A 55,878-nucleotide genomic window follows, 5' to 3' on the forward strand; every position below is an offset into this window, starting at 1 on the left:
GAGCAAGGTCGCGACCTTCTCTTTCGACAATTATGGCTACCTGACCGACGACCCGCTTTACTTCAATGCCTATGTGTCGAGCGTCATGATCGCCGCGATCTCCACCTTCCTGATGCTGCTGATCGCCTATCCGATTGCTTACGGCATGGCGCAGGCGCCGCGGACTGTCCGGCCGACCTTGCTCATGCTCGTCATCCTGCCCTTCTGGACGAGTTTCCTGATCCGGGTCTATTCCTGGATCGCCATTCTGAAGCCGGAGGGGTTGCTAAACCAGCTCCTCCTGTCGCTGCACGTCATCGATAGTCCGCTGATCATTCTCAACACCAGTACAGCCGTCTATATCGGCATCGTCTATTCCTACCTGCCCTTCATGGTGCTGCCGCTCTACTCGGCGCTTGAAAAAATGGACGGTACGCTGATCGAGGCGGCCCAGGATCTCGGCTGTACGCCGATCCAAGCCTTCTGGCGCGTCACCTTCCCGCTATCGATCCCCGGCGTGATTGCCGGCTGCATGCTGGTTTTCATTCCCGCCGTCGGCGAATTCGTCATCCCGGATCTTCTGGGCGGTTCGCAAACGTTGATGATCGGCAAGACACTCTGGAACGAATTCAACGCCAACCGAGACTGGCCGGTTTCCTCGGCGGTCGCGACGATCTTGCTGCTGATCCTGGTGATCCCGATCGTCTTCTTCCAGAATGCCCAGGCCAAAGCCGAAGAGCGAGGTAAATAAGCATGCTGAGGTGGACCCGTTTCAATATCATCTCCGTGGTGCTCGGCTTTGCCTTCCTGTATCTGCCGATCGTGCTTCTGGTGGTCTTTTCCTTCAACGAGTCGAAGCTTGTCACAGTCTGGGGCGGCTTCTCCACCAAATGGTATGTGTCCCTGCTGTCGAACCAGGCCCTGCTCGACGCCGCCTGGGTGACGATCCGTGTCGGCCTGCTGTCGGCCACTTTCGCAACCATCCTCGGCACGATGGCTGCGCTGACATTGGTACGCTACACGCGCTTCCGCGGCCGCATGTTGTTTTCGGGCATGATCTACGCACCGCTCGTGATGCCTGACGTCATCACCGGTCTGTCATTGCTGCTGCTCTTCGTGGCAATCGGTCTCGACCGCGGCTTCTGGACCATTACGCTTGCGCATACGACGCTGACCATGTGCTTCGTCGCCGTCGTCGTGCAGTCACGGCTTCTGAGTTTTGACCAGTCGATCGAGGAAGCAGCCCAGGATCTTGGCGCAACACCGGTGCGCACTTTCTTCGAAATCACGCTGCCGATTATCTCGCCAGCCGTCTTTTCGGGATGGATCCTGGCTTTCACCCTGTCACTGGACGACCTCGTGATTGCGAGCTTCACGTCCGGCCCGGGCGCAACAACATTGCCGATGAAGATTTACAGCCAGGTGCGTCTCGGCGTGACGCCAGAGATCAACGCGGTCTGTACTATCCTGATTGCCATCGTGACGGTTGGCGTCATCTGCGCCTCGATCATCACCAAGCGCCGCGAGGTGCAGCGCGAACGGGATGAGCGGGCCGCGGCTGCGGTCGCTTAAGGTTGAGACTTTGCCGGTCCGTTCAGCAGCGGCACCGGCGAAATCACCGGGTTCGGCCACGAGCCGCCGATGAAAAAGGGCAGGCGCGGAAGATCGACCGCTTTTGCCGGATCGATCGCTTCCAGCACGCCGGAGAGCGCAAGTCCGTTCGACTGATAAGTGATGACGCCTGATAGTGTCAGCGTCTGATCGGAACCGGCAAATCGCGCATCGTGGATTTCCGCGGTGCCATTGGCGAAGTCAGCCCGAAGATCGAGCTTACTGAAGGCGAAGGATCCGTTTCCGGTGGAGCTTAGCGCGAAGAACGGCTTCTGCGATGCCTGGGTGCGGAGTGCGTAGACATCGACGCCGGGAATGGAGCCCGCCGCCGTCCAGAACCGGAGCTTGCCGGTTACATCGGCAAGTCCCGTCGTCCAGATTGCCTTCGGCGTCTCCAGCGAAAGGTCGAGGGAGCCGATCGCATGCGGCAGCGGCCCCTTGAGCTGCAATTTCTCTGCCAGCGCATTGAAGTCCGCATTGCGGATCGAAAGCTGCAATTTGCCGCCACCATCGAAATCGCGGCGGGTCGCCTCCAGATGGGCAGTCATTTCGCCGCCCTCGAACTGGCTTTCGCCGATATCGAACTTCGCCTCCTCGCCGGCGACGATCACGCTGGCGCCGACATCCGCAAGCGAGAAGATACCCATCTGCGCCTGTCGCGCCGAAAGCCGCACATCCAGATCGAGAAGCTGCAGTGGCCCGAGAGAGTTCGGTAGCAGCGAGTCGCCCAGGCCGCCGGCGGCAAGCCTGAGTGCGAAGGCATCGAGGAACGGCTTGAGGTTCATCTGGTCGAAGGCAAGCGTCCCGCCAATCTTCGGCCGCTTGCCGGGTGCGACGGTGAAATCCATCACGCCGGTGGCGCTCGCATCGTTGAGCGTCATGCTGAGATTGTTGAAGCGGAAGCCGTTTGTTAAAGACGACACATCCGAGGTCATCGAGGCGCTCTTCAGCGACTCGATCCCCGGTATCGATCTGCCTGACCATTTCAAGAGGGCCGGCACGTCCGGAAAGCTGGCGTTGATATTCCCGGAGACCGAGGAGAGGCTCACCATGCTGCCGACGCCCTGGAAACGCGCAGTCATCAGATTGGAAGCGATCGAGGCCTTCATCTCGGCATTCTTGCCAGCGAAGACGAGCAGTGGCGCGGCCGAGGAAAAGTCGATCTTCACGTCCTGGCCGTTGAATCGGGCGATGAGGACGGCCGAAATTGCCCTCGACAGCTTCGGCCAGGCGATATCGGCTGCGACGCTGTCGAAGTGGTAGACATTGCTTGTCCGCGTATCTGTCAGGGTCAGCGTGCCGTCCTCGACGGTCACCGCGCCGATATCGGCGTCAAGCTTCGGAGCGAGAATCTCGGTGCCGTTATTGTCCTGCACTCCTGCGATGGCTCGCGCCAGAAGGCCGGCATAACTCCAGTCGATAAGGCCGTTCTCGTCACGCGTCAGCGAGAGGTTGGGCCTTAGCAGGTGAAATTCGTGGAAGCGGGTACGGCCGCGCAGCGCATCGATCAGGCTGAAATCGGCTGAAAGGCTCTCGATGCGGCCGAGCAGTTTGTCGCCGCTTCCGCGCGGCTGGCGGATGGTGACGTCGTTCAGCGTAATGCGTGGCGTCGGCCAGAATTCGAGGACTGGATTGCCCTTGATCTCGGCGTGATAGCCCGTCCATTTCGACAGGGCATCCTCGATGCCCGAGCGCACGAAGCCGGTGGAAATAAGATAGGGAGCGGCGATCCTGAGCGCGACGAAGAAGGCAAGCCCGATTAACAATATGATGGTGGAGACACGGGCAAAAGCCGGCAGCCAGCGCGAGACGGGGCCGATCCTTTTTCGCCATCTGCCTTGTCTTGACGTACCCATGAGCTCCGCCGGAACTTCAGCCGGTTACCCGTTATTTTCTGATTTTGCCGGATATATGAAATACCGGGCATATGCAAATCCCACGCGCGGCGGATCGGGTCGCTGCACACTTTATAATGCAATGCAGCATGCTATAAGTTCTGCATTGGGGAGGAGGATTGAATGCAGGAGAATCAGCCGCTTTGGAAGCCCACGAAAGATGGGATCGAAAATAGCCCGATCCATGCTTTTATGCAGCGCTGCAATGGAGACTTCGGTCTCGCCTTAAAGGGCTTTGAGGATCTGCACGCCTGGTCGATCGCCGATCGGGAGAGTTTCTGGTCGGCCTTGTGGAATTTCTGCGGCGTGAAGGGAGAGCGCGGCGCGAATATTCTCGTGAACGGCGACCGCATGCTGGAAGCACGCTTCTTTCCTGAGGCGCGCCTGAACTTTGCCGAAAACCTATTGAGCGGAAGCGGGCCGGGCGATGCCATCATTTTCCGCGGCGAGGACAAGGTTGAAGACCGATGGTCGTGGGATCGCCTGCGTGCGCTCGTGTCACAGCTCCAGCAGGGCTTTCGCGCTCTCGGCATCGGCGAGGGCGACCGTGTTGCTGCCATGATGCCCAATATGCCGGAAACGATAGCTGCCATGCTGGCGGCAACCTCGATCGGCGCCATCTGGTCCTCCTGTTCGCCCGATTTCGGTGAGCAGGGTGTGCTGGATCGTTTCGGCCAGATTGCGCCGAAGCTGTTCATCGCCTGCGATGCCTATTGGTATAACGGCAAGCTGCAGGACGTGAAACAGAAGGTGGCAAATGTCGCGAAGAGTCTCGGTGTGCCGACGCTCGTAGTCCATTATGCCGGTGATGCAGATGAGGTCGCTCGCGAGACGGCCGGAGGCAATACGCTTGCCGCATTCATCGCTCCCTACGAAGCGAAGCCCGTCGACTTCGTGCAACTGCCCTTTGCCCATCCAGTTTACATTCTCTTCTCCTCAGGCACGACAGGCGTGCCGAAATGCATCGTGCATTCGGCCGGCGGCACACTTCTCCAGCATCTGAAGGAGCATAGCCTTCACTGTGGCCTGCAGCCCGGGGACAGGCTTTTCTACTTCACCACCTGCGGCTGGATGATGTGGAACTGGCTGGCAAGCGGTCTTGCCTCCGGCGCCACGCTCTGCCTGTTCGACGGATCGCCTTTCGCGCCCGATGGCAATGTGCTCTTCGACTATGCGGCCGAGGAGAAATTCGCAATCTTCGGGACCTCGGCCAAATATATCGACGCGGTGCGCAAGAGCGGGCTGACGCCGCGCACGAGCCATGACCTCTCCAGCTTGCGGCTGATCACCTCCACCGGCTCGCCGCTATCGCCCGAAGGTTTCACCTTTGTCTATGAAGGTATCAGGGAAGACGTCCAGCTTGCCTCGATTTCCGGTGGCACCGATATCGTGTCCTGTTTCGTGCTCGGCAATCCGCTGCAGCCTGTCTGGCGCGGTGAGATCCAGGGGGCAGGCCTCGGCCTTGCCGTCGACGTCTGGAATGACGAAGGCAAGCCGGTCCGTCAGGAAAAGGGTGAGCTGGTCTGCACCAAGGCCTTCCCGTCCATGCCGGTCATGTTCTGGAACGATCCTGACGGCGCCAAGTATCGGGCGGCTTATTTCGAGCGCTTCGACAATGTCTGGTGCCACGGCGATTTCGCCGAATGGACCGAACACGGCGGCCTGATCATTCACGGCCGTTCGGATGCGACGCTCAATCCTGGCGGCGTGCGCATCGGTACGGCGGAAATCTACAATCAGGTCGAGCAGATGGAGGAGGTCGTCGAAGCGCTCTGCATCGGTCAGGACTGGGACGACGACGTGCGCGTCGTGCTCTTCGTCCGGCTGGCACCTGGCGTGGCGCTGACCGGGGACCTGGTTAAGGCGATTAAGACTCGCATCCGTGTCGGCGCCTCTCCGCGTCATGTACCCGCCAAAATCATTGCAGTCGCGGATATTCCCCGTACCAAGTCCGGTAAGATCGTCGAACTTGCCGTGCGCGAGGTCGTGCACGGCCGGCCCGTTAAGAATCAGGAGGCACTCGCCAACCCCGAGGCACTCAAGCTTTTTGCCGGGCTGGAAGAGCTAAAGGTTTGAAAGCGGCTGCTAAACTACAAGCTTTTGCCGTTGATCAATTCCGCGTTTTGGAAACCTTTCGTTAAGAAAGGTTTGTCAAAGGTGAAGCCAACTTGGAGACCATACATGAAGAGATGGTCTGGAACTGCGGTTCCCGAAACATGACGTTGATCGTCTAAGCTCTTGTTTTACCAGCACCAACTCTCGAAGGCAGCCCTTGGCTGCCTTTTCTTTGGCGAATAATTCCAGCAAAGTTTAGAGCGGTTTTGCGTCCGGAACGCGCGAAAATAAGTGCTTAGCCCGCCAGCACACGCTGCGACGGGAAGGTGATCTCCACCAGCGTGCCTTCGTTCGGCGCGGAATTGATCGAGAAAATTGCCCTGTTGGCATCGACCATCGCCTTGGTGAGCGGCAAGCCGAGACCGGTGCCGTCGCCGCGATGGCGTGACTGCGTGGATGATACCTGGCGGAATGGCTTCATCGCCTGGTCGAGTTCGCTGCGTGTCATGCCGATGCCGGTATCCCGCACCCGCATCGCCACGCTGCCGTTCGCCTCATAGGAGGTGGAAACGACGATCTGCCCGCCAGACGGTGTGAAGCGGATGGCGTTCGACAGGATGTTCAGCGCGATCTGCTTGATCGAACGCAGGTCGGCCACAACATCGGGCACCGACTGCGAAAGGGCAGTGCGGATGATAACCCGCTGGCTGTTCGCCTGCGGCTGCACCAGTGCCACCGCTTCCGAGATCGCCTCGTTGAGGCCGACGGAGGCGAAGTCGAGATCCATCTCGCCCGCTTCGATCTTGGAAATATCGAGCAGGTCGTTGACGATGTCGAGAACATGCCGGCCGGAACGGCCGATGTCGTTTGCATATTCGATATAGCGTGGATGGCCGATCGGCCCGAAGCGTTCGCTCGCCATCATATCTGAAAAGCCGATAATCGCGTTGAGCGGCGTGCGGATCTCGTGGCTGACGCGCGCAAGGAAATCCGTCTTGTGAGCATTGGCGGTTTCGGCTGCACCCTTGGCATTGCGCAACTCGTCTTCCGTGCGCTTCCACTGTGTGATGTCGCGGATGACGGCGCAATAGCCGTTGGATGAGGTAAGGCGACCCATGGTCATGAACAGCGGCACGAAACCGCCGGCGGCCTCGCGGCCGATGACCTCGCGTCCGTCGTTCAGCACGCTTGCGACGCCGTGACCGGAAAGCCCGTGCAGATAGTCGATCACCGCTCTCTGGCTCTCATGCGCAAACAGCATCGCGAAGGGTTTGCCGCGCGTTTCCTGTTCGTCGTAGTTGAAAAGGGCGCTTGCCGAGCGGTTCATCGAGCGGATATCGCCCTCAGTGCCGATGACGACGACGCCGTCGGTTGCCGTCTCCAGGATCGAGCGCAGTTCCTCCACTTCGACCTGCAGCTTGGCAACCTTCTCCACCATGCGGTCGGTGCGTTGGTCGAGCCGGATCACCTCACCTTTGCTTTCTTCCCGGTTTTCGACCGGCATCAGCGCCAGCATCAGGGCGTTGGAATCTTCCCAGCGAACCGATTGCAGACGGGCCGTGACCGGCACCAGCCTGTCATCGGCTTTGACGAGCATCATCGTGCCTGCACCGTTTTCGAGGTCGTGGCGCTGCAGCAATGCATCGATGCCGCCAACTTCGGAGAGGGCTTCGACGGAATCGTAGCCCGTCAGCCGCAGGAATTCCGGGTTGCCATGGATCAGCTGATCGCCGGCATGGATCAACACGGCAACAGGCAGCAGATCGACGGTCGCAGCCGAAAGTCCATCCGTCATCTTCACGCGCGGCGGAATAAAGCTGGTCAGAACCTCGATCTGGCTGACGGTCTCCTGCAGACCTTCGGTCACGTCGTCTTCGACTTCGTCCGCGGGGATCTCCTCGGCCTCGGCAGCAGCCTCTTCCGGCAGCGGTTCTGCTGCGGCTTCGTAAATCGCTTCCTGAGGCGCAGTCGGCTCGACGGCGGAAGTTTCGGCAACGACATCTTCGACTGTCGCTGCCTGTTCGACATCAGGTTCCGGCTGCGGGGCTGCGACCGGCTCTTCGCTGCGCGCGCCGAAGGCTTCGAGGCGCTTGGCGATCTCGCGGAAATTCGCCTGCTCGGCTGCCGTCAGACCGCTGCTGGCACTGTGCAACTGCACGACCTTGTCGGTGAAGCGGCGGCTCGGCGTTTCGGAAGGGCGCAGCGCCGGCGGCTCTTCCCGCTGCTCGGCAGCATCAGGCTCAGCGGCGGATTGTTCCTCGGCGACAGGTTCTGCTGCTACAGTCTCTTCCGGGTTGGTTGCTTCTGTCGCGGCTTCCACTTCCGGTCCAGTGTCTTCTTCGACATCAGGCTTTGGATTCACTGCATCTTCGGCCTGCGGCGCAGCTTCGGCAATTTCTTCAGACTGCTCTTTCGGCAGTTCAGCCTCTTTCGGCGCGGTTTCATCGACCGGGCCAAGATAGGCGGCATCATGGCCGATGCCGTCAGGCCCGAGCGTCAGCCCGAGCGCCAATGGATCTTCCTGGGCGTCCGACAGGCGCACGACGCCGAAGCCGCGGAAACCATCGAAGTCGCGGTTGCGCGTATAGGTCGGCAGGGCGGCGAGATCGACAGGCACGACGAGGCTCGTGCCTTCGATCGGCCAATAAATCGTCTTGCCTGACCAAGTGTCGCGTCGCGCTAAGGCCTCGGAGAGCTTTGATTCCGGATCGAGGTTGAAGAGGGCGGCAACTTCGGAGAAAGCGCTGCCGACGATATTGCTCGCATGCGGGCCGACGGAATCAGCAAATTCATGCGAAACTTCGCTGAAGCGGCCTTCCGCATCGATCTTCCAAACGAAGCGGGTGGCACGGCTGTTCGGCTTGAAGACGAAGCTACTTTTCTTCGCCGCCGCTGCGGGTTCAGCGGGTAGAACGGGTGCTGCTGCGAAGTTCTCGGCGACGGAAGCGGCCGGCTCAACCTGCTCGACCACCGGAGCCTCTGCGCGTGTCTCCAAGATTCCTTCCGCCGAGGTCAACGCTTCGTTCGGCTGATCCGCCGGGTGCTCACCGGAGCCTGCGGCGGCTGTTTTGGGCTCGAAACTGCTTTCATCTGCCGACGGTTCGACCTGGGCCTCGACTTTGACCGATTCGTTCATCTGGACCGGTTCCTCGGGCTCCCCGGTAATGTCCTCCAGCGTCTCCTCGACCTCTTCGATACCGGAAACGGCATCGATCGCTTCGGCCTCTGTAAAGCCGGCCACAGGTGCGGGAACACCAGCGATTTCATCCGCTGCGGCTTCCGCTGGCGCAATTTCCTGCGGCGCAGGCTCTTCGGCCTTGGCGGAGGGCTCGATCGGATCGAGATGACCGATCGACGTTTCGACGGCGAAGAGAAGGTGCAGTGCGGGCTCGTCGTTGAGTTTACCGACGGCAGCCGGCAAGTGGCCACGACCGGTCGCAACCGGGCGCTTCACCAGCCGGTCAGGATGAGCGCCGGCAAGCGCGATGAGCGTTCTTGCCGCCTGCTGTGTGATGCCGAGCAAGGCGAAACCTGGCGAAGCGGCAATGACTTCGCCCTCGGCCCCGATCACAGCCATATGCGTATCCGGGTCATCGAGGCCCTGCAGCATCTGCGCAGCGCTTGCGCCTGCCGTCAGCGGACGCGTGAGAACCGGAACGGAAAACAGGATGGCTTTCTCACCCGAAGCGAGGCGGATGAGCTCCGATGATGCCGGGGCCTGAACGCGCTGGAAGCCCTTGGCGATACGAATGACAAAGGTTTTCTGGTCGCCGATTTCGCCAAGCTGGCGGGCAGTCGCCTCAAGTTGGCGGAAGGTGATGTCGGCGTGGCTGACGCCCTGATCGAGCAGATCATAGACAGCAGTATGGCCAAAAAGTTCGGCACCCGCGCCGTTTGCCCACAGCAAGCGGGAAAGGTCGCCCGAGAACAAAACCATGGCTTCGCCACGCGAAAATCGTTCACGAACCCGCGCATGAACGGCAATATCGATGAACGGATACTGGACTGCGGGCATGATCGAACCTGTCGCTTTCGGCCTTTTAGAATTAACTGCTTATTAATAACTGCAGGTCTGCGACCGGTCCAGAAGAGCAGGGAGCTTTCGGCCGGAAAGGTTAACGTATTGTGCGTTGCACAATGATGTTGCAATGCACAACGAAATGCTCTATATAAGATTTATCCAATGTATCACGGGCACGAGCTTTGCCCATCCTAGAGGACGTTATCCGATGGCTACCATAAAGACCGACGACGTTTTTTCAATTGCCTCTTTCGACCCGAGCAAGCTGGCCGAGTCCTTCCGCGACTTCGCCGAAAAGGGCGCTCAGCAGTCGAAGGAAGCCTATGCCAAGCTGAAGTCTGCAGGCGAAGAAGCCAGCAAGACGCTGGAAGCAACGGTGCAGACCGCGCAGGCCGGCAGCGTTGAAATCGGCCTCAAGGCAGTCGATGCGCTCCGCATCAATGCTGAAAGCTCGCTGTCGCACATGGAAGCGCTGCTCGGCGTCAAGTCCGTTGCCGAATTCTTCGAGCTGCAGACCTCTTTCCTGCGCAAGCAGGCTGAGATCACCATCGAGCAGGCGAAGTCGCTCCAGGAAACCACCAAGCAGGTTGCCGAAAAGGTTGCAAAACCTTCCAAGGAAGCCGCTGAAAAGGTCATGGCATCCTTCAAGGCTGCTTGATCGACCATCCATATGCAATAAAGGCTGGACCGTGGGTTCGGCCTTTTTGTATATTGAGGGCAAATCGGGGCTTGAATTAAAGTTCAAGTCCTCGTATGTGACCCCCGTCGCGCCGAGCGCGGCATGTGCGGTTGTAGCTCAGTTGGTTAGAGCGCAGGTTTGTGGCACCTGAGGTCGGAGGTTCGAGACCCCCCAACCGTACCATTCTCTCCCATAAGTTGGTCTTCCTGTTCGGCAATGCACGGCATCGGCGCTTTTTGCCGTCAAAATGATGCCTCCTCGCATTTTGCTATTGCCGTTAACATTAGTTTACCTATTTATGTGCGGTGCGATGCAGCAATTGCCCATTCTTTCCGCTGCATTGCGAAATGCTGGCGGCTTGCCGCCTGGGGGTAGGGACAGTCCACCGAGGCATTAAGGAGAATTTGATGTCCATTTCTGTTCAGAATATAGAGGAATCGACCGCTGTTTCCCCGATTGACGTGGCAGCTGCGGTTCGGGACGCACGCAGTGCGGTTGGCTACAGCATTGAAGACCTCGCAGTCACCTGCGGTCTGGCCAATGGGGAAATCCTCGAAATCGAAAACGGCGAAAGTGCCGATCCGGCAAAGCTGAAGCGCATCGCAGCAGCCCTGCAGGTTCCGATTTCTGCTTTTCTGCATATCTGACTGTGCGACAGGGCCGATCAGCATTTTCTGATCGGCCGTCGTCCCCTTTATAAGACATGGTTGGAACTCTTGCGGCTCCCGCACCGTTCACCGGTGACGGGAGTATGTGTATGTCCAAGACCCTTCTTTACGGCGCAACGAAGATCGACGAGACGAACGCCGCCTATGCAACGGTTGCTGGCCTCGAACAGTTCCAATGGAAGAACCGTGTCTTCCTTGTGATTGCCGATGCGGATAATTCCCGCGCTGCCAGTCAGGAAAATCAGTTGCTTGCCGATCGGGCCGCTCTTGAGGAGCGGGATATGATTGTTCTCAAGCTTGTTGGATCGAGCATCAAACCCTTGTTTGGAAGCGGCGACGGGCTGGACGGTGAGGCGCTTCGAGAAGAGCTGGAAGCGCCTGAGGCAGGAGAATTTGCGCCTTTCTGGTCGGCAAGGATGGTGCGATCAAGCTGAAGGCCAGCGAGCCGATCAGATCCGGCGAACTTTTCGCCATTATCGACAGCATGCCCGTGCGCGCTGGCGAACCGTCAGGCACGAAAAATAATCTGATATCGTAATCGTAAAGGAGCCGGCCATGTCCGTCCCCAACGAACCCATTCCCGACCAGCCGCCGATGCCTTCACCGGGCTGGAAGCCGGAACCGCCGATCAAGGAGCCGGAGCCGGATCGCCTGCCGGATGAAACGCCGCTTCCCAATCCCGATGAGAATGAGGAACCGGCGAAACATCTCCGAACTGGGTATTAGAGGAAGATCTGCCTTTCCTCGTCAACGAGTTCCTGCAGGAAATCGATGACGCTGCGCACGCGCACCAGATCGCGCGCGCTTTCGTGGTAAGTCGTCCAGTAGGCGCGGCGGATGGACACCTGCGGCAGGATGCGCACCAGTTCCTGGTATTGCCGAGCGATATAGTCATGCAGGATACCGATGCCGGCACCTGAACGTACGGCCTCCGTCTGGCCGATCGCCGTGGAGATCTCGAACCCCGCATCCCAGCTGCGCATCACCTCGGCGGAGAAATTTAGGGAAGCAGTGAAGATCAGGTCTTCGACGTAGCCGATGCGCGGATGGGCCTTCAAGGCGTCGACATGTTCGGGCTTTCCATGCTGCGCCAGATAGTCCCGCGAGGCGTAGAGGCCGAGCGTATAGTCGGTGAGTTTGGAGGAAACGAGGCGTCCCTGTTCCGGACGTTCCAGTGTGATGGCGATATCCGCTTCACGCTGCGACAGCGAAAAGGAACGCGGTACCGGCACGAGCTGGATCTTCAGTGCCGGATGACGCTCGATCAGCCGGCCCATGCGTGGCGCAAGAAAGGAAACGCCGAACCCATCAGGCGCGCCGACACGCACCGTTCCGGCAATTGCCGTATCGGTGTGTCCGAGATTGGCCTGCGCGGAAAGCATCTCCGTTTCCATTCGCTCAGCCGAGGCAAGAAAGATTGCGCCTTCGGCGGACAGCTCGCAGCCATTGGTCCGGCGTATGAAAAGCCGGGTTTTCAGCGCCTCTTCCAGCGAGGTCAGTCTGCGTGAGAGCGTGGCGTGATTGAGCCCCAGCCGTTTCGATGCGGCGAGGATCTGCCCGGCGCGGGCAACGGCCAGGAAAATGCGGACGTCATCCCAGTTCATGGCTTTGAACGCATCGCGATGGGATCGACGTCTATGAGCGTCAGTGCTGTCACCATGCCTGATGTCTCGGTTTTGTATTTAAGAAAATGCGGCGTCTGCAGATGAGCTTCGTATGCTTCCCTGTTGGCATAGACCTCGAGGATACGGATTTTGTTCGGATGATCCCTGATGGAAACGGCATTCAGAGAAAGGACGCCGTCTTCCAGCGTGATGGATGCCTCGATTTCCTCGGTCAGCAGCGCGCGATAGGCTTCGATCCGGCCTGGATCGATCTCCAGTTCCGCCATTCTGACGATAGGTTTCCCGCTCATCGGTGAACCTCCCTTTGACTTGTCCGCGTACCATGCCAAGTTTTGGAGCAGGAGCACCGGTCACGGGAATAGAACTATAATATGCGCACAATGGTTGCTTATTATAGCGCATTGATTTGTGCAAATTGAAGTGCGATTGATGCGTTCATCAAAAGGAGGAACACCCATGCGTGAGATTGGTCATTTCATCGGCGGCAAATACGTCGCCGGCACCAGCGGCCGCACCAGCGACGTCTTCAACCCGGCGACCGGCGAAGTGCAGGCAAAGGTCGCGCTTGCAAGCGTCGAGGAACTGCGCGCCGCCGTCGAAAACGCCAAGGCTGCGCAGCCGAAATGGGCTGCCACCAACCCGCAGCGCCGCGCTCGCGTCTTCTTCAAGTTCGTCGAACTGCTGAACCAGCATATGGATGAGCTCGCAACGCTGCTTTCCAGCGAGCATGGCAAGACGGTGGAGGATTCCAAGGGCGATATCATCCGCGGCCTCGAAGTCTGCGAATTCGTCTGCGGCATTCCGCATCTTGCCAAGGGTGAATTTACGGAAGGCGCCGGCCCGGCGATCGACATGTATTCGATCCGCCAGCCCGTCGGCATCGGCGCCGGCATCACGCCTTTCAACTTCCCGGGCATGATCCCGATGTGGATGTTTGCCCCGGCAATCGCCTGCGGCAACGCCTTCATCCTGAAGCCTTCCGAGCGCGATCCGTCCCTTCCGATCCGCCTGGCCGAACTGATGATCGAAGCCGGTCTTCCCGCTGGCATCCTGAACGTGGTCAACGGCGACAAAACGGCCGTCGATGCGATCCTCACCGATCCCGACATCGGCGCCGTCTCCTTCGTCGGCTCCACGCCGATCGCCCGTTACGTTTATGGAACGGCTGCGATGAACGGTAAACGCGCCCAGTGCTTCGGCGGCGCCAAGAACCACATGATCATCATGCCTGACGCCGATATGGACCAGGCCGTCAACGCGCTGATGGGCGCAGGTTACGGTTCTGCTGGCGAGCGCTGCATGGCCATCTCCGTTGCCGTCCCCGTCGGCGAGGAAACCGCCAACCGTCTCGTCGAGAAACTCACGCCCAAGATTGAATCCCTGCGCATCGGCCCCTATACCGATGAAAAGGCCGACATGGGACCGCTGGTCACCAAGGATGCCTATAACCGCGTCAACGGCCTTATCGACCGCGGCGTCGAAGAGGGCGCAAAGCTTCTCGTCGACGGCCGTGGTTTCAAGCTGCAGGGTTATGAAAACGGCTATTTCGTCGGCGGTACGCTGTTCGACAACGTCACGCCGGACATGGACATCTACAAGACGGAAATCTTCGGACCGGTTCTCTCCGTCGTTCGTGCCAAGAACTACGAAGAGGCCCTCGACCTGCCGATGAAGCACGAATACGGCAACGGCGTCGCGATCTACACCCGTGACGGCGACGCCGCCCGCGACTTCGCCTCCCGCATCAATATCGGCATGATCGGCATTAATGTTCCGATCCCGGTTCCGCTCGCTTATCACTCCTTCGGCGGCTGGAAGGCTTCGAGCTTCGGCGACCTGAACCAGCACGGCACCGATTCGATCAAGTTTTGGACCCGGACCAAAACCGTTACCGCCCGCTGGCCGTCGGGCATCAAAAGCGGCGCCGAATTCGTCATGCCGACGATGAAGTGATCCAACATGTTTCGTCATCTGGAAGCAGGCCCGAGAAGGGCCTGTTTTCATTTGGAAACGCTGCGGCGAGCAGTCGCGGGAAACGTGAATGTGAATTTCATATTTTGGAATTGTTCAAAACTGTGAAAGCCATTATATACGGTTCACAAACGATTTAGGAGATCGGCATGCGGTTGACGAAGCAGACCAACTATGCGGTTCGCATGTTGATGTATTGTGCAGCCAATGAAGGACATTTGAGCCGGATTCCGGAGATTGCCAGGGCATACGGTGTTTCCGAGCTCTTTCTTTTCAAGATTCTGCAGCCTCTGAACAAGGCAGGCCTTGTCGAGACGGTGCGCGGCCGCAATGGTGGTGTCCGCCTTGGCAAGCCGGCGACCGATATCAGCCTTTTCGACGTGGTAAAGGTCACTGAAGACAGCTTCGCCATGGCGGAATGCTTTGAAGACGGTGTGGCCGAGTGCCCGCTGGTCGATAGTTGCGGTCTGAATTCGGCATTGCGCAAGGCGCTCAATGCCTTCTTCGACGTGCTGACCGAGTATTCGATCGATGACCTGGTAAAGGCGCGGCCGCAGATCAACTTCCTCCTCGGCCTCACCGGCAAACAACACTATCGCAAGCCCGTCATTCCGGCACCGGCTGCGTAATACTTGGTATTCTGATATCATCGTGAACCACGGCTGTTTTCGATAGCCGTGGTTTTTCATTTAACTCACGGATTGTTGATATATCAGAGCCGGTTGAAACCGTTCTCAACGCCTTCCGCGACGCCAAATTGTACCAAAAGCGACAAAAATTCGGTTGAACGTGCTTCAATCTTGCAAATTTTGGCCTATTTTTGACCGAAAATTTCTAAAATTGTTTTCCTGGAAAAATTTTCTGCGGATCCCGTTGCTTTCAGCAAATAAATATCGTTCCATCGGCCCGCCGATCGGGCTAATGAGCGCCCGATCTCTAAAGATCAAAAAAGAACAAACCTGGGAAACGATATCATGAAAAAGTTCTCTGTCCTGCTCGCAGCGACAGCCCTGGCTTCGGTCATGGCCACCGCCGCGTATTCCAAGACGCTTGTCTATTGCGCCGAAGGATCGCCGGAAGGCTTCGATCCGAGCCTCTACACGGCAGGCACGACCTTCGACGCGTCTTCGCGTACGGTTTATAGCCGCCTCGTTGAATTCAAGCACGGCGGAACAGAGATCGAGCCGGGCGTTGCCGACAGCTGGACGGTTTCTCCGGATGGCAAGGAATATACCTTCAAGCTGCATCCCGGCGTGAAGTTCCAGACGACCGATTTCTTCACCCCGTCGCGCGACCTGACCGCAGACGACGTCGTCTTCTCCTTCGAGCGCCAGATCAAAACCGACAACCCATGGAACAAGTATGTCGAAGGCGGTTCCTACGAATACGCCGCCGGCATGGGCTTCCCCGATCTCATCAAGTCGGTCGAGAAGGTTGACGATCTGACGGTCAAGTTCACGCTGAACAACCCGGAAGCTCCGTTCCTGGCCGACCTCGCCATGGACTTCGCATCCATCGTTTCCAAGGAATATGCCGACAAGCTCGCCGCTGACGGCAAGATGGCCCAGCTGAACCAGCAGCCGCTCGGTACCGGCCCGTTCACATTCGTCGCCTATCAGACGGATGCCGTCATCCGCTACAAGGCCAACGAAACCTACTTCAAGGGCAAGGAAAAGATCGACGATCTCGTCTTCGCGATCACGCCTGATGCCGCTGTCCGCGCCCAGAAGCTGAAGGCCGGCGAGTGCCACCTCGTTCCGTATCCGAACGCTGCTGACGTTGCCGAGCTCAAGAAGGATCCGAACCTCACGGTCATGGAACAGGCTGGCCTGAACGTCGGCTTCCTCGCCTACAACACCCAGCAGGCTCCGTTCGACAAGCCGGAAGTCCGCCGCGCGCTGAACATGGCGATCAACAAGAAGGCGATCATTGACGCGGTCTTCCAGGGCGCTGCCCAGGTTGCCAAGAACCCGATCCCGCCGACCATGTGGTCCTATAATGACAAGATCGAAGACGACAAGTACGATCCGGAAGGCGCCAAGAAGGCTCTCGAAGCCGCTGGCGTGAAGGGCCTCTCCATGAAGGTCTGGGCAATGCCGGTTTCGCGTCCGTACATGCTGAACGCTCGCCGCGCCGCCGAACTGATCCAGGCAGACTTTTCCAAGATCGGCGTTAACGTCGAGATCGTCACTCATGAATGGGCCGAATACCTGAAGCTCTCCTCCGACGTGAAGCGCGATGGCGCCGTCATCCTCGGCTGGACCGGCGACAACGGTGACCCTGACAATTTCATGGACACGCTGCTCGGCTGCGACGCTGTCGGCGGTAACAACCGCGCTCAGTGGTGCAACAAGGACTACGATGCGCTGATGACGAAAGCCAAGGAGACGGCTGACGTTGCTGCCCGCACGAAGTTCTACGAAGAAGCACAGGAAATCTTCAAGAAGGAAGCTCCCTGGGCTCCGCTCGACCACTCGCTGGTCTTCGTTCCGGTCAGCAAGAAGGTGTCTGGCTTCCATATGGATCCGCTCGGCATCCACCGCTTCGACGGCGTTGATATCGCCGAATAAGAAAAATGATAAACTGCCCGGCTGAAACCGGGCTCGACCGGCGGTCAGGTTCCACCTGACCGCCGGAAACTATTGGACAACCTGCTATGTTGCGATTTTTCATCGGGCGCCTCGCAGTCCTGATACCGACCTTCCTCGGCGTTTCGCTCATTGCCTTCTCGTTCATCCGCCTGCTTCCCGGCGATCCCGTCATGCTATTGTCGGGCGAACGAACCATGGCACCCGAACGTCACGCCCAGATCATGCACGATCTCGGTTTCGACCGGCCCATGTATGTGCAGTATTTCGATTATCTCGGAAAAGTGCTGCACGGCGATCTCGGTACCTCGATCGTCACCAAACGTGCCGTCCTCGGCGAATTCTTCACGCTCTTCCCGGCAACGCTTGAGCTTTCGCTCTGCGCCATCCTGGTGGCAATCCTTCTTGGCGTGCCGGCCGGCGTCTTCGCTGCCGTCAAGCGCGGAACCTGGTTCGATCAGAGCGTGATGGGCGTCGCCCTGATCGGCTATTCGATGCCGATCTTCTGGTGGGGCCTGCTACTCATCATCTTCTTCTCCGGCTATCTCGGCTGGACGCCCGTCTCCGGCCGCATCTCACTGATGTATTTCTTCAAACCCGTCACCGGCTTCATGCTGATCGACAGTTTGCTCTCCGGCCAGAAGGGCGCCTTCGCCTCGGCCGTCAGCTATCTCATTCTGCCGACCGTGGTGCTTGCCACCATTCCGCTTGCGGTTATCGCCCGCCAGACCCGCTCGGCGATGCTCGAAGTGCTGGGCGAGGATTATGTGCGCACCGCCCGCTCCAAGGGTTTGGCACCGTTGCGCGTCGTCGGCGTTCATGCGCTTAGAAACGCCATGATCCCGGTCGTCACCACGATCGGCCTGCAGGTCGGCGTGCTGCTCGCAGGCGCCATTCTTACCGAGACGATCTTCTCCTGGCCGGGCATCGGCAAGTGGATGGTCGATGCTGTCTTCAAGCGCGACTATGCAGTCGTCCAGGGTGGTCTTCTGTTGATCGCCGGCATCATCATGCTGGTGAACCTGATCGTCGACCTTGCCTACGGCTTCATCAATCCGCGTATCAGACACTAGGAGCGGTCCATGAGCACGGTTACTGCAAAATCCGACCAGCCCTCCGCCCTCACGGAATTCTGGTACTACTTCTCGCGAAACAAGGGCGCCGTCATCGGCCTCTTCGTCTTCGCCATCATTCTTCTCATGGCGATCTTTGCGCCTCTCGTCTCGCCGCACGCGCCGACCGAGCAGAACCGTGAGCTTCTGCTTTCCGTCCCTTTCTGGATGGATGGCGGCAGCTTCTCCTATCCGCTCGGAACGGATGCCGTCGGCCGCGATATTCTCTCGCGTCTGATCTTCGGTGCACGCTTCTCGCTGTTCATCGGTGTCGTGGTCGTCACGCTGTCGGTGGTTGCGGGCGTCTTGATTGGCCTCGTCGCCGGTTACTTCCGTGGCCGTGTCGATATCGTCATCATGCGCCTCATGGATATCATCCTGGCTTTCCCGTCACTCCTTCTGGCCCTCGTGCTCGTCGCGGTGCTCGGTCCCGGCCTGCTCAACGCCATGATCGCCATTTCGATTGTCAACCAGCCGCATTTCGTGCGCCTGACGCGTGCCGCCGTCATGAGCGAGCGTGAAAAGGAATATGTGGTGGCGTCCCGCGTCGCGGGTGCCGGCACCTTCCGGCTGATGTTCAAGACGATCCTGCCGAATTGCCTGGGACCGCTGATCGTACAGGCGACGCTCGCCTTCTCTGCCGCGATCCTGGATGCAGCCGCCCTCGGTTTCCTGGGCCAGGGCGCACAGCCGCCGACACCCGAATGGGGCACGATGCTCGCCGAAGCCCGCGAATTCATATCGCGCGCCTGGTGGGTCGTTACATTTCCGGGTCTTGCGATCCTGATCACAGTTCTTGCCATCAACCTGATGGGTGACGGCCTGCGTGATGCGCTCGACCCCAAGATGAAGAGGTCCTGAGATGGCGCTCCTCGAAATTGAAAATCTCGTCGTCGAATTCCAGACCTCGACCGGTCCTTTCCGCGCCGTCGATGGCGTTTCGTTGAAGGTCGACGCGGGCGAAGTCCTGGCGATCGTCGGCGAATCCGGCTCCGGCAAATCAGTCTCGATGCTGGCGGCCATGGGCCTTCTGCCCTGGACGGCAAAGGTGACGGCAGACAAGATGGTCTTCGACGGCCAGAACCTACTCGGCATGTCCGGTGCCAAGCGCCGCGAGATCATCGGCAAGGATATGTCGATGATCTTCCAGGAACCGATTGCCAGCCTCAATCCCTGCTTCACCGTCGGCTTCCAGATCGAAGAGGTGCTGAGAATTCACCTCGGTCTGGACAAGGCGGCGCGGCGCAAGCGCGCAATCGAGCTGTTCCAGGCGGTCGGCATTCCCGATCCCGCCGAGCGGCTTGGCCATTTCCCGCACCAGATGTCGGGCGGTCAGTGCCAGCGCGTCATGATCGCTATCGCCATTGCCTGCAACCCGAAGCTCCTGATCGCCGATGAGCCGACCACCGCGCTCGATGTGACCATCCAGAAGCAGATCCTCGATCTTCTGATGCGCCTGCAGACGGAGCATCGCATGGGCCTGATCATGATCACCCACAATATGGGCGTGGTTGCCGAGACGGCCGACCGGGTGATCGTCCAGTACAAGGGCCGCAAGATGGAAGAGGCCGATGTGCTCTCGCTCTTCGAGGCGCCCAAGAGCGATTACACGCGGGCACTGCTCGCCGCCCTTCCAGATAATGCGACCGGCGACCGGCTGCCAACCATTGGCGAACTTTTCAATCCGAATAAGACTGTGGAGGGAGCGGCCTGATGACGCCAGTTCTCGAAGGAAAGAACATCGTCCGCGACTATTACCTGCCGGGCGGCCTCTTCAAGAAGGCAAGGACGGTTCATGCCGTCAAAGGCGTGAGCTTCAGCGTCGAGCAGGGGAAGACGCTGGCGATCGTCGGCGAAAGCGGTTGCGGCAAGTCGACGCTTGCCCGCATCGTGACGATGATCGATCCCGCCACGTCGGGCGAACTCTTCATCGACGGCAAGAAGGTCGATATCTTCAAGGGCGATCTGACGCCGGAAATCCGCCGCAAGGTCCAGATCGTCTTCCAGAATCCCTACGGATCGCTGAATCCGCGCAAGAAGATCGGCGATATCCTGATGGAACCGCTGATCATCAACACCAATACGCCGGCTGCCGAACGGCGCGACCTGGCAATGGCGATGCTGAAAAAAGTCGGCCTGCAGGACGTTCACTTCAACCGCTTTCCGCACATGTTCTCGGGCGGCCAGCGTCAGCGTATCGCCATCGCCCGCGCGTTGATGCTGAACCCGCGGCTCCTGGTTCTCGACGAACCGGTCTCCGCACTCGACCTGTCTGTACAGGCGCAGGTGCTCAACCTCCTTGCGGACCTGCAGGACGAACTGAACCTGACCTATGTCTTCATCAGCCACGACCTGTCTGTTGTTCGCTATATGGCAGACGAGGTTATGGTGATGTATTTCGGCGAGGCGGTCGAATACGGCACGCGGGAGCAGGTTTTCAACGATCCGCAGCACAATTATACCAAGACCCTGTTTGCAGCGACCCCGCGGGCGGATGTCGATACGATCAAGGCACGTCTTGCACGCAAGGCCGCTGCCGTCTCTGCAGCCTAGTAAGCCCGCAGATATCTCACGCTAGAACGATGACCGAGATGAGCTATGACCGAGAATAACGGAAGTCTCCATGCAATCATCGTCATGGGAGTGAGCGGTTCCGGCAAATCCTCGATCGGCGAAAAGATAGCGGCGGGCCTCGGCCTGCCGTTCGTCGAAGGCGACGCCCTTCATCCCGCTTCCAACGTCGAGAAAATGTCGAAGGGCATTCCGCTGACCGACGAGGACCGGATGCCCTGGCTCGACCGTATCGGCGAGACGATGAAGGCATCGCTTGCCAAGGGCGAAGGCATCATCGTCTCCTGCTCGGCGCTGAAGCGTATCTACCGCGACCGCTTGCGGGCGGCAGCTGGCGGCAACCTCTATTTCGTTTATCTCGAAGGCTCGAAAGAGCTGCTGACGGACCGCATGGCGCACCGCAAGGGCCACTTCATGCCGACGTCGTTGCTGGAAAGCCAGCTACAGACACTGGAAGTGCCGACAGGCGAAAAGGGCGTCGTGACCGTCGATATCGATGATACGATCGAGGATATAGCGGCGAAGGCCCTGAAGGCTCTCGCCGCCCTTGGTATTACGGGTTGAACCGGCTGGGCGAATAGGCCGCGATATTGATGAACGGCGTCTCGCCGCTCATCAGTTCCGCCAGCACACGTCCCGTCACCGGCCCGAGCGTCAGCCCGTGATGGGCATGGCCGAAGGCAAACCACAGGCCCTGATGGCGCGGCGCCTTGCCGATAACAGGCATCATGTCAGGCGTGCAGGGCCGGGCACCCATCCACGGTTCCGGATCCAGTCTCTCACCCAGCGGGAATATCGTGCGCGCCACGGCTTCGGCCCGGTCGAGCTGCACCGGGGTCTTCGGCGCGTCCAGCGCTGCGAATTCCGCACCCGTCGTCAGGCGCACGCCCTTGTTCATTGGAGCAAGGAAATAGCCGCGCTCGGAATCGAGTGTCCAGTTGTTGAGCACCGCATTGCCCTGAACGCTGTAATGCATGTGGTAGCCGCGCTTAACGCCAAGCGGGAAGGAATAGCCGAGACGCTGCGTCGCGACCGCCGCCCAGGGACCGAGCGCCATGACGGCGTCGTCGGCTTCCAGCGATCCCTCCGACGTCATGATCTTCCAGCCGGAGCCGGCTTGCCCGAGCGAGGCCGCATCCCCGGTCACGAACCTGCCGCCGAGGCTTTCGAAATAGCTGCGGTAGGCACGCGTCAGCGCATGAGGATCGAGGACCGACCACGGGTCGATCCAGCGCAGGCCGCCGACGAAATCGCCCATGATGTTGGGTTCCAGACGGGCGATATCAGATGAGGTCAGGCTTTCGTAGCTGACGCCGAATTGATCCTTCCAGAGAGCCGCCTCCGCAAAGGCCTCGTCGCGTTTGGCCTCGGTACGGAAAATCTTCATCCAGCCATCCTTGCGGATCAGCGCTTCGGCATGCGAGGCCTCGATCAGATCCTTGTGCTCGGTGATCGAATTCTCGATCAGCGGCGCATAGGCCTTGGTGATCATCTCGTGCCGCTTCGGATTGGAGTTCCACCAGTAGCGGGCGAGGAAGGCGAGCTGGCTCGGCAGCGCCTTCAGGTGATAATGCGCATCGATGCGGTTGTTCAGCGCATAGCGCAGCAGCAGGCCGAGCTGCTGGGGAAAACCATAGGGCATGACGCCTTCGCGCTGGATCAGGCCGGCATTGCCGAAGGAGGTTTCGTTACCCGGCTCCTTGCGGTCGATGAGCGTCACCTGCCGACCGCGGCGTTGAAGATGGATGGCCGTCGAAACCCCGACGATACCGGCGCCGAGCACGATTGCGTTTTTGGTCATTTTTCCCTGCATTCCGCTGTATTTTGAGGCCTAAAATGCCCATCTCGATGCTGCGGTGCAAACGAAAAATCGCATATCATTTCAAAATCATTGCGCTTTCCAGTGCGGCATTTTCAGCCCTGATGCGAACCGTCAGGATTGCGCCATTGAGGAGTGAAAAGACGAGCGCATAGAGCGGCATGCCGAAGGCAAGGGGCAGGGCAGCGATCTCGCCGATGACGATCATATAATTCGGATGTTTGAAGAAGCGGTAGGGGCCGCCTTCGACGAGCGGCGCGCCGGGCAGGATGATGATGCGCGTCGTCCAGCGCTCCCCAAGCGTCACCAGCACCCAGAGCCGCAGCACCTGCAGCAGCGTGAAAACACCGAACCAGAAGAGCTGGATCGCCTGTCCCGTCGCGAGCATCCAAAGCCCGGCGAGCCAGCCCGTATGGAGCGCCACCATATAGGGGTAATGATCGGGCGCGATCTCGCGGGCTCCCCTTGCAAAGAGCGCCATCGTGTTTCGGCGCGCGATGACAAGTTCGGAGAGCCGCTGGGCGGTCACGAAGGTGAGCAGTGCGATGGAAGGCCACATCATGCGACCCTCCGCAACGTAACGCAGCTTGCGGTAAAGCCCGGCCCCATGGCGATCATCGCCGCCCGGTCCGGCAGGCCTCTGCTGATAGCGCGCTCCAGAACGAAGAGCACTGTCGGCGAGGACATATTGCCGTAATCTGCAAGCACCGACCGCTCGATGTCGAGCGCATCGGTCGCCATCGAAAGCGCACTTTCCATGGCCGCCAGCACCTTCGTGCCGCCGGGATGACAGATGAAGCGGTCGATATCACCCCGCTTGAGCCCGCTGCGCGCCAGGATACCGTCGATCGCCGAGCCGAGTTCCTTTTCTGCAAATGGCGGCAGTCCCTGCGCCAGCAGGATGCCGAGCCCGGTATCGTCGATCTTCCAGCCCATGATGTCGAGCGTATCGGGAAACAGGTGATCGCCAGCCGATTCCACTTCCGCCACGCCACCTTTGCCTGATCGCAGCACGCAGGCTGCAGCCCCGTCGCCGAAGAGCGCGGTGGCGATGATGTTCGGTTTCGTCAGTTCATCCAGACGGAAGGCGAGTGTGCAAAGCTCTATGGCGACGAAGAGCACTACGGCACCCGGGCGGCTGCGCGCCAGCCGCGAGGCGATGCCGAAACCGGAAACGCCGGCAGCACAGCCAAGCCCGAAGACGGGCACGCGCTCGATATCCGCGCGAAAGCCGAGCCGGCCAGCGAACCGCGCATCAAGACTCGGCGTGGTGATGCCGGTGGATGAGACCGTGACCACGCAATCGACCTCACCGGCTGTCAGCCCGGCCTGATCAAGCGCACGCGTTGCCGTCTCTTCGAACAATGCGCCGGCGACCTCCTCATAGGCCTCCATCCTGTCCTGCCAGCCATGCGTCTCTTCAAACCAGGAGAGGGGACGGGCGGCATGACGTTTTGCGATGCCGGCATTGTCGAACACGCGCGCGAGGTGGCGAAATTCCTTGAAGCGATCGGCAAACAGGCGCGCGGAGGCCTCCGCGGCCTGGCTCTGCGAGATGATATGGTCAGGCACTGCAGTGGCGAGACTTAAAAGTCTGACGGATTGAGTCACGGTATGCTCCTTATCGCCCCCGGCGGAACGAGCGGAAAACACGCTGGCTGCAGAGTTTATTCGACGTGGCGCCCTTCACGAAGCCGTGACCGAAAAATTCGAAGGCCCTCCGAATAAAGCTTGATGCAGCGGTGTTCACTCCTCGCAACGTCATTTTTCGAGGAGTTATCCCATGACGATCAAGACTGTCCGCATTGCTTCCCTCCTGCTCGGCGGCTGCATTGCCGCGTCTGTCTTCTCCGGCCCCGTCTTCGCGATCGGCGACGATAGCAGCACCATGCCGACCTGCAAGAAGGGCGAGATCTACGACAAGAAGGCAAAGAAATGCGTCAAGCAGCAGAGCGCCAACGTAACGGACGAGAACCGCACCGATTACGCCTACTCGCTCGCCAAGGCCGGCCGCTATGAAGAAGCGCTCGCCATGCTCGACACTGTCAAAGATCAGAACAATGCCGAATGGCTGAATTATCGCGGTTACGCCACCCGCAAACTCGGCCGCACGGATGAAGGTATCTCCTACTACCTGCAATCGGTGAAGCTTGATCCGCAATATGCCAAGGTCCGCGAATATCTCGGCGAAGCCTATGTCATCAAAGGTCAGCTCGACCTCGCAAAGGAGCAGTTGACAACCATCAAGGCGATCTGCGGCACGGGCTGCGAAGAATATCAGGACCTCAACGCCGCCATTCTTGATCCGTCGAAGATCTGAACCGGGCCAAGGCAGGAGAGAGGCAAGGTTGATTGAAGGCTATTTCCGGATGTCGGTCGCACACACCACATTTCCTGCCTATAGTCGCGCCAGAACGGAATCGCCGGCCCCGCCGGCGGTCCCGAAACAGTTAGTATGCGCGGAGGCAACCATCGCGAGCGAAGCGGATATCAGGAGCGGCCTGACGGAGCATCTTTCCCGTCTGTGGCGCTATGGCCTCGTTCTTTCGCATCAGCGTGATGTGGCCGACGATCTCGTGCAGGCGACCTGCGTTCGCGCGCTGGAGCGGGCCGATCAGTTTATAGCAGGCACGCGGCTCGACCGCTGGCTGTTTTCGATCCTGCATTCGATCTGGCTGAATGAGATCCGTGCCCGCCGCGTACGCCAGGGGCAGGGTTTCGTCGATGCCGACGAGACGCTCACCTTCGACGGCGCCCGCGATACCGAAACGCATGTCATGGCGAACCAGGTTTTGAAACAGGTGCACGCGCTGCCGGAGGCGCAGCGATCGGCGGTGTTTCTCGCCTATGTCGAAGGACTTTCCTATCGCGAGGTCGCTGCCATACTGGATGTTCCGATCGGCACCGTGATGAGCCGGCTGGCAGCTGCCCGCGCGAAGCTCTCCGAACCGTATCGGCAGGGGGATTCGAATGAACACGAAGCATAAAATGCCCTCCGACGAGGAACTGACCGCCTTCATCGATGGTGAGCTTGCGCCCGAAGAGGCTGCCCGCATCGAGGCGATAATCGAGGCAGATGAGGCTGTCGCCGAACGGCTGGAATTCCTGGCGCGTGCAAGCCTGCCTTACAAACAAGCCTTCGCGCCGCTGCTCGATGCCGCTCCGCAGGCAAAGCTTGAATCCATGTTGTGGGCCATCCCCGCCGCCCAGTCTGCAAGGCCGGCTGCCTTCATGAGCCGTCGAGGCTTTCTCGGCGCGCTTGCTGCTTCGATCGTTGCCGGCATCGCCGTCGATCGCGCCGTGATCGGTGTCGGCGCAAGGCTCTCGGGCAAGGATGAAAACAGCGAATGGCGCGCCGTCGTTGCCGAATATATTTCGCTCTATACGCCGGAGACGCTCACCGGTCCGGTTCCGCCCAGAGATGTGCAGGCAGCGCAGCTCGCCAGTCTGGATGGCGACCTCCGCCTGCAACTCTCGCCAGAGCAGGTCGCCCTGCCGGATATCGATTTCAAGCGCGCCCAGATCCTGCAATATGATGGCAAGCCGCTCGCACAGATCGCCTATCTGGATCCCAAAACCGGCCCCATGGCGCTCTGCATCGTCGCCTCCGACGGCGGCCCCAAAGCCCCCGATATCGAGGGCCGCAAGGGCATGAACGTCGTCTACTGGTCAAGCGCCGCCCATGCCTTCATGCTGATCGGCCATGCCCCTGTCGACCGCATGACGGAGATCGCCGACGCCATCAGGGGCAAAATTTCGGTCTAGGCTGACGGACGGCCTCAATTAGCTACGCTCGCAAGCCGAAGATTTGCCTGTGACGCATTGAGAACCTGTGGCTGGGCGTTCACCTCGATGATGCCAGATGGTTTCTGCCTGACGCCCGGCCGTGGCGCCTTGGCCGGAACCGGCGCACTCGCTGCCTTGCCGGGAGCGCAATTGCCTGACATGTTGCTCTCGACATGGGGCTTGCCGTTGCCCGTGCTGACGTAACGGACGCTGCGGGTGCAGACGCCGTTACCGGATATGGTGGAGACCATGGAATATCCCCGCACTCCGGCCGGCAGATCGCTGAGACCGATCGTCGTCAGATTGCCCGGTGATATCAGCATCATGCTGTCGGCTTGCTGCAGCATGGCGGCAGCCTCGCGATCCATGTCGGCGGATATGCGGTCGAGATCGGCAAAGGGTGTCGAAGGCCAGAAAGGATCGAAGAAACCGGGCTCCGGCTGACTGTCGATGCGGACCTGCGGCGGCCAGTCGCCGGCATAGCGAATTTGTTCAATGGAACCATCCGGCAGTCGCATCACGAACACGTGGGTATTGGCGGATTTGTGGGCGATCGTCTCGGCTGCAGCCGGGCCGGCAAGTTCTGCGGCGGCGATGACAGCGGCACTCATCAGGAATGCGATACGAAGCTTTTGCACAATGACCTCCTGAACTGGAAGAACACTATCCAACCGCCCGCGTGGGCAAGCGCGGCGGCAGGACGGATGATCACTGTGACGCCGGCCAAATTTGTGGCGCTTCGCTGCGACGTGGCGCCGCAGACGGGCAGCAACTCCAGCAAAAGTGCCCTGATTTTGCGTTCGGAATTGCGTGGAGACAGAGAGTTTAGAACGGCTGGGTCTTGTCGGACACCGGGCTGATCTGATTGGCGGGAACGAGACGGTTCAGGCAGTTGACATAGGTCGTATACATCTGCTGGAGCCGCGAGAGCGGCACGACCCATGATCCTTCATTTCCGGCAAAATCCAGTTCCATATCGGGCGTGCCAATAAAGGAATTCTTGAGGATCTTCTTGATCTGCGCCACGGCCGTCTTGTCGCTGGCCGGCAGGATGCGAAGCGTCTTGCTGTCGAAGAATTCGGCCGGTACGGCCTTGGTGCCGGAATAGCCGACAAGCGTTACCTTGGTCGCCGTGCCCTTGGGGATATCCCAGCCATCCTTCGAGACGAGCCACATGACGCTGTCGAGGCTCTGGCGGAATTCAGCCGTCTTGCCGAGCTCGTCGTTCCAGACCAGTCGGCAATAGGACGGCTTCTCGTCGACAAACCCGACCGACCACTGCCGCGCGTCGCCCATCCATTCCGTCTCGCTCCCCTGGGCCACGGCCGGAATGAGGAGGGCTGCCAGCAATAGTGCAGAAAAGGTCTTCATGGCTCGAACCATCTCCAAGTCGTGAGGTGATTCTACCGACGGAAGGTTGAGTTTTTGCTACCGGGGTCATCCTCAAGCGTTCCGGCATGCGGCTTGGATTGGCATGTTCGCGGCGATGTGAGCGGCGAGCTTTGGGCGAGATGGTCGCAGCGAGTTCGAGCATGCTCGGTGAGAGCGGGAACGGACCTTTCGGCAGATGTTGGCGCACCCGACTGGAGACGCTATCTTCGGACGGTTTTCTTTTACGACGGCCGGCAGAATTGCTTACGCCGCTTACGATTGCACATATGAACTTCGTAAGCGAATTTCCGCAATGGTTTCAAAGAATTACTGCTTCGCTTACGGACTTACGAAGATAATAGTGAAACTCAGATGGAGAGACAGCCGGTATTCCAGCGGCTGTTGGCTCTCCCCAAGAGAGTTGGAGATAGGTCGTAATTTCGTAATTTCGTAAGCGCGGCAGTTAAAATTATGATTTTGTTATCTAATCGCGCTTACGAAATTTGCCCGCGAACGGCCGCGCTTACAAATTCGGGTATCACACCGATGACGCCCTGAGCAGGTCATTGCCGCTAGGAACGCGGAAAGCGGCAATTTCCCAGCGGTTTTCTCGATCAAGAAAGCGCCAGCGCATGACCTGCTTGCTGAGCAAGCGGATTTCGTCAAAACGTCTCATGGTCATCTTTTGGGGGGCGGTTAAGACAGCGGTCGCGCGGTGCTCATGGGTGTAAAACAACGATGTTGCCGCGCGACCTGCTCACCTTGCAAGGTGTTCTTATTATGTTCTCATTGTGTGGCAGAGTCAACCGCACAGTATTGGCGACGCCCTCCGGGTGCTTCCTCTATGAAGTGGCCGGCGTGGTAGACGGCCGAAGCCCGCCTTTTCGTCTGCCGCAAGCCATTTTTCATCAAGGTGCGGTGCCAGTGAACGTGACGTAGCAATAGCCTTTAGCCAAGCCGTTATCGCCAAACAGCTTCTTCTTGGCAAACCACTCGCATTCGAAGTTTTGCGAACCGGTGAGAAATACGTGTACATGATGCTCAGCACCGCCGGCTTCCACCTCGACACCTCGCGCTGGATTTGTGAATGAAACTCCGGCAGGCGCATCGTAAACCAACCGCACTCTTGTATCGCCTGGATCGTCCTGGTGTACCTCGCTAATTTTAGTTTTGCAGATATGAGTGCTGTTGTCACAGTCCGGCTTTATGCCCAAAGGACTAACACCGCCACCTGTCTTGAATACTGTTGACTGACACGAGCTGATGAGCCCCAGCGTAGTTACACACAACAGAGTTTTTTTCCTCAAAGGCATGATCATCCCCCTTATTGTTAGGCTAAACAATACTGCAACTTAGAGGTAGCTGGACGCAACCTACACTTACTGGTGAGCTGAACTACAACTTCCGTCGTAGGTAAGCAGGCGTTGCGCGCGCGGGACAGAAACTGCCGCAGCCGCTGAGAACGGAAGCCACCATAAACAGGCACACGACCCTGCTCAGCAGTTGTATCTCTCTCCTCACTCGTGTCCCCGCCCGCGGAATATCGTAGGGACACCTGCGGCTTCATGGCACTGAGCAAGCGTCTCCAGCCATGCGGCCAACCCCGCGGGCATTTCGATGTTCCCCGCTTCCAGCGCTTCCACCCACGACAGATCGCATTGCAGCGTGCTGGCAAGGTTTATCGGCGTCCAGCGGATGTGCAGAAGGCATTCGGTGAAGCGAGCAGGGGTCATGGTGGGCTCCAATTCGCGGTAGGCGACACAGCGGCACTGCATGCACGCATGTCAATCACCGCGACATTCGCTGTCTCCTCTTCAGCTTTTCCAGAATTGCCAGGAAGGCGCGAAGCAGAACGACGGCGCAGCGACAAGATTTCCCGAATAGCAGCCGCCCACGCGCCGATAGCCGAGTGCTGCCATGCATGTGTCATGGTACGCGCCCGTACTAGCTTCTGCGATGTGATGATCCATCCGACGAACAACGCATTCATACGATGATCGCTCTGTACTGGCGTTGGCCCAGGTTTCTAAGCCAATTAACAGCAGTCCGAATCCGACTAAGCCTCCAAGAACCAAGCCCAAACCTTTGATCAAAGCACCGAGCACCTTGGAAATGCTATCCATCTTTATCAGTTCGGTTTCTGATCGATCGGCTTGAGCGCGGACGAAATAAGTTCTCCGAGCACACCGTGCAGCATTTGGGCAAAGCCCAGATCCATTCGCAGGCGCGTGGAAACATCGATCACTGGTTCATTCGCTGCATCTACGTGCAGTGCGCCCAAGGAAAGGCAGACCGTGTTATTGTTGACGCGGTTCTCAGTGAAGAAATCGACGAACACTGTGCGAGCTTCGACGTCTCGGATCTCAGCGTCATGATCGCCTACACGCACAACGTTACCCGACTTCACGACTACATCGTTGCTCACAGAGCATTCTCCAAAAAAGTGCAAACGATAACGCTCGACACGATAGCGTTTTGCCGGATGAGTCGCATGATCACCGCAACTATCCCCGTGCGGATGGGCGATTTGTCCACAACTTACACTGGAATGAGACGGCTCCCTGTGGATGTTATTCGACGCGAAACGATAATAGCTTTGGCTAATTCCTATCCTGGCCTCACTCTTTCACGTTCCTCGGACGAACACGAGGGAAAGCAATGCAGGAAAACATCCGCCCAATAGCGCCCGTCAGCATCTCTGGCTTGGAGCCTCAGACGCCGCCGACGGGAATGCCTATCTTCGAGCTCGTCAAGCCGACCGAGCTTTATGTTGATCCCGCGTACCAGCGAAACATCAGTGAGAAGGGCTCTCGCCAGATCAGGCGAATCAGCGAGGATTTCGACTGGGTGAAGTATAAGCCGCCGATCTGCGCGTATGCGGAGTACGATGGTCAGACGATCCTAAAGGTTCTGGACGGCCAGCACACTGCAATTGCCGCGGCTTCCACCCGCCACATCGATAAGATTCCGATCATGATCGTTGAAGCCGAAACCACTGTAGCTCAGGCAAAGGCGTTCATCGGCCAGAACACGGAACGCCTCGGCGTCACCACCCTGCAGCTCCATCAAGCAGCACTCGCAGCGGCCGACGAAGACGCTCAGACACTTGAACTTGTGTGCAGCCGGGCAGGGGTGAAAGTGCTGAAAACGACGAATGCTTATACCGGTACCGGCGTCCGGCAGACGATTGCCATCAAGCAGGTTGAAGCACTCATCAATCGGCGCGGTCCAAAGCTCGCCCGCGAGATCCTGGAGGTGTTGGCAAACGCTGAACGCGGGCCGCTGACGGCGCCTCAGATCAAGGCTGTCGAGTTGCTCACGACCGATGCCGAATACTGCGAGAAAATCGCGCCAGAGGATATGACGGAAGCAATCATTGACCTTCTGTTCACCGCCGAGGACGAGGCGAAGATCTTCGCGGCAACTCATAAGGTCCAGTTCTGGAAGGCACTGGCGATCACCTAGTTCCGGAAGTGCAAGAAGCGGCGACAGTCACTAGCTCGCGTTGCCTAACAAACTTGGCGCCGGCCAGTATTAGACCCGGCGCCTAATGGGATTTTCATCTAGGATGCTGGCTGGATCAGGAAGTAATCCAGCGCGCCCTCAGCTATGGCGTGCGTGACTGACGGATATTTTGGAAGCGGGAGAGTTATTCTGATGCCCCACTGTCGATGGCAGTTGGGAACACATCACGCACCGGATTTTTCATTGCCTTTTTGAGCTCTCCTTCAAATTCCCCAATTCGCCGTGTGCAAATTTCGAAGGATTTTCGATAGTCGCGCATCCGGCTGATGGTGACTGTCACCTTTTTCCGTTCCACCGCATCGATGGGTAGTTCTGAAATGCGAGTGATGTCTTTCCAACCGAATGTGCCTGCGGTCGGACTATGCCAAACATGCATATGGGCAAGAATGTTGCGATACCGCGATGATTTGCTTGTCGCGTCTTTCAGCCGACCCCATTCTTTCCGCAAATGAGCCCATTGTTCTCCGGGAAAGGTATTGGTCACCAGTGCCATCGGAGCATCGATCATTCCCAATCGGTCTCGGAACGATATCACACTGTGAAAGGCCGCCCGCGCGTGAAAAACCTGTTCAACATTGAGGACGGTAGCAAAGACGCTACCTAGAGCATGCTCGACATTGCCCCAGGCTGACATAGTTCGTCCATACTCAGCCATGAACTCAGGCTCATCCAGAGCATAGTCGACGCCGATTGGTTTTCTCCAATCGTAAGGAGGAGGTTCAGTCAATGCCTATCCTCTCACCGGGACCATCTTCGCGGCCAGTCCGATGTCGCCGCTCCAATGGATATCGATAGCAAGCGGTGCGACGACGATCGAGACCGATTGAAAAGCTCGCCGATGACGCCGGCTATCGCGATCCAAGATCGCAAGAAAGCGATGAGCTTGAATCCAGCGTCAGCATTTCGAACCGACATGGACATATCACTTAGAGCTCAGTGCGGCATATTGGAGATTTTCATATTCAAGGTAGAAATCTGAAGCTCCTGTGTTACCAGCCGTGATTCCAGCTCATCAATCTTTTTCGCCAGCATTTGGATCTGTTGCGCCTGCGAATTGTGGTTCTCAACTTCGATCTCGTTGCCGTAATTGAAGCACGCGACGAGCCGTTTCTGCAACGAATCGATCACCGGGCCAACTCCGGACCCGAAGGAAGTCGGCCCATTCAGGCAGTCCGAGCGGTCCATAATTCCAGCACTGGAGACACCCGCCGCAAGTAGAACCAGAGCCGACCCGATGGCGGCAGCCTTCCTCATCTTAGTCCTCCTCGTTAACCGGCTGAGAAATCTCGAAGCAACTGGTTGTGAATTTCGAGGATTTCTTCCGCGACGCCGCTCACGTCTTCCTCTGTCATGTGGTGCAACGTGGACCGGATTGTTCCCTCTCCTTCGGCCTCTTCTGGGCGGCTCGTGACCTTCGCGTGGAGAGCCTGATATTTCTTCCCTGTCTCGCCGATCATCTTTGTCGGGTCTACGGTTACAAGAGAGACAAACGCGTGCTCGACACGAGTACGAATATCTCCAAGCCCGACCAGATTGCTGACCGCTGACGCGAACTTCTCCCGATGGTATCCCTCAATCGACATAACGTTGTCCCTCCCCAATGTTTCGCGTTGCAGTCGCAACCTGCCAGAGCGACCGATGAATCGCAACATGTTGCAAAGCATGTCGCGTGGAGTCGCCGTGGCACGTTGGAAACCCTCGGAAATGCAGGAACCATGTTGCAACCGCATGCGACACGAAACGGCCCACCATCCGCATCGCTAACGCTCATATGATACTGATTTCTTTGAAGAAAAGGTTTGGCTGGGGAACCTGGATTCGAACCAAGATCGACGGAGTCAGAGTCCGCTGTTCTACCATTGAACTATTCCCCAGCAGCTGCGAACCCAAGTTGGCTCGGCTGGTGTGCGGCGCTTATAAACAAAAGCTGGCAGATTGCAAATACCCGTTTTGAAAAAATTCGACCCTTCCAATCCGCGTGAAAATCGGGCGGCTAAAATCCGGAATCAAAAAGAATTTGGTGATTTCGCCGGTCGCTGATATCTTCGCGCCAACGCAAAAATCGAATGAGCGCCTGCTGCATACCTTTCAGGACTTGCGCGGCGCGATGGAAAACGAACGTGGAAGACCCCGAAGGCGGCGCTAGGCCGCAATTTGACGGGGCGTTGGCGGCAGGGCGCAAGGACGGCAAGAAGTCCAGGCGCCGTAAGGGCAAGCGTGGCGGGCAATCCCGCAACGCCGCTCAGCCCGCTTCGCATGATCTTTCTGGCCATGCCGGCGAGACAGCGCGCCCGAAGGAAGACACGGAAAGCCCGGCCCGTAAGCGGAAACGCCGCCGTCGTGGTGGGCGTGGCACATCTCAACCCGATATCGCCGCTCAGCCCCAAGCCGTTGTTCAGATCGTCACGCACAGTCATGGTGGAACACGGCCGGATGGCGATTCGCCCTCCAGCCGCCGCAACCGCCGCAAGCATCGCAGCAAGCGCGGTCTGCAGGGCAGGCCTCTCGTCCCTGTGCAGGCGCCGCCGTCTGCGAGACCCGAGCATCGCGCTGATGCTCCTACGCGACCTTCTCCGCGCGAGGTCCACGACGCCGAAGCTGCAAATCGCAGGAGCCGGCAGTCAGGTCCTGAAGTTGAGCGGGCAGGGGGCGAACATCCTTGGCCGGATGAGCTCTATGCGGCGCTTGATCTCGGCACCAACAATTGCCGTCTGCTGATCGCTCAGCCCACGCGCCCCGGCCAGTTCCGCGTCGTCGATGCGTTTTCCCGTATCGTGCGCCTCGGCGAAGGGCTTGCCGCCAGCGGCAGGCTGTCCGACGAAGCGATGGAGCGGGCTGTCGATGCGCTCAGGATTTGCGCCTCCAAGCTTCGGAGCCGCGAGATCCGCCGCATGCGGCTGATTGCGACCGAGGCCTGCCGCCAGGCGGCCAATGGCGAGGAATTTCTGAAACGCGTCGTGGCAGAAACCGGGCTGGACCTTGAAATCATCGATCGCGAAACCGAGGCGCGACTTGCCGTGTCAGGCTGCTCGTCGCTGGTCGGCCGCGAGACGCGCTCCGTCGTTCTTTTCGATATCGGTGGCGGCTCCTCGGAGATCGCCGTCATCCGCATCGGCGATAACCGCTTCGCCCGCCTTGCCAATCACATCACCCACTGGACCTCGCTGCCCGTCGGCGTCGTTACTCTCTCGGAACGGCACGGTGGCCGGGATGTGACGCCGGAGGTTTTCGAGGGCATGGTAAGTGAGGTTGCGGGCATGCTGTCGAATTTCGATTGCCCCGAGATCGAGATTGCCGAAGATGGCGATTTCCATCTGATCGGCACTTCGGGCACGGTGACGACACTCGCTGGCGTGCATCTCGACCTGCCGCGTTACGACCGCCGCAAGGTCGATGGCATATGGCTGTCAGATGATGAGGTTTCCGCCATGCAGGCGAAGCTTCTCTCCTGGAATTTCGAAAGCCGCGCCGCCAATCCCTGCATAGGGCCGGATCGCGCCGATCTGGTGCTTGCAGGCTGCGCCATTCTGGAGGCGATCCGCCGCCGCTGGCCGAGCCCGCGCATGCGTGTTGCCGATCGCGGCTTGAGGGAAGGTCTGCTCACCGACATGATGGCCGATGACGGCGTCTGGCGGCGGAATCGCAACCGTCGCGGCCAGCGGGGAAACAAGGGGTAGGCATGACCAAAGCACCGATCGGCCGCAAGCTCGGCCAGCGCGTCAAAAAAAAGAAGCTGAAGGCCTCATCCCGCCAGTGGCTGCAGCGCCATATCAACGATCCCTATGTGCAGCGCGCCCAGCTCGAGGGCTATCGCGCACGTGCGGCCTTCAAGCTGCTGGAGATCGATGAGAAGTACCATATCCTGAAGGGCGCAAAGCGCATCATCGATCTCGGTGCTGCCCCCGGCAGCTGGTCACAGATCGCCGCGAAGGTGACAGGATCGACGGACGAGGATGTCCGCGTTGCCGCAATCGACTTTCTGGAAATGGCCCAGCTTCCCGGCGTCAAGATCCTCCAACTGGACTTCCTTGATCCCACAGCGCCGGAGAAGCTGATGGAGGCCGTCGGCGGCACGCCCGATCTGGTGATTTCGGATATGGCCGCCCCAACGACTGGCCACCACCGCACCGACCATCTGCGCACCATGCACCTTTGTGAGGTCGCAGCGCACTTTGCCGTCGAAGTGCTGGGCGAGGGTGGGCATTTCCTCGCCAAGACCTTCCAGGGCGGTACCGAACGGGATCTGCTCGCCATGCTGAAGCAGCATTTCCGTCAGGTCGTGCACGTCAAACCTGCTTCATCTCGTGCCGAATCGGTCGAGATGTTCCTGCTGGCGAAGGGTTTCAAAGGCCGCAAGGCCGAGGCGGAGCCCGAGGAGGCTTGATCTTTGCACCCGTCCTGCGGATGATGATTTCCCAGGACTGGATACCACCGATCCCATGCTTCTTTACGTTACACTCGGAACCAACGATCTCTATCGCGCCCGGCATTTCTATGATGCCGTCCTGCCGGTGCTCGGCTACCGGTGCCAGCGCTATTCGGAGGAGGAGATCGGCTATGCCGCCGATGGCGACACACGCTGCCGCTTCTGGGTCGTAACCCCTTTCAACAGGCGCCGGGCGACGAACGGCAACGGCTCGATGGTGGCCTTCGAGGCGGAAACGCGGGCGGCGGTCGATGCCTTCCATGTAGCGGCAATTGCGGCCGGCGCTATCGATGAAGGCGAGCCGGGGCTGCGCTCCTATCACGCGCATTTCTACGCAGCCTATGTCAGGGATCCTGACGGCAACAAGCTATGCGCGGTCTGCGAAAAGGCCGAAGAACCGCCGTTTATTTGACCGGCTGCTGCTCGGCGTTGATCGTCGACGGCACGCGCTTGGCGCGGTGGCCCGACACGGAAGCCCCAGCGTCCTTGGCCATGAGGACAAAGGGGATGGTGGCGATGACAGTCAGCCCGGCGATGATGAAGAAAGCGATGTGGAAATCGGTGACCTGCAGCTCGGCTCCACGGAAATAGATCGAGGTTTCCAGGATCGAGGCGGCAACCGCGACGCCGAGCGCCAGGCTGATCTGCTGCATCACCGAGGCCATGGATGTCGCCTGGCTTGCCTGCGCATCGTCGATATCTGCAAAGGCCAGCGCATTGACGCCGGTGAACATGAAGGAGCGGGAGAAGCCGCCAAGCAGCAGCACGCCGATGATGACGAGATGCGGCGTCTCCGGCGTGAAGAGACCGGTCACGGCGGTCACGAGCGTCGTCACCGCGCCGGCGCAGAGAAGCGTGGTGCGAAAGCCGATCGCCTTGTAGACGCGCCGCGCGATGAACTTCGTGGTAATCGCGCCGATCGCGCCGGCAAACGTAATGAGGCCGGACTGAAAGGGCGTAAGACCAAATCCGAGCTGCAGCATCAGTGGCGTCAGAAAGGGCATTGCGCCGACGCAGATGCGAAACAGCGTGCCGCCGCTCGTCGAGGCGCGGAAGGTCGAATTCTTGAACAGGTTCAGATCGAGAATCGGCGTCGGATAGCGCCTGGCGTGACGCACATAGAGCACGCCGCAGAGGATGCCGACAGCAGTGGCCGCAATGCCGATGATCGGCGGCAGGGCCGGAAGACTGACGACCGAGAAGCCGAAGACGACGCCTGCAGCTGCAAGGCTGGTCAGGATAAAACCCGCGAAATCGAGTTTCGGCGGAGCCGCCGCCTCTATGTCCGGCAGGAAGATTGTCGCGAGCCACACGCCGATGATGCCGACAGGCACGTTGATGAGGAAGATCCAGTGCCAGCTGAAATAAGTGGTGATGAAGCCGCCGAGCGGGGGACCGGCAAGCGGGCCGACAAGGGCCGGGATCGTCAAGAGCGCCATGGCCGAGACCAGTTCGCTCTTCTGCGTCGTTCGCACCAGCACGAGACGCCCGACAGGCGTCATCATTGCGCCGCCCATGCCCTGCAAGAAGCGTGCGAAGACGAATTCGACGAGGCCGGAGGAGAAGGCGCAGAAGATGGAGCCGACGACGAAAACACAGATCGCCAGCCGGAAGATATTCTTTGCGCCGAACCGGTCCGCCATCCAGCCGCTGATCGGAATGAACACCGCAAGCGCCACCATGTAGGACGTAAGAGCCAGTTTCAGGGTAATCGGTCCGACATGCAGATCGGCCGCAATCGCCGGCAGGGCCGTCGAGATCACGGTCGAGTCCATCTGTTCCATGAAGAGGGCAACGGCGAGGATCAGCGGGACGATGCGGTTCATAGGCGAATGCCTTGATGGATGCGGATGGGGCTTGGAAGGCCCGTGCTGTGTAGTCCCAGTTATGGGCTGTGCCAATCGGTCCCGGTGATCCGTTTGGATCACGACTGCGTGACACTGCTTGTTCGATACCTTCGTCTCTCGAGATTGATATATGCTTACCGGGCCAGGACGACGTCTGAGCCAGACGCATGGCTCCCATGTGAAGGCTCTACTCGAAAATCGAAGTCGATTTCCAAAGCCTGATGCATAAATTCAAGGTGTTAAAGCGTCCTCTGTGCGTCCAAATGGATGTACGGCGCTTCAGGCTTGGCTATTTTCCCGGCTTTTTTGCTATTTCCTTCCTGTCATAGACGTGTTACCAGCCCTCGCCAACTTCCATAAACTCATGCACACCGCCGGTGCGGACGATTCGTACCGGGTAGGTTGCATTTTTCTTTCTTGAAGGAATTTGGCCATGGCTCGCATCATTGAAACGCCAACCGGACTGGACGCACTCACCTTCGATGACGTGCTGCTGCAACCCGGTCATTCCGAAGTCCTCCCCGGCCAGACGAGCGTGGCAACACGCCTTGCACCGGATTTCGAATTGAATATCCCGATCATCTCGGCCGCGATGGACACCGTCACCGAAGGCCGTCTGGCGATCGCAATGGCCCAGGCCGGCGGCCTCGGCGTCATTCATAAGAACCTGACGCCGGCTGAACAGGCAGAGCAGGTTCGCCAGGTCAAGAAGTTCGAAAGCGGCATGGTCGTCAATCCGGTGACGATCGGCCCCGACGCGACGCTTGCCGACGCCCTGGCGCTGATGAAGATGCACGGTATCTCCGGCATTCCGGTCGTCGAAAAGTCCGGCCTTCTCGTCGGCATCCTCACCAATCGCGACGTCCGCTTTGCATCCGATCCGACCCAGAAGATCTTCGAACTTATGACCCGCGAAAATCTCGTGACGGTCAAGGAAAGCGTCGATCAGCAGGAGGCCAAGCGTCTGCTGCACTCCCATCGCATCGAAAAGCTGCTGGTGGTCGATGGCGAGGGCCGCTGCGTCGGTCTCATCACCGTCAAGGATATCGAAAAGGCGCAGCTGAACCCGAACGCATCGAAGGATGCGCAGGGCCGCCTGCGGGCTGCTGCTGCCGTCGGTGTTGGTGACGATGGTTTCGAGCGCGCCGAACGGCTGATCGATGCAGGTGTCGACCTGCTCGTCGTCGATACCGCGCACGGTCATTCGGCGCGTGTTCTGGAAGCCGTTGGCCGCGTCAAGAAGCTCTCCAATTCCGTTCGCATCATGGCCGGCAACGTCGCGACCTATGACGGCACCAAGGCGCTGATCGATTCCGGTGCCGACGTCGTCAAGGTCGGTATCGGGCCGGGTTCGATCTGCACGACGCGCATCGTCGCCGGCGTCGGCGTTCCGCAGCTTGCCGCCATCATGTCGGCGGTCGAGGCCGCAAAGGATCAGGGTATTCCCGTGATCGCCGATGGGGGCATCAAGTTCTCGGGCGATGTAGCCAAGGCGATTGCTTCGGGCGCTTCTGCCGTCATGGTCGGCTCCCTGCTCGCCGGCACCGATGAAAGCCCGGGTGAGGTCTATCTCTATCAGGGCCGTTCCTTCAAGGCCTATCGCGGCATGGGCTCCGTCGGCGCCATGGCCCGCGGTTCGGCGGACCGCTACTTCCAGGCAGAAGTGCGCGACACGCTGAAGCTTGTGCCTGAAGGCATCGAGGGCCAGGTGCCTTACAAGGGTCCCGTGTCCGGCGTCCTGCATCAGCTCGCAGGTGGTCTCAAGGCTGCCATGGGTTACGTCGGAGGCAAGGACATCAAGGAGTTCCAGGAGCGTGCTACCTTCGTGCGCATCTCCAGCGCCGGTCTGCGTGAGAGCCATCCGCATGACGTGACCATCACCCGCGAAAGCCCGAACTATCCGGGCGCCGGCGCCTGACAATGAAGTCGGGCAGCTCGATTCCGCTCTGGATCATCGCGCTGCTCGCAGCCCTCTGCCTCGTCGTCCTCGGCTGGACCACCTTCGGCTTCACCATGCCCTTCGAGCATGAGACCGGGCAGGCAGTGCTCGATACATATTTTGCAGGCTATGACGAGTCCGCCGTCTTCCATATGCAGACGCTGCTCGATCGGAACGAGACGGCGAGCCGCATTCTCCGGGCCATGTATTTCGGCCCGGAACTCGTCTTTCCGGCTTTGCTGACAGCCCTTCTATTCCTGATTTTCCTGCGGCTCGGCCCGATCGGGACATGGCGCGGCCGGCCGGCGCCCCGCCTGCTCGGCCGTATCACCTACATCCTGCCCTTCATATACGGGCTTGCCGACTACGGCGAAAACATCTCGAGCCTGGTGGCCTTCAGCGACAGCGGCGCGGCAGGTCTTGCCGCACAGATCCTGCCGTGGATGACGAAGCTGAAATTCGCAAGCCTTGCAGTCTGTACCATTCTGATCGTGAGGGGCGCGATTCTCCGTTGGTCGCGCGAAAACTGAGCCTTTATTGCGGCCAGCGCCATGTCGGATGTGAGAGCCTTGCGGCGAAAAACTCCGCAAGCGCCTCCACTTTTGCCGGACGCGCACGTGCTGATGGCGTGACGAAATAGACAGCGCCTTTCGGCAGGGTCCAATCGGTGAGAATCGCTTTCAGCCGTCCATCGACCAGATACTCATAAGCCATGAATTCCGGCAGCTCGACAATGCCGAGACCGCGTAATGCCATCGGGATCAGCGCCTCCGAATTGGTCGCCCTGAGCGGCCCGCTCGGCACGACGATCTCCTCCTCTCCCGCCTTGTTGCTGAAGCGCCAGACATCCTGCCGCGGCCGATAGGCGTAGCCGAGGCAATGATGGGCGGCAAGCTCGCGCGGGTGCTGCGGGCAACCGTATTTCTCGAGATAGGAGCGGGCTGCCAGGATGAAAGGTGCCACCGGCGCCAGCCGTTTGGCCACTAGAGAGGAATCCGGCAGGACGGCGATGCGCAGCGCTGCATCGAAGCCTTCGCCCACCAGATCGACCACTGCATCGCTCATATGCATATCGATCGAAACATCGGGATAAAGCTCGAAGAAATCGGGCAGGATCGGCGCCAGCCACTGCCGCCCGAAAACCATCGGCACCGCAAGGCGGATCAGCCCGCGCGGCTGACTGGAGAGTTCGCGAGCCGCATTCTCTGCCGCTTCCGCCTCCGCATAGATGCGCTGGGCGCGGTCGACCAGCCGCAGCCCGAAATCGGTCAGCGCCAGTTGCCGCGATGTGCGGTTGAACAGCCGCGCGCCGAGCCGGTTTTCCAGCCTGCTGACCGCCCTCGATACGGTCGGCACGGAAACGCCGAGCGTCTTGGCGGCACGAGCGAAAGAACGCTCTTCTGCAACCTTGGCAAACATTGCCAGCCCCTCGAAATCGGGAAAACCCATTATTTCATTCCTGCAATGATACCTTTCATTTATTTCTATTCAGAAACGAGGGGTGCGTCCACATCTTGAGCTCAGTCGAACGCAACAGGAGACGACGACAATGAGCCAGACATTGAATGGGACACAGAGACTGAATGGAAAGATCGCGGTCATCACAGGCGCAACATCAGGTATCGGCCTGGCCACCGCAAAGCGCTTCGCAGCCGAAGGTGCACGGCTTTTCATTACCGGCCGCAGAAAGGAAGTGCTTGATGCGGCTGTTGCCGAAATCGGCGGCAATGTCACCGGAATTCAGGCAGACTCGGCAAAGCTTACCGATCTCGACCGCCTCTATGAACAGGTGAAGGCAGAGGCCGGCCGCATCGACGTGCTTTTCGTCAATGCCGGTGGGGGCTCGTTTGCCCCGCTCGGCGCAATCACCGAGGAACAGTATGACGATACCTTCGGGCGTAACGTGAAAGGCGTGCTCTTTACGGTGCAGAAGGCGCTGCCCCTGCTTGGGCAAGGTTCGTCAGTCATCCTGACCGGCTCGACGGCGGGGGTTTCAGGCACACCGGCCTTTAGCGTCTACGCTGCCTCCAAGGCCGCGATCCGTAATTTCTCTCGCAACTGGATCCTCGACCTGAAGGATCGCGGCATCCGCATAAACACGCTGAGCCCGGGGCCGACCGAAACGACAGGTCTCGTTGAACTCGCGGGCCAGGACAAGGCCGAGCAGCAGGGTCTCCTGGACTATATGGCATCGCAGGTTCCGATGGGGCGCGTCGGCCGCCCGGAAGAAATCGCCGCAACGGCCCTCTTCCTCGCGACAGAAGAATCGAGCTTCATCACCGGCGCCGAGATCTTCGTCGACGGCGGTAGCGCCCAGGTCTGACCCTGAAGACGGCCCGCTCCACGGCGGGCCGTCACGGCTCTGGCATCCGTCCGGTCTTTCCGCTACTGCTCCGGCAGTCGCCGAGAAGAAGGAATGATTGATGACCGGCTACGAGATGTTCTGGCCTCTGCTTGCCCACGTCCTGCTGGTCTATATCCTCTATGGGCTGCTCGGCATGCGCCGCGGCAAAGCGGTGCGCGAAGGACGGATCAGGAAATCCGATTTTCGTGAGAACCGCGATGAACCAGCCGAATGCCTTTTCGTCAAGAACAGCCTTTCCAACCAGTTCGAGCTGCCGGTGCTCTTCTATGCCTGCAGCATTCTTCTTTATATCACTGAGGCGGATAATCTGGCGGCCGTCGTGCTTGCCTGGCTTTTCGTCACCCTGCGATATGCCCATGCCTATGTGCATGTCACCAGCAACGATCTGCGCTATCGCAGCCCGCTCTTCGCCGCCGGCTTCGTCGTGTTAGCTGCCATGTGGGCCTGGCTCGCCGGCTGGATGCTATTCTCTTGATCGCGGGCAATTTTCTCCAGGTAGGTTGGTAACACAGTTTTGTTCCTCCGTTATCGGCCGCTGACCTATGTTCCTCTTTGCCGATTGGGCATGGGGTGGAAACAAGGAGGTCCGTCATGGAAAAGCCCGTCATTACGCAGGCAATGATCAATGCCTATGATGAATATACGCATCTGACGCTGGATCGCCGCAGCTTCATGGACAAGCTCACGAAGCTTGCCGGCTCGGCAACCGCGGCCGCGGCAATCGCGCCGCTCTTGGCCGCCAACAAGGCAGCCGCCGAGGTCGTCGCCGAAAATGACGATCGCCTGACCAGCCAGGATATTACCTATCCTGGCAGCGGCGGTGACATGAAGGGTTATCTGGTGCAGCCGAAGAATGCCTCCGGCAAGCTCGGCGCCGTCATCGTCATCCATGAGAACCGCGGCCTCAATCCGCATATCCGCGATGTCGCCCGCCGCATGGCGCTCGAAGGCTTTGTGGCGCTCGCGCCGGATTTCCTGTCGCCGCAGGGTGGCACACCTGAGAACGAGGATCAGGCGCGCGACATGTTCAGCAAGCTCGATGCGGCCACGGTTACCGCAAATGGCGAGGCGACGGTCATCTACCTCTCCAAGCTCGACACGGCGAACGGCAATGTCGGCGCGATCGGCTTTTGCTGGGGCGGTGGTGCGGTCAACAACCTCGCGGTCAAGTCGCCCGAGCTGAAGGCAGGCGTGGCCTATTACGGTGCACAGCCGCCGGCCTCTGACGTTCACAACATCAAGGCGGCGCTGCTGCTCCACTATGCCGGCCTCGATGATCGCATCAATGCGGGCATCGATGCCTACAGGAAGGCGCTGGAGGAGAATGGCAAAAAATTCGAGATTTACGTCTACGACGGCGTCAACCACGCCTTCAACAACGATACCTCGGCTGCCCGCTATGACAAGGCAGCGGCCGATCTCGCCTGGGGCCGTACGGTCGAGTTTCTGAAGCGGAACCTCGCCTGACCCAAGCTTCGGCCCCAAGCTTCGGCATTGTGCCGAAAGACGATACAGGTTTGATGACGTATGCTCAGCTGGTCTTGCTGAACGAGGTGTTGAGAGGCCCTCTCACGCGGACCAAAACGGGGCGCAATGCCCCGTTTTCCCCAGCCTCTTGCCATTGCCTAAAATCCGACCATTTCCATTTACGACGGATGAATACCTGCATGTCATATCGGCCCGAAGCGCCGGCATGACACACCAGCTCGGCCGCTCGATAACGAGACAGATGGGGACCACATGGTCGCGGATATTTCGGATCGCATTGCTCTTCGCAGGAAGCCGAAACAGGAGCGAAGCATCCAGCGGCTGGACCTCATCCTCAACGCCGCAGCCACCATCATCGCCGAAAAGGGCGTCAGCGCCATGCGGATGACCGAGCTTGCCGTCGCCGCGAACGTTCCGATCGGTTCGGTCTATCAGTATTTTCCCGAAAAGGCGGCGATCGTTAAAGCGCTGTTCGACCGTCATGCGCAGGCGATCCAGCAGAAGACGGCTCAAATGTTCGCGGATGTTCGGTCCTTGGACGAAGCTCTCGACCTGATCTCCGCGGTGATCGACTGGTATTATGCCGAATACCGCAACGATGCCGCCTATCTTGGCGTCTGGATGGGAACGGAGACGGATCAGGATCTCCTGCGCCTGAACATCGAGCATAGCGGCCAAGTCGCCGAGATCTTTCAAGCCGCTGTCCGCCGCCTGGCACCGGAATCTTGCGATGAGCAGATGAAAGCGCGCACTTACCTTTTCAGCCACCTCATCGGCGCGGCCATCCGCCTTGCAGTGCTGAGCGAAGATGGCTTCGGGGAGCGCATTCTCGACGAATGGAAGCGCGCCATCCGCGCCTCTCTATTTGCTCCGACCTCAGCTTCAGTGGCCTAATATCGCCAGCCTCAATATCACCAGCTTGGCATCATGCTGGCAGCAGCCTTCAGCCGCGGATAGTGGCGGGAGGAGCCCGTCCTCATATCCTGTTCCAGACCGTCTTCGATGACGGTCGGCGTGATGTTGTCGAGGCAGGCGGTGATGTGCGCGGTGATCGCGTTCATCAGCGACAGCGAAACGCCGGGCCGCTTCATGATGCCGATCTGCACCGGTGGCAGCGGCGGGAAGCCGTCTGCCTGGCTCAAGACTTTCATGCCTGTCCGCAGTGCTGATTCCGGCATGACCGATACCGCCATCCCGGCGAGTACGGCGGAGGCGACCACAGTGCAGGACCAACTCGTGAACAGGACCTGATATTCACGGCCGACGGCATCGAGCGCCGAGCAGGCGAGCTGGCGCCACTGACAGTCGCGACGGCCGACGGCAAGCGGGACCGGCGCATCGTCGCGGATCGGGTGGTTGGCGGAGCTCACCCAGCAGAGCGGCTCCGTGCGCACCACGTCCGAAATGCGCTCACGCGGATTGTGGGTGACGAGCGCGATATCGAGTTCGCCCTTGTGCATGCGCTCTGCGAGATCCACCGATGGTTCGCAGACGATGTAGAGCTCAACATTCGGATGTGTCTTGGCAAAGCGGCCGATGATCTCGGGCATATAGCGGTCAGCATAATCGTCGGGCGTGCCGATGCGCAGCGTGCCTTCCAGCCTGTTGTCGTCGAAGGCTGCGATCGCCTCATTGTTCAGGCGGATGATGCGGCGTGCGTAATTGAGCAGCTTTTCGCCTTCGACCGTCAGCCTGTTGCCGCGGCCGTCCTTGATGAAGAGCTGCTTGCCGATGCGTTCTTCCAAGCGCCGCATCTGCATGGAGACGGCGGACTGTGTCTTGTAGACCTTGTCGGCCGCTTTGGTGAAGCTGCCGGAGTCCACGATTGCGATGAAAGTCTGCAACTGGTCGATATCAAGGGGCGCCGACATGATCTTGTCCATCCATAAAGATCTCTGATGTTAATCATTAGAAACATTCGTTGGACTGATCAATAGGTCTTTGGCATCTTCGGGATGCAAATCAAGCAAAGTGAAGGACAGACACCCTGCCTGTCCAGCCTGTGAGCAGCTTTGCCCTTCCTGCACGACCTCGCAGGCGGGGTGGGCTGTTCTGCGCCCCGAAGAAAGGAGAGTTCGATGCGCACTCATGAACAGACACTAGAACTCGACTGCGGCAAGCTCGCCCCGACGTTCACCCAGCGTCTTATGGCTGGCCTTGCGCCGCTGGCAACCGCCCTTCGCATCGTGCGCAATCGCTCGCAGGTGAATGGGCTTTACGACCTTGATGACAATCAGTTGCGGGATATCGGCCTGACGCGGGCCGATGTCACCTCCGCATTTCTGGCTTCGACCTTCTTCGAAGATCCGTCGGAGCATCTGACGCAGGCGGCCAAGCGCCGCTGGCGTATTGCGGTCATGCGCCCCTACAGGGACTGAACGCAGGCGTTTCCCCGCAGGGTGATAGCCAATAGCCCTGCTGCTTAACCCGGTGATCGGCTTTCCCAAGCCATCTCCGGGTTTTTTTATTTCTTGCCCGCGGGCGAGGTCCCTGTCGGAGAGGGGCCATCGGGGGAGGGCGCCGTCTTTGGCCGATAGGCTTCGAAGATCGCCTCGAGGCTCTTCTGATAGCTCTTCTGCACCTCGAGACCACTGTCGAACATGGCGTTCAGCATCTCGCTATAGCTGTCGTTTTCGGCTTTCGGTTCTTCCTTCGGCTGTTCCGGCGGCTTTGCTGCCGGCTGCTGAAGCCCTGCCATCATCTCCTGGAATGCCTTGGCGAAGGGATTGTCCAGGAAAGGATTGACGGGTTGTTGCGGCTGGGGCGCCGGTTTCGGCACGCTGAACATCAGCTGCATGGCCTGGGTGAACGGATTATCGAAAATGCTGGGTTCGGGTGTCGTCTTCGGTTTCGGCGCGAAGCCGGTGCTCTCAAGCCATTTCTGGATCGTCTCGCCCATGGCAGTATTGACGAAAGGATTGACCGGCGAGGCCATCTGACCGGTCGATTGCTTGAAGAGCCCGCCCATCAGCGTACCTGCCATGACCGGCAGCATCTGCTTGTAGATTTCCTGGCCGATGCCGGTCATCTGCGCCGCCTGTGCGGCAATGGCGCGCGAGACTTCCTTCGATCCAAAAAGCTGGGAAAGGACGTTATTGCCGTCGGAAATGCCTTCGGGGGTGAAAGCCTTGCTCATGTCCTCGAAATATTTGGCATAATTGCCCGACGCCACCGCCTGCATGAGGCCGGCGAAATCGTAAGGATTGCTGGTGCTGCGCTTAAGGCCCGCGGAAAAGGCCGGCGTCAGCGCGGCCATCGCCTTGGTCGCCTGCTCCTGCGCGAGGTTGAACTGCTTGGCGATGGCATCCATCGCCGCCCCGTTTTGCGCCTGCATCATCATGTCGAAAAGTGGCAGCATGAAAGTCCCTTTCCCGGATAGCGGCGCATGTTCGTGCTACTATAGCTCGAAATGCGAATGCGCAAACGGCTTTTTGGAAAGGGCGAACCGCCTTTTAGTATTGATATTCTTGGAAGACTGGCTCGACCGAGCCGTTCCAGCGGCCGTGATAGAGCGCCAGCAGGTCCTCGGCGAGTGTCGCCTTCTTGGCCAGAACCTCGTCGAGTGGTGCCAGGAAGATGCTCTCGTCGACGCCGTCGCCATTCAGCCTGTTGCGTGCTTTCAGGCCGGCGCGGGAAATATTGAGGACCTCACGCGCCGTGTCGATCAGCGCATGTCCGCGGAACTCGGCCTTGAGACCCTCTTCCGGCACCGCGTTGCGCAACGCATTCACTTCGACAAAGCCCCAGTCCTTCGTCAGTTCCTCGGCGGCCTCAAGAGCAGTATCGTCATAGAGCAGTCCGACCCAGAAGGCCGGCAGGGCACAGATGCGCCGCCACGGCCCGCCATCCGCACCGCGCATTTCGAGAAATCGCTTCAGGCGAACATCGGGGAAGAGCGTCGAAAGATGGTTCGTCCAGTCGCCCATCGTCGGCTCATACGCAGCGATCTCGCCTTTCAGCGCCCCGTTCATGAATTGGCGGAAGGTGACGTGGGTTGCCCGGTGATAGTGCCCGTCGCGCATGACGAAATACATGGGTACGTCGAGCGCCCATTCGGCATAATCCTGGAAGCCGAAATCGTCGCGGAAAGTGAAGTCGAGCAGGCCGCTGCGCCTGTTGTCCACGTCGCGCCAGACATCGCCGCGCCAGGAAAGAGCACCGTTCGGCTTGCCTTCGGTGAAGGGCGAGGAGGCAAAGAGCGCGGTCGCCAGCGACTGCAGCTTCATCGACACGCGCATCTTGCGGCGCATGTCCTCTTCCGAGGAGAAGTCGAGATTTACCTGGATCGTGCAGGTGCGGTACATCATGTCGAGACCGCGGGTGCCGACTTCAGGCATGTAGCTGGTCATGATCTCGTAGCGCGACTTCGGCATATGCGGGGTTTCCGCGTACGTCCATTTCGGGCTGCCGCCGATCCCAAGGAAGCCGATGCCCATGGGCTCTGCGATCTCGCGCACCTGCGCCAGATGGTGGTTGGATTCCTTGCAGGTCTGGTGAATGTTTTCGAGCGGTGCGCCTGAAAGTTCGAACTGGCCGCCGGGCTCGATCGAGATGGCGCCCATGCCGTTCTGCTCGCCAAGGCCGATGATATTGTCGCCGTCCGTAATCGGCTCCCAGCCGCTCTTGGCCTGCAGGCCCTTCAGCAGCGCCGAAATGCTGGCTTCGCCAAAATAGGGAACCGGACTATTGTCTTTGCGGAAGAAGACGAACTTCTCATGTTCCGTGCCAATGCGGAATCGGTCCTTCGGCTTGTTGCCGGCGGCGAGATAATCGGTCAGCTCCTGAACCGAAGAGATCGGCGTCTGGTCGGTGGTGTCGCGAGCCATGAAAGTACCTGTATTCGAAGGCGCCGGGGCCGGGGCAATTGGAAGGGTGATTAGTGCGCAAGCCAGCCAAGTTGCAAGTGAAATTGTTTCAACAGGTCATCAAAAAAATAGCGGACTTTCCGCCCGATCGACCTTCGATGGTCAATTCCAGTCGCCGATGGCAGCCTGTATCACCGCCATGGCTGCGACGGCTGCCGTGTCGGCACGCAGGATGCGCGGCCCGAGCGGAATAGCGGTCACGAAATCGAGGCTGCGTAGACGCGCCCGTTCTTCCTCCGAAAAGCCGCCTTCAGGGCCGACGAGAAGCGCGAGCTTCCTTTCGGTTACCCTGGAAAGCAGTGGCAGCGGGTTCTGCCCGGCATCGCCCTCATCGCAATAGATGATGCGCCGGTCCGCAGGCCAGCGGTCGAGCAGATCGGCAAGCCGCACGGGCTCGGCCACATCCGGAATGCCGAGGATGCCGCACTGTTCCGCCGCTTCAATAACATTGGCGCGGATCTTGTCGAGATTGGTGATCTTGCCTTGCACATGCTGGGTCATGACCGGCTGCAACAGGCCGGCGCCCATTTCCACCGCCTTCTGCACCAGATAATCCATGCGGCCGACTTTCAGCGGCGCAAAGAGATAGTGCAGGTCGGAGGGGGCGGGTTGCGGTCTGGTCTCTTCGCTCACCGTGAGCAGGATGCGTTTGCGGGTCGGGAAGGTAAGGCTCCCCTTCCATTCGCCGTCGCGGCCGTTGAAGAGGAGGATTTCCGCACCCTCTTCCATACGCAGCACGTTGGCGAGATAGTTGAACTGGTCGAAACTGGCCTCGACGGCGGCACCTTTTGACAAGGGAGCATCGATGAAAAGCCGCTGCATGCGGAAATTGGCGCGCATCTTAAGACCTTGATTCACATGAAGAGCGCGAACATAGCCCAATAAATCATCGCCGCAAGCGCGGCAGAGATCGGCACGGTGATGATCCACGCCCCGACGATCGTCATGAAATGCGACCTGCGAACCAGGTAGCGGCGCCGGGCCTCATGAACGTTCGGCTCCGGCTCGTCGATCTCGAAGGTTTCGGCCTTGCGGCGTATGAATTCGATACGGCGCTTCGAATGGCGCGTGTACCACTCGCGGAAAAAGCCGACACCGAACACCGAGCCGACGGCGATATGCGTGGTGCTGACCGGCAGGCCGAGCCACGAAGCGACGATGACCGTGAAGGCGGTCGACAGCGCTACGCAATAGGCGCGCGTCGGATTGAGCTTGGTTATCTCTTCACCGACGAGCCGGATGAGCCTCGGGCCGAAAAGCAGGAGGCCGACCGAGATTCCAAGAGCACCGATGAGCATCACCCAGAGCGGTGAGTGGCCGATCATCGCGTCGTCGCCGATGCCGGCCGAGTGAACGATCGCCGAAAGAGGACCCACCGCATTGGAAACATCGTTTGCGCCATGTGCGAAGGAAAGCAGCGCCGCAGACCCGATCAGCGGAAAGTGGAACAGCGTGCGAAGCGAGCTGTTGCGATTTTCGAGATTCTCCGCCTGCCGCAGGATGATCGGCCGTGCGGCCAGCCAGCTGACGAGACCGATGCCGATGCCGATCAGGAGGATCGTCAGCGGCGGATACCGTCCCTGTGGCGCGAGCTGCAGCACCATGTAGGCCATGAAACCGCCAGCCATTGTGGCGATCATGATGGGGACCCATTGTCGGGCGGCGGCGATCTTGTCCTCGCGATAGACGATGAGGGTCTTGACCAGATAGAGGAGCCCCGCGGCGATCAGCCCGCCAATCAATGGCGACGTTATCCAGCTCGCGGTGATTTCCAGCATCACCCGCCAGTTGACCGGCTCGAGCCCGACCGCTCCGATGCCGGCACCGATCACAGCGCCGACGATCGTGTGCGTCGTCGAAACCGGCGCATTCATCCAGGTGGCGAGGTTGATCCAGAGTGCGGCAGCCGTGAGCGCCGCCATCATGATCCAGCCGAGCATGGCCTGCGGCACCACCACGGTATCGACGATACTGGAGGAAATCGTCTTGACGACGTCGCCGCCGGCAATCGTCGCGCCCAGCACCTCGAAGATGGCGGCGATGATCAGCGCCTGCTTCATACTGATGGCGCGCGCGCCGACGGCCGCGCCCACATTGTTGGTCACGTCGTTGGCGCCGATATTCATCGCCATATAGGCGGCAAGGGCCGCGGCGGCAATCACCAGGACCGCCCCTGGTCTGTCGAAAACGTAAACGCCGGCAAAAAGCATCGCGAGGCCGAGAAAGATCAGGCCAAGCCCCGGCGCGACCAGCCGTCGCGAAACATATTTGGCCGCGTCCTCGACATGGGTGAGCTTGTCGAGGTCCTTATCAAGCGTGCGTTTCGTAAGGACGGCGTTGCGTTGCGGCATTCTGTTTCCTGGCTAGATCCTGCTTTTGCGCCGCCTTTTCTAGCAGCACAAGATGGCAAGACTCATTCCGCCGGAATTTGTTTCGGAATGCCGTTGGAAAGGCGTGCGGCCATACGCTGTTTGAAAGCGAGGAAGAGATTGCGCAGTTCGGATTCCTGGACGCGCTTGACCGCTTCGTCGCAGGAAACCCACTCGACGGTTCGCTCGCCCTTTTCTTTGAAATTCTTCGCGACACCAGTCACTTCGAGGGCATAGACCTGAACCTTGCAAGTCACCTTCATGCCGTCCCGCAAAACCTTGGGGTAGGTATAGTCGCCGAGCGTTTCGGTCTCTACCGTGCCGCGTACGCCAGCCTCTTCCAAGGCTTCCTGCGCCGCAACTTCATAGGCACATTTGCGGTTCATCGGCCAGCCCTTGGGGATTACCCAGCGGCCGGTATCGCGGCTGGTCATCAGCAGAACTTCGAGCTCACCCGTCTTCTTTTTGACCCGATAACAGAGCGCGGCATATTGCTGTCGCGGCGGGCGCCGAAACATGAGTTGCACATCAGAAGCCAGGCGGGCAAGAAGGGTCAATTGTCGGGTCACCTTTACGATCGTTGAGCTGAGTCGTTGTTATATTAGTATGGTATGAAAAGCTTGCGCGATCCATACGTGCAGAACGAACCGGCACACGATTTGATTCATTGTACATAGGAAAATCGAAGCTGGGCAGGTTCTGAAATTCCGTCATTTCCTGTCCTGAAGGCGTCGTCTTGCACAGCTGTACAATATGGGCCGGTGCGGCATCCTAATCAATGCCGCGATCATTTGTTCCACCAGCATTTTTCAAGGTATCGTGATCATGCGGCTCCCACCCCTCAACGCCATCCGCGCCTTTGAAGCTGTCTGTCGTCACGGCAGCATTCTGAAGGCAGCCGAAGAGCTGGGTGTGGTGCGCGGCGCTGTGCGACAGCAGATATCGACACTCGAAGATCACCTGGGTAGCAAGCTCTTCGTGCGTGATGGCCGCAGGCTGGTGCCGACTGAGAGGGCGAGCGCCCTTGCCGAGGCCGCGAGCGCTGCCTTGACGATATTGAAGCGTGCCGCCGCTGAGTTTGAAGACGCACACAGAGCGCGCATCCGCCTTGGCGTGCCCTCGGCCTTTGCTGTCTGGTGGCTGATGCCGCGAGCGGCCGACATGCAGGCAAGTCTTGGCGATATCGAAATCGATATCGTGCCGATGACGGTCGTCGAGCCCTTGTCGCAACATCCGGATTTCGATGCCGTGATTATGGGCGGCGAAATCAGATCTTCTGCCGGCGTCACCGAGACACGGTTCATGGAGGACGAATTCGGCCCGGTTGCAACGCCGCCAATGGCGGCCAGACTTGCAGGCGATGCCGCGGCCTTGGCGGAAGCAAACATCCTTATCAGCCGAAGCGCGCCGAAACTCTGGGCGGAATGGTTTGCCGAAAGCGGTACGCCGTCGGTCGCATTTTCCCGGCGCCGCGAGTTCGAGGATCTTCTTTTGGCGGTGGGTGCGGCCCGTGCCGGCCTCGGCGTTGCAGTGGCGCCGAAAGCCTCGATCGAGGACGATCTCGCCCGCGGCATTCTGGTCGCACCTTACGGCTTCATCCGCCGGCCGACCGGCTACAGCCTCTGCTGCCGGGCATCAGATGCGAAACGGCCAGCCTTCGTAGCACTCCGCAACTGGCTGCTGCGCTCGGGCGGCGCGTCCTGAAAGGGCAGTTTTTCTGCCCTTTCATCAAAAATATCTCCATGCCCGCCCTGTCTTTGCCTCGCTAGAACAGAGGAAACGAAAGGGCATGAGATGGAAAAACCTGCAACACGCATAGATTGGACCGGTAATAGCTGCCGCCTGCTGAAGGCAACGGCTGCGGAATTCGAAAAGACACGCCCCTTTGCCGGTCTTTCGATCGGCACCGGCATCCATCTGGAACCGAAGACGGTCGCTCTGCTGATGACCCTGCGGGCCGGTGGCGCGCGCCTGATTTGCACCGGCAATCTGAACAGTACGCAGCCGGCAACCGTGGAATTCCTGCGTGCGCAAGGCATCACCGTCTTCGCAACCCAAACGACCGATCTCGTCGCCCATCACCGGAGTCTTGAAGCCGTCCTTGCCGAAAAGCCCGATCTCCTGCTCGACAATGGTGGTGATCTCTTCGCGATCGCAGCCGAGAAGCCCTACGCCAATCTGCTCGGCGGCACGGAAGAAACGACCTCCGGCCGGACCCGCCTGCTGCCGATGCGCGACAAGCTCGCCATGCCGATCCTCGTCATCAATGACAGCCCGATCAAGCAGTTCGCCGAAAACAGGCACGCCGTCGGCCAGAGCCTGTTCGAAAGCTACATGCGCTTCACCAACCGCTCCACCAATGGCAAGCGTGTGACCGTCTTCGGTTACGGCGCCTGCGGCAAGGGCGCGGCCGCCGCCTTCCGCAATGCCTTCTCGACGGTCAGCGTTGTCGATATCGACCCCGTCACCAGCCTTGAGGCGCATCTCGACGGTTTCGTCACGCCGTTGCGCGAACAGGCCATCCGCTCGGCGGACGTGATCGCCACCGTCACCGGTTTCCCCGGCATCGTCACGGCAGCCGATCTGCCGCTGATCAAGGACGGAGCAATCCTCATGAACGGGGGGCATTTCCCGCATGAGATCGATGTGGCCGCCTTTCGCAGTCATCCCGATGTCGTTGATATCGATCGCTACGAGGCCGATTTTATTGAGACCTTCCACCTGAAGGACGACCGGTCATTCCACGTTCTCGGCGGCGGCCATATGGCCAACCTGGCCGGCCCGCGTCCGCTTGGCAATTCCGCTGAATCCATGGACCTCGGCTTTACCTTGCAGGCCCGCTGCCTGGAGCGGGTCGCAAAGCGTGGCGTCGGCGCCGAATCCTGCATCGTGCCGGTTCCGGCGGATATCGATGCGATGGTTGCGAGCGCCTATCTCGATCTGGCGCGCTAGAGCAATTCCAGCAAAAGTGCATTGCGGTTTTGCGTCCGGAATTGCGCCAAAAACAGGCTAGCAATTCCAGCAAAAGTGCATTGCGGTTTTGCGTCCGGAATTGCGGAAGGTCGTCAGATGTCGACGACCACTTTGCCTTCAGCCTGCCGGCTTTCGAGCAGCCGGTAGGCTTCGCCGACGTCTCCGAGCGAAAATTGCCGCCGGTCGAGATTCGGCATCAGCGAGCCGGCTTCGACACGTGCTGCGACTTGCTTCAGGATCCCACCATGATGGGCACGATCTTCGCCCGTCAGCAGCGGCGCCAGCGTGAATACGCCGGAATAGGTCGCGCCCTTGAACGACAACGGTGCCAGCGAATGCGTGCCCCAGCCCAGGCTGGTGACAACATGGCCGAACTTGGCGACAGCCTGGAAGGCGGCGTCGAGCCCCTTGCCGCCGATCGTGTCATAGACGATGTCGAAGCCTTTTCCGTCGGTATACCGGGCAATATAATCTTCCGTCGTCTCCTTGGCATAGTCGATCGGCGTTGCCCCGATGCTGCGGATATATTCGGCCTTCGAACCGCCATCGACGGCAAAGACTTGGGCACCGGCAGCAGCCGCCATCTGCACGGCGATATGGCCGACGCCGCCACCACCGCCGATGACCAGCACCTTTTGTCCGGCTTTCACCTGGGTACGTTCCGCCAGGCCTTCCCAGGCGGTAATTGCAATCAGCGGCAGGGCCGCTGCTTCACGCATGGAGAGATTGCGCGGCTTGAGGGCCACGAGATCGGCATCGACGGCTGCAAATTCGGCAAGCGATCCCTGCAGACCGCCGACACCACCGGTCATGCCATAGACTTCGTCACCGGGGCGAAAGCCTTCGACGCCGGGGCCGACTGCTTCCACGATACCTGCCATATCGATGCCGAGGATGGCGGGCAGGGGGTGACGGGCATGCGCGGCCTCGCCGGCCCGAATCTTCAGATCCAGCGGATTGAGTGCGGCCGCCTTGATGCGGACGAGGATCTGGCCGGCCTGGGTCGTTGGCCTTGCGATATCGGCAATCTTGAATTCTGAATTCTGCGCTTCTATAAGCGCGGCTTTCATCGTGCTCACGGAACTCTCCTTGGTTTGTTGGACGCAGAATGACTCATTGAATTATGAATGAAAATGAAAGATACAGAATGAAGATCATGCAATTTTGTTTGAGGCAGAGCTGTTGGAATGGAGCGATCTGAAACTCTTTCTTGCAATCGCGCGCCTCGGAACACTCGGCGCCGCGGCGCGCAGCCTCGGGCTGACGCAGCCGACCATGGGCCGGCGCGTTCGAGCGCTTGAGACCTCGCTTGGCCAGACGCTTTTCCAGCGCACCGCCGACGGTTTTGTCCTGACGGATGAAGGCACGACTGTCTTCGCCCATGCCGAACGCATGGAAGAGGAGGCACTGGGGCTGGAGCGCGAGCTTGCCGGCCAGAGCAGGCAGCTCGACGGCTTGCTGCGGCTCTCTTCGTCAGACTGGTTCGGCGCGCATGTTCTTTCGCCGGTGCTGGCCGAGTTCTCTGCTGCCTATCCCAAGGTCGTCGTCGAACTGCTGACTGACAGCCGGCTTCTCAGCCTCTCACGCCGGGAAGCCGATATCGTCTTCCGGATCGCGCCTTTCACCGAGACCGAGGTCATATCCCGCAAGCTGCTGCATATAGACTATGGCCTTTATATCCGTCGCGGTCTACCGCATCCTGTAGCGGGCGATGGTAAAGGCGCCCGGCTCGTCACCATGGACGAGGCCTTTGGTGGCATGCCCGACGTCGGCTGGTTGCAGAGGCTGTTGCCAGAAGCGGATATCGCCATGCGCAGCAATAATCGCGATGTGCAGGCGACACTCTGTGCCAGAGGCGCCGGCCTTGCCGTCCTGCCGCGCCCGCTTGGCGATGCCATCCCGGCCATCGAACCTGTCGATCTCGGCGAAGCGCCGCCCGGCCGCGATACTTGGATCGGCTATCACCGCGATATGAAGCGGCTGGCGCGCCTGAGGGCGCTTCTCGATCTCGTCGTCGAGCGGCTGGCGGATTAGTCCCTGCTCGCCGGCCTCAGCGCTCCCAGTAGGGGACCGGGCCGTAGAGCTCGGCCAGAAAATCGATGAACAACCGAACCTTGGCCGGCAGAAACTGCCGGCTTGGATAAACCGCTGAGAGCGTGACATTGTGCGAACCCTCATAGGCCGGCAGCACCTGCACGAGTTTGCCGTTTTTTAGCTCCTCGCCGATATCCCAGGTGGAACGCAGCGCAATACCGAGGCCGGCGATGACCGTTTCGCGGATCACTTCGCTGGAATTGGTAATGAGCATGCCTTCGGGCCGCATGCTTAAG

General features: G+C 59.5%; 58 protein-coding genes, 2 tRNA genes and 1 pseudogene (2 of these 61 running past the window's edge). 33 read left to right on the forward strand and 28 right to left on the reverse strand.

Annotation, left to right across the window (positions count from 1 at the left end; all coding sequences use genetic code 11):
- Positions 1-730: the 3' portion of an ABC transporter permease subunit gene (locus FHT78_RS23710; protein ID WP_183749017.1), read on the forward strand. The gene continues 182 nt to the left of window position 1, outside the view; the window shows 730 of its 912 coding nt (coding positions 183-912); its start codon lies off the left edge, out of view; the stop codon is at positions 728-730.
- A 2-nt stretch (positions 731-732) separates the two neighbouring features.
- Positions 733-1,551: an ABC transporter permease subunit gene (locus tag FHT78_RS23715; RefSeq protein ID WP_183749018.1), complete on the forward strand. Its 819-nt coding sequence runs from the start codon at positions 733-735 to the stop codon at positions 1,549-1,551.
- Here FHT78_RS23715 and FHT78_RS23720 read toward each other — a convergent pair.
- The gene (locus FHT78_RS23720; protein ID WP_183749019.1) at positions 1,548-3,446 is read right to left on the reverse strand and encodes an AsmA-like C-terminal region-containing protein; all 1,899 of its coding nucleotides are present in this window, start codon (positions 3,444-3,446) and stop codon (positions 1,548-1,550) included. The genes FHT78_RS23715 and FHT78_RS23720 overlap by 4 nt on opposite strands.
- Before the next feature lie 162 nt (positions 3,447-3,608).
- On the opposite strand from FHT78_RS23720, the gene FHT78_RS23725 reads away from it, so the two are divergent.
- Entirely contained in the window at positions 3,609-5,561 is a 1,953-nt protein-coding gene (locus tag FHT78_RS23725) for an acetoacetate--CoA ligase (RefSeq protein ID WP_183749020.1), read from the forward strand.
- 274 nt (positions 5,562-5,835) lie between these two features.
- Here FHT78_RS23725 and FHT78_RS23730 read toward each other — a convergent pair whose 3' ends face one another.
- Positions 5,836-9,555 carry a PAS domain-containing sensor histidine kinase gene (locus FHT78_RS23730; protein WP_183749021.1) on the reverse strand — a complete coding sequence of 1,240 codons (3,720 nt, stop codon included), beginning with the start codon at positions 9,553-9,555 and terminating at the stop codon, positions 5,836-5,838.
- Positions 9,556-9,769: 214 nt separating this feature from the next.
- On the opposite strand from FHT78_RS23730, the gene FHT78_RS23735 reads away from it, so the two are divergent.
- The 5 genes and pseudogenes from FHT78_RS23735 (at position 9,770) to FHT78_RS23755 (ending at position 11,634) form a co-directional block, all read left to right on the forward strand.
- On the forward strand, positions 9,770-10,219 hold the full coding sequence (locus FHT78_RS23735; protein WP_183749022.1) for a phasin: 450 nt from the start codon (positions 9,770-9,772) through the stop codon (positions 10,217-10,219).
- 127 nt (positions 10,220-10,346) lie between these two features.
- Positions 10,347-10,423, forward strand: a tRNA-His gene (locus FHT78_RS23740).
- A gap of 224 nt (positions 10,424-10,647) precedes the next feature.
- The gene (locus tag FHT78_RS23745; protein WP_183749023.1) at positions 10,648-10,887 is read left to right on the forward strand and encodes a helix-turn-helix transcriptional regulator; all 240 of its coding nucleotides are present in this window, start codon (positions 10,648-10,650) and stop codon (positions 10,885-10,887) included.
- A gap of 110 nt (positions 10,888-10,997) precedes the next feature.
- Positions 10,998-11,446: pseudogene (locus FHT78_RS23750) on the forward strand (DUF4174 domain-containing protein).
- Between the two features lie 17 nt (positions 11,447-11,463).
- Complete coding sequence (locus FHT78_RS23755; protein WP_183749024.1) at positions 11,464-11,634, forward strand: hypothetical protein; 171 nt, start codon at positions 11,464-11,466, stop codon at positions 11,632-11,634.
- Here the strand turns inward: FHT78_RS23755 and FHT78_RS23760 are convergent.
- Together FHT78_RS23760 and FHT78_RS23765 are read right to left on the reverse strand one after the other, a co-directional pair.
- A complete protein-coding gene (locus FHT78_RS23760) occupies positions 11,631-12,512 on the reverse strand; it encodes a LysR family transcriptional regulator (protein WP_183749025.1) in 882 nt (293 codons plus the stop codon). The two genes, FHT78_RS23755 and FHT78_RS23760, sit on opposite strands and share 4 nt — an antisense overlap.
- Positions 12,509-12,823, reverse strand: coding sequence for a putative quinol monooxygenase (locus tag FHT78_RS23765; protein WP_183749026.1), 315 nt, complete (start codon positions 12,821-12,823; stop codon positions 12,509-12,511). Before FHT78_RS23765 ends, FHT78_RS23760 begins: the two co-directional genes overlap by 4 nt.
- A 166-nt stretch (positions 12,824-12,989) precedes the next feature.
- Here FHT78_RS23765 and FHT78_RS23770 point away from each other — a divergent pair, with 166 nt between their 5' ends.
- From FHT78_RS23770 to FHT78_RS23805, 8 genes are all read left to right on the forward strand, one after another.
- Entirely contained in the window at positions 12,990-14,486 is a 1,497-nt protein-coding gene (locus FHT78_RS23770; RefSeq protein ID WP_183749027.1) for a CoA-acylating methylmalonate-semialdehyde dehydrogenase, read from the forward strand.
- A 167-nt stretch (positions 14,487-14,653) separates the two neighbouring features.
- Positions 14,654-15,133, forward strand: a complete 480-nt coding sequence (gene rirA / locus FHT78_RS23775; protein WP_183749028.1) for an iron-responsive transcriptional regulator RirA — start codon at positions 14,654-14,656, stop codon at positions 15,131-15,133.
- 345 nt (positions 15,134-15,478) lie between these two features.
- The gene (locus FHT78_RS23780; RefSeq protein WP_183749029.1) at positions 15,479-17,074 is read left to right on the forward strand and encodes an ABC transporter substrate-binding protein; all 1,596 of its coding nucleotides are present in this window, start codon (positions 15,479-15,481) and stop codon (positions 17,072-17,074) included.
- Between the two features lie 86 nt (positions 17,075-17,160).
- Positions 17,161-18,165, forward strand: a complete 1,005-nt coding sequence (locus tag FHT78_RS23785) for an ABC transporter permease subunit (RefSeq protein ID WP_183749030.1) — start codon at positions 17,161-17,163, stop codon at positions 18,163-18,165.
- A 9-nt stretch (positions 18,166-18,174) separates the two neighbouring features.
- A complete protein-coding gene (locus FHT78_RS23790) occupies positions 18,175-19,065 on the forward strand; it encodes an ABC transporter permease subunit (RefSeq protein WP_183749031.1) in 891 nt (296 codons plus the stop codon).
- A 1-nt stretch (position 19,066) separates the two neighbouring features.
- A complete protein-coding gene (locus FHT78_RS23795) occupies positions 19,067-19,918 on the forward strand; it encodes an ABC transporter ATP-binding protein (RefSeq protein WP_183749032.1) in 852 nt (283 codons plus the stop codon).
- On the forward strand, positions 19,918-20,757 hold the full coding sequence (locus FHT78_RS23800; protein WP_183749033.1) for a dipeptide ABC transporter ATP-binding protein: 840 nt from the start codon (positions 19,918-19,920) through the stop codon (positions 20,755-20,757). The genes FHT78_RS23795 and FHT78_RS23800 overlap by 1 nt, the downstream gene beginning before the upstream one ends.
- A 45-nt stretch (positions 20,758-20,802) precedes the next feature.
- Positions 20,803-21,339, forward strand: coding sequence for a gluconokinase (locus FHT78_RS23805; RefSeq protein ID WP_183749034.1), 537 nt, complete (start codon positions 20,803-20,805; stop codon positions 21,337-21,339).
- On the opposite strand, the gene FHT78_RS23810 is transcribed toward FHT78_RS23805, so the two are convergent.
- From FHT78_RS23810 to FHT78_RS23820, 3 genes are all read right to left on the reverse strand, one after another.
- A complete protein-coding gene (locus FHT78_RS23810) occupies positions 21,329-22,576 on the reverse strand; it encodes an FAD-binding oxidoreductase (protein ID WP_183749035.1) in 1,248 nt (415 codons plus the stop codon). The genes FHT78_RS23805 and FHT78_RS23810 overlap by 11 nt on opposite strands.
- Positions 22,577-22,652: 76 nt before the next feature.
- On the reverse strand, positions 22,653-23,156 hold the full coding sequence (locus FHT78_RS23815; RefSeq protein WP_183749036.1) for an isoprenylcysteine carboxylmethyltransferase family protein: 504 nt from the start codon (positions 23,154-23,156) through the stop codon (positions 22,653-22,655).
- A complete protein-coding gene (locus FHT78_RS23820) occupies positions 23,153-24,205 on the reverse strand; it encodes a type III polyketide synthase (protein WP_183749037.1) in 1,053 nt (350 codons plus the stop codon). Before FHT78_RS23820 ends, FHT78_RS23815 begins: the two co-directional genes overlap by 4 nt.
- 172 nt (positions 24,206-24,377) lie before the next feature.
- On the opposite strand from FHT78_RS23820, the gene FHT78_RS23825 reads away from it, so the two are divergent.
- Genes FHT78_RS23825 through FHT78_RS23835 form a run of 3 tightly spaced genes read left to right on the forward strand, consistent with a single transcriptional unit; the run spans position 24,378 to position 26,359 of the window.
- Positions 24,378-24,914 (forward strand): tetratricopeptide repeat protein, encoded by a 537-nt coding sequence (locus FHT78_RS23825; protein ID WP_183749038.1) that lies wholly within the window; start codon positions 24,378-24,380, stop codon positions 24,912-24,914.
- Between the two features lie 49 nt (positions 24,915-24,963).
- Positions 24,964-25,581, forward strand: coding sequence for an RNA polymerase sigma factor (locus FHT78_RS23830; protein WP_183749039.1), 618 nt, complete (start codon positions 24,964-24,966; stop codon positions 25,579-25,581).
- Positions 25,565-26,359 (forward strand): anti-sigma factor, encoded by a 795-nt coding sequence (locus FHT78_RS23835; protein WP_183749040.1) that lies wholly within the window; start codon positions 25,565-25,567, stop codon positions 26,357-26,359. The genes FHT78_RS23830 and FHT78_RS23835 overlap by 17 nt, the downstream gene beginning before the upstream one ends.
- Before the next feature lie 14 nt (positions 26,360-26,373).
- On the opposite strand, the gene FHT78_RS23840 is transcribed toward FHT78_RS23835, so the two are convergent.
- The 7 genes from FHT78_RS23840 to FHT78_RS23870 all read right to left on the reverse strand — a co-directional run bounded on the left by FHT78_RS23840 (position 26,374) and on the right by FHT78_RS23870 (position 30,176).
- The gene (locus tag FHT78_RS23840) at positions 26,374-27,018 is read right to left on the reverse strand and encodes a hypothetical protein (RefSeq protein ID WP_183749041.1); all 645 of its coding nucleotides are present in this window, start codon (positions 27,016-27,018) and stop codon (positions 26,374-26,376) included.
- Positions 27,019-27,205: 187 nt separating this feature from the next.
- The gene (locus tag FHT78_RS23845; protein WP_183749042.1) at positions 27,206-27,751 is read right to left on the reverse strand and encodes a hypothetical protein; all 546 of its coding nucleotides are present in this window, start codon (positions 27,749-27,751) and stop codon (positions 27,206-27,208) included.
- Between the two features lie 538 nt (positions 27,752-28,289).
- Entirely contained in the window at positions 28,290-28,487 is a 198-nt protein-coding gene (locus FHT78_RS23850) for a hypothetical protein (protein ID WP_183749043.1), read from the reverse strand.
- 172 nt (positions 28,488-28,659) lie between these two features.
- Entirely contained in the window at positions 28,660-29,064 is a 405-nt protein-coding gene (locus FHT78_RS23855) for a hypothetical protein (protein ID WP_183749044.1), read from the reverse strand.
- 204 nt (positions 29,065-29,268) lie between these two features.
- Positions 29,269-29,484, reverse strand: coding sequence for a hypothetical protein (locus tag FHT78_RS23860; protein ID WP_183749045.1), 216 nt, complete (start codon positions 29,482-29,484; stop codon positions 29,269-29,271).
- A gap of 81 nt (positions 29,485-29,565) precedes the next feature.
- Positions 29,566-29,874, reverse strand: coding sequence for a hypothetical protein (locus FHT78_RS23865; protein ID WP_183749046.1), 309 nt, complete (start codon positions 29,872-29,874; stop codon positions 29,566-29,568).
- Positions 29,875-29,879: 5 nt separating this feature from the next.
- Entirely contained in the window at positions 29,880-30,176 is a 297-nt protein-coding gene (locus FHT78_RS23870) for a hypothetical protein (protein ID WP_183749047.1), read from the reverse strand.
- Positions 30,177-30,481: 305 nt separating this feature from the next.
- Here FHT78_RS23870 and FHT78_RS23875 point away from each other — a divergent pair, with 305 nt between their 5' ends.
- A complete protein-coding gene (locus FHT78_RS23875; RefSeq protein ID WP_183749048.1) occupies positions 30,482-31,216 on the forward strand; it encodes a DUF6551 family protein in 735 nt (244 codons plus the stop codon).
- Between the two features lie 184 nt (positions 31,217-31,400).
- Here the strand turns inward: FHT78_RS23875 and FHT78_RS23880 are convergent, their stop codons facing one another.
- From FHT78_RS23880 to FHT78_RS23895, 4 genes are all read right to left on the reverse strand, one after another.
- Positions 31,401-32,003: a hypothetical protein gene (locus FHT78_RS23880; protein WP_183749049.1), complete on the reverse strand. Its 603-nt coding sequence runs from the start codon at positions 32,001-32,003 to the stop codon at positions 31,401-31,403.
- 206 nt (positions 32,004-32,209) lie between these two features.
- Positions 32,210-32,530 (reverse strand): hypothetical protein, encoded by a 321-nt coding sequence (locus FHT78_RS23885; RefSeq protein ID WP_183749050.1) that lies wholly within the window; start codon positions 32,528-32,530, stop codon positions 32,210-32,212.
- A 14-nt stretch (positions 32,531-32,544) separates the two neighbouring features.
- Positions 32,545-32,859 (reverse strand): hypothetical protein, encoded by a 315-nt coding sequence (locus tag FHT78_RS23890; RefSeq protein WP_183749051.1) that lies wholly within the window; start codon positions 32,857-32,859, stop codon positions 32,545-32,547.
- 217 nt (positions 32,860-33,076) lie between these two features.
- A tRNA-Gln gene (locus tag FHT78_RS23895) sits at positions 33,077-33,150 on the reverse strand.
- Positions 33,151-33,396: 246 nt separating this feature from the next.
- On the opposite strand from FHT78_RS23895, the gene FHT78_RS23900 reads away from it, so the two are divergent.
- From FHT78_RS23900 to FHT78_RS23910, 3 genes are read left to right on the forward strand one after another with little or no spacing between them, the layout of a single operon-like run.
- Positions 33,397-34,953: a Ppx/GppA phosphatase family protein gene (locus FHT78_RS23900; protein WP_183749052.1), complete on the forward strand. Its 1,557-nt coding sequence runs from the start codon at positions 33,397-33,399 to the stop codon at positions 34,951-34,953.
- A gap of 2 nt (positions 34,954-34,955) precedes the next feature.
- Complete coding sequence (locus tag FHT78_RS23905; protein WP_183749053.1) at positions 34,956-35,660, forward strand: RlmE family RNA methyltransferase; 705 nt, start codon at positions 34,956-34,958, stop codon at positions 35,658-35,660.
- Positions 35,661-35,715: 55 nt separating this feature from the next.
- Complete coding sequence (locus FHT78_RS23910; RefSeq protein ID WP_183749054.1) at positions 35,716-36,114, forward strand: VOC family protein; 399 nt, start codon at positions 35,716-35,718, stop codon at positions 36,112-36,114.
- Here FHT78_RS23910 and FHT78_RS23915 read toward each other — a convergent pair.
- Positions 36,107-37,528, reverse strand: a complete 1,422-nt coding sequence (locus FHT78_RS23915; RefSeq protein ID WP_183749055.1) for a DHA2 family efflux MFS transporter permease subunit — start codon at positions 37,526-37,528, stop codon at positions 36,107-36,109. The genes FHT78_RS23910 and FHT78_RS23915 overlap by 8 nt on opposite strands.
- Before the next feature lie 454 nt (positions 37,529-37,982).
- Between FHT78_RS23915 and guaB the strand changes: the two genes are divergently transcribed.
- Together guaB and FHT78_RS23925 are read left to right on the forward strand one after the other, a co-directional pair.
- Positions 37,983-39,467, forward strand: coding sequence for an IMP dehydrogenase (gene guaB / locus FHT78_RS23920; RefSeq protein WP_183749056.1), 1,485 nt, complete (start codon positions 37,983-37,985; stop codon positions 39,465-39,467).
- 2 nt (positions 39,468-39,469) lie between these two features.
- Positions 39,470-40,018 carry a hypothetical protein gene (locus tag FHT78_RS23925; protein ID WP_183749057.1) on the forward strand — a complete coding sequence of 183 codons (549 nt, stop codon included), beginning with the start codon at positions 39,470-39,472 and terminating at the stop codon, positions 40,016-40,018.
- Between the two features lie 4 nt (positions 40,019-40,022).
- Here the strand turns inward: FHT78_RS23925 and FHT78_RS23930 are convergent, their stop codons facing one another.
- On the reverse strand, positions 40,023-40,940 hold the full coding sequence (locus FHT78_RS23930) for a LysR family transcriptional regulator (RefSeq protein WP_183749154.1): 918 nt from the start codon (positions 40,938-40,940) through the stop codon (positions 40,023-40,025).
- Between the two features lie 97 nt (positions 40,941-41,037).
- On the opposite strand from FHT78_RS23930, the gene FHT78_RS23935 reads away from it, so the two are divergent.
- From FHT78_RS23935 to FHT78_RS23950, 4 genes are all read left to right on the forward strand, one after another.
- A complete protein-coding gene (locus FHT78_RS23935) occupies positions 41,038-41,811 on the forward strand; it encodes an SDR family oxidoreductase (RefSeq protein ID WP_183749058.1) in 774 nt (257 codons plus the stop codon).
- Between the two features lie 100 nt (positions 41,812-41,911).
- A complete protein-coding gene (locus FHT78_RS23940; RefSeq protein ID WP_183749059.1) occupies positions 41,912-42,328 on the forward strand; it encodes an MAPEG family protein in 417 nt (138 codons plus the stop codon).
- A gap of 116 nt (positions 42,329-42,444) precedes the next feature.
- Positions 42,445-43,320: a dienelactone hydrolase family protein gene (locus tag FHT78_RS23945; protein ID WP_183749060.1), complete on the forward strand. Its 876-nt coding sequence runs from the start codon at positions 42,445-42,447 to the stop codon at positions 43,318-43,320.
- Between the two features lie 273 nt (positions 43,321-43,593).
- The gene (locus FHT78_RS23950; protein ID WP_183749061.1) at positions 43,594-44,235 is read left to right on the forward strand and encodes a TetR/AcrR family transcriptional regulator; all 642 of its coding nucleotides are present in this window, start codon (positions 43,594-43,596) and stop codon (positions 44,233-44,235) included.
- A 17-nt stretch (positions 44,236-44,252) separates the two neighbouring features.
- Here the strand turns inward: FHT78_RS23950 and FHT78_RS23955 are convergent, their stop codons facing one another.
- Positions 44,253-45,212 (reverse strand): LysR substrate-binding domain-containing protein, encoded by a 960-nt coding sequence (locus FHT78_RS23955; protein WP_210289923.1) that lies wholly within the window; start codon positions 45,210-45,212, stop codon positions 44,253-44,255.
- A gap of 207 nt (positions 45,213-45,419) precedes the next feature.
- Between FHT78_RS23955 and FHT78_RS23960 the strand changes: the two genes are divergently transcribed.
- Positions 45,420-45,719, forward strand: a complete 300-nt coding sequence (locus FHT78_RS23960) for a DUF1127 domain-containing protein (protein WP_183749063.1) — start codon at positions 45,420-45,422, stop codon at positions 45,717-45,719.
- Positions 45,720-45,805: 86 nt separating this feature from the next.
- Here FHT78_RS23960 and FHT78_RS23965 read toward each other — a convergent pair whose 3' ends face one another.
- The 5 genes from FHT78_RS23965 to FHT78_RS23985 all read right to left on the reverse strand — a co-directional run bounded on the left by FHT78_RS23965 (position 45,806) and on the right by FHT78_RS23985 (position 51,132).
- Positions 45,806-46,699, reverse strand: coding sequence for a DUF937 domain-containing protein (locus FHT78_RS23965; protein WP_183749064.1), 894 nt, complete (start codon positions 46,697-46,699; stop codon positions 45,806-45,808).
- Between the two features lie 94 nt (positions 46,700-46,793).
- Entirely contained in the window at positions 46,794-48,167 is a 1,374-nt protein-coding gene (locus FHT78_RS23970) for a glutamate--cysteine ligase (RefSeq protein ID WP_183749065.1), read from the reverse strand.
- Between the two features lie 141 nt (positions 48,168-48,308).
- A complete protein-coding gene (locus FHT78_RS23975) occupies positions 48,309-49,046 on the reverse strand; it encodes a 16S rRNA (uracil(1498)-N(3))-methyltransferase (RefSeq protein ID WP_183749066.1) in 738 nt (245 codons plus the stop codon).
- 14 nt (positions 49,047-49,060) lie between these two features.
- Entirely contained in the window at positions 49,061-50,557 is a 1,497-nt protein-coding gene (locus FHT78_RS23980; protein ID WP_183749067.1) for an inorganic phosphate transporter, read from the reverse strand.
- A gap of 62 nt (positions 50,558-50,619) precedes the next feature.
- On the reverse strand, positions 50,620-51,132 hold the full coding sequence (locus FHT78_RS23985; protein ID WP_183749068.1) for an NUDIX hydrolase: 513 nt from the start codon (positions 51,130-51,132) through the stop codon (positions 50,620-50,622).
- A 268-nt stretch (positions 51,133-51,400) separates the two neighbouring features.
- Here FHT78_RS23985 and FHT78_RS23990 point away from each other — a divergent pair, with 268 nt between their 5' ends.
- On the forward strand, positions 51,401-52,279 hold the full coding sequence (locus FHT78_RS23990; protein WP_183749069.1) for a LysR substrate-binding domain-containing protein: 879 nt from the start codon (positions 51,401-51,403) through the stop codon (positions 52,277-52,279).
- A 90-nt stretch (positions 52,280-52,369) separates the two neighbouring features.
- On the forward strand, positions 52,370-53,527 hold the full coding sequence (locus FHT78_RS23995) for an adenosylhomocysteinase (protein WP_183749070.1): 1,158 nt from the start codon (positions 52,370-52,372) through the stop codon (positions 53,525-53,527).
- A 113-nt stretch (positions 53,528-53,640) separates the two neighbouring features.
- Here the strand turns inward: FHT78_RS23995 and FHT78_RS24000 are convergent, their stop codons facing one another.
- The gene (locus FHT78_RS24000) at positions 53,641-54,618 is read right to left on the reverse strand and encodes a zinc-dependent alcohol dehydrogenase family protein (RefSeq protein WP_183749155.1); all 978 of its coding nucleotides are present in this window, start codon (positions 54,616-54,618) and stop codon (positions 53,641-53,643) included.
- 112 nt (positions 54,619-54,730) lie between these two features.
- Between FHT78_RS24000 and FHT78_RS24005 the strand changes: the two genes are divergently transcribed.
- Entirely contained in the window at positions 54,731-55,582 is an 852-nt protein-coding gene (locus FHT78_RS24005) for a LysR family transcriptional regulator (RefSeq protein WP_183749071.1), read from the forward strand.
- Positions 55,583-55,598: 16 nt separating this feature from the next.
- On the opposite strand, the gene FHT78_RS24010 is transcribed toward FHT78_RS24005, so the two are convergent.
- A protein-coding gene (locus tag FHT78_RS24010; RefSeq protein ID WP_183749072.1) for a LysR family transcriptional regulator crosses the window boundary here: on the reverse strand, positions 55,599-55,878 show its final stretch. Its footprint extends 617 nt past the window's final position; only the last 280 of its 897 coding nucleotides appear in the window; its start codon lies beyond the right edge, outside the window — the gene reads right to left on this strand; the stop codon is at positions 55,599-55,601.

The organism is Rhizobium sp. BK196 (genome assembly GCF_014193255.1).
Lineage (GTDB): Bacteria > Pseudomonadota > Alphaproteobacteria > Rhizobiales > Rhizobiaceae > Rhizobium.

Coding starts and splice junctions, on each gene's coding strand:
- FHT78_RS23790 (WP_183749031.1), top strand. CDS start 18,175: ATGAGCACGGTTACTGCAAAATCCGACCAGCCCTCCGCCCTCACGGAA.
- FHT78_RS23800 (WP_183749033.1), top strand. CDS start 19,918: ATGACGCCAGTTCTCGAAGGAAAGAACATCGTCCGCGACTATTACCTG.
- FHT78_RS23810 (WP_183749035.1), bottom strand. CDS start 22,576: ATGACCAAAAACGCAATCGTGCTCGGCGCCGGTATCGTCGGGGTTTCG.
- FHT78_RS23765 (WP_183749026.1), bottom strand. CDS start 12,823: ATGAGCGGGAAACCTATCGTCAGAATGGCGGAACTGGAGATCGATCCA.
- FHT78_RS23770 (WP_183749027.1), top strand. CDS start 12,990: ATGCGTGAGATTGGTCATTTCATCGGCGGCAAATACGTCGCCGGCACC.
- FHT78_RS23940 (WP_183749059.1), top strand. CDS start 41,912: ATGACCGGCTACGAGATGTTCTGGCCTCTGCTTGCCCACGTCCTGCTG.
- rirA (WP_183749028.1), top strand. CDS start 14,654: ATGCGGTTGACGAAGCAGACCAACTATGCGGTTCGCATGTTGATGTAT.
- FHT78_RS23725 (WP_183749020.1), top strand. CDS start 3,609: ATGCAGGAGAATCAGCCGCTTTGGAAGCCCACGAAAGATGGGATCGAA.
- FHT78_RS23945 (WP_183749060.1), top strand. CDS start 42,445: ATGGAAAAGCCCGTCATTACGCAGGCAATGATCAATGCCTATGATGAA.
- FHT78_RS23835 (WP_183749040.1), top strand. CDS start 25,565: ATGAACACGAAGCATAAAATGCCCTCCGACGAGGAACTGACCGCCTTC.
- FHT78_RS23890 (WP_183749051.1), bottom strand. CDS start 32,859: ATGTCGATTGAGGGATACCATCGGGAGAAGTTCGCGTCAGCGGTCAGC.
- FHT78_RS23780 (WP_183749029.1), top strand. CDS start 15,479: ATGAAAAAGTTCTCTGTCCTGCTCGCAGCGACAGCCCTGGCTTCGGTC.
- FHT78_RS23865 (WP_183749046.1), bottom strand. CDS start 29,874: ATGGATAGCATTTCCAAGGTGCTCGGTGCTTTGATCAAAGGTTTGGGC.
- FHT78_RS23805 (WP_183749034.1), top strand. CDS start 20,803: ATGACCGAGAATAACGGAAGTCTCCATGCAATCATCGTCATGGGAGTG.
- FHT78_RS23745 (WP_183749023.1), top strand. CDS start 10,648: ATGTCCATTTCTGTTCAGAATATAGAGGAATCGACCGCTGTTTCCCCG.
- FHT78_RS23915 (WP_183749055.1), bottom strand. CDS start 37,528: ATGAACCGCATCGTCCCGCTGATCCTCGCCGTTGCCCTCTTCATGGAA.
- FHT78_RS23995 (WP_183749070.1), top strand. CDS start 52,370: ATGGAAAAACCTGCAACACGCATAGATTGGACCGGTAATAGCTGCCGC.
- FHT78_RS23785 (WP_183749030.1), top strand. CDS start 17,161: ATGTTGCGATTTTTCATCGGGCGCCTCGCAGTCCTGATACCGACCTTC.
- FHT78_RS23845 (WP_183749042.1), bottom strand. CDS start 27,751: ATGAAGACCTTTTCTGCACTATTGCTGGCAGCCCTCCTCATTCCGGCC.
- FHT78_RS23910 (WP_183749054.1), top strand. CDS start 35,716: ATGCTTCTTTACGTTACACTCGGAACCAACGATCTCTATCGCGCCCGG.
- FHT78_RS23825 (WP_183749038.1), top strand. CDS start 24,378: ATGACGATCAAGACTGTCCGCATTGCTTCCCTCCTGCTCGGCGGCTGC.
- FHT78_RS23965 (WP_183749064.1), bottom strand. CDS start 46,699: ATGCTGCCACTTTTCGACATGATGATGCAGGCGCAAAACGGGGCGGCG.
- FHT78_RS23860 (WP_183749045.1), bottom strand. CDS start 29,484: ATGACCCCTGCTCGCTTCACCGAATGCCTTCTGCACATCCGCTGGACG.
- FHT78_RS23735 (WP_183749022.1), top strand. CDS start 9,770: ATGGCTACCATAAAGACCGACGACGTTTTTTCAATTGCCTCTTTCGAC.
- FHT78_RS23755 (WP_183749024.1), top strand. CDS start 11,464: ATGTCCGTCCCCAACGAACCCATTCCCGACCAGCCGCCGATGCCTTCA.
- FHT78_RS23715 (WP_183749018.1), top strand. CDS start 733: ATGCTGAGGTGGACCCGTTTCAATATCATCTCCGTGGTGCTCGGCTTT.
- FHT78_RS23950 (WP_183749061.1), top strand. CDS start 43,594: ATGGTCGCGGATATTTCGGATCGCATTGCTCTTCGCAGGAAGCCGAAA.
- FHT78_RS23905 (WP_183749053.1), top strand. CDS start 34,956: ATGACCAAAGCACCGATCGGCCGCAAGCTCGGCCAGCGCGTCAAAAAA.
- FHT78_RS23980 (WP_183749067.1), bottom strand. CDS start 50,557: ATGCCGCAACGCAACGCCGTCCTTACGAAACGCACGCTTGATAAGGAC.
- FHT78_RS23885 (WP_183749050.1), bottom strand. CDS start 32,530: ATGAGGAAGGCTGCCGCCATCGGGTCGGCTCTGGTTCTACTTGCGGCG.
- FHT78_RS23730 (WP_183749021.1), bottom strand. CDS start 9,555: ATGCCCGCAGTCCAGTATCCGTTCATCGATATTGCCGTTCATGCGCGG.
- FHT78_RS23960 (WP_183749063.1), top strand. CDS start 45,420: ATGCGCACTCATGAACAGACACTAGAACTCGACTGCGGCAAGCTCGCC.
- FHT78_RS23970 (WP_183749065.1), bottom strand. CDS start 48,167: ATGGCTCGCGACACCACCGACCAGACGCCGATCTCTTCGGTTCAGGAG.
- FHT78_RS23875 (WP_183749048.1), top strand. CDS start 30,482: ATGCCTATCTTCGAGCTCGTCAAGCCGACCGAGCTTTATGTTGATCCC.
- FHT78_RS23935 (WP_183749058.1), top strand. CDS start 41,038: ATGAGCCAGACATTGAATGGGACACAGAGACTGAATGGAAAGATCGCG.
- FHT78_RS23815 (WP_183749036.1), bottom strand. CDS start 23,156: ATGATGTGGCCTTCCATCGCACTGCTCACCTTCGTGACCGCCCAGCGG.
- FHT78_RS23975 (WP_183749066.1), bottom strand. CDS start 49,046: ATGCGCGCCAATTTCCGCATGCAGCGGCTTTTCATCGATGCTCCCTTG.
- FHT78_RS23795 (WP_183749032.1), top strand. CDS start 19,067: ATGGCGCTCCTCGAAATTGAAAATCTCGTCGTCGAATTCCAGACCTCG.
- FHT78_RS23720 (WP_183749019.1), bottom strand. CDS start 3,446: ATGGGTACGTCAAGACAAGGCAGATGGCGAAAAAGGATCGGCCCCGTC.
- FHT78_RS23925 (WP_183749057.1), top strand. CDS start 39,470: ATGAAGTCGGGCAGCTCGATTCCGCTCTGGATCATCGCGCTGCTCGCA.
- FHT78_RS23830 (WP_183749039.1), top strand. CDS start 24,964: ATGTCGGTCGCACACACCACATTTCCTGCCTATAGTCGCGCCAGAACG.
- FHT78_RS23955 (WP_210289923.1), bottom strand. CDS start 45,212: ATGTCGGCGCCCCTTGATATCGACCAGTTGCAGACTTTCATCGCAATC.
- FHT78_RS23990 (WP_183749069.1), top strand. CDS start 51,401: ATGCGGCTCCCACCCCTCAACGCCATCCGCGCCTTTGAAGCTGTCTGT.
- FHT78_RS24000 (WP_183749155.1), bottom strand. CDS start 54,618: ATGAAAGCCGCGCTTATAGAAGCGCAGAATTCAGAATTCAAGATTGCC.
- FHT78_RS23855 (WP_183749044.1), bottom strand. CDS start 29,064: ATGCCTTTGAGGAAAAAAACTCTGTTGTGTGTAACTACGCTGGGGCTC.
- guaB (WP_183749056.1), top strand. CDS start 37,983: ATGGCTCGCATCATTGAAACGCCAACCGGACTGGACGCACTCACCTTC.
- FHT78_RS23760 (WP_183749025.1), bottom strand. CDS start 12,512: ATGAACTGGGATGACGTCCGCATTTTCCTGGCCGTTGCCCGCGCCGGG.